This window comes from Marinobacter sp. F3R08, from assembly GCF_018860425.1.
Classification (GTDB): Bacteria; Pseudomonadota; Gammaproteobacteria; order Pseudomonadales; family Oleiphilaceae; genus Marinobacter.
This window is the reverse complement of record NZ_JAHKPI010000014.1, coordinates 114,985-172,655: the sequence shown is the minus strand read 5'-3', so window position 1 is coordinate 172,655 and position 57,671 is coordinate 114,985. Positions and strand designations below refer to the sequence as shown.

Sequence of the window (57,671 nt, the reverse complement as noted above, 5' to 3'; positions counted from 1 at the left end):
GTGGAGTGCCGGCCAGCAAGATTTTCAGGCCGGCCACGAAGATGGCTATTGCGGTGGCTGTGTTTGTCTGCGGGGCGATGATTCTTTTCCCGGAGCTCGCTACCTGGCTTCCCTCAACCATTTCAAGATAAGGCCTGACTATGCGTGTACTGAATGGGCTTTACCACGTTTTCGGGTTCATCAAAGGCTTAGGGCTGGTGTTTAGCGGGCTTGCGCTGGCTGGCATGATCCTGTCAATTTCTGCTGATGTGTTTTCCCGGAATGTGACGGGTAATTCGATCCCGGGTGTCTACGAAATAGTGATGTTCTATCTGATGCCGCTGTCGGTGCTTCCCATTGTGTTTTATGCCTTTTCGATGGGGGTATCGCCGAGAATTCCGATGTTATTTGACCGCTTGCCCGGCGCCGTCCAGAAGCCCCTCTATCTTCTGGTCATCACTGCAGAATTTAGTCTGATGGCGATTGTCGCTTTCTATTCTCTTGGCTATGCGCTGGACGGGGCGGCTGCCGGACACGCGTTCCCCGCGGCGGGCGAGATGTACCCGAAATATCCCGTCTATTTCCTTGTGCCTTTCGGTTTTGTAGGAATGGCCGTTGAACTTGCCTTTATCGGATTCAAGAATCTTTTCCACAGGGGTTTATGGATCACTTATAACAAAGATCAGGACACCATTCTCAGAGAGCTTCAGGTGTAAACGAGGCATCCATAATTCGATTTCCAGGAGATGAACATGCTAAAAGCGACTGTTACTAAGAGCGTACGCCAGATGTTGGCAGAGGCCGACGGGCGTCCCCTCGTTTCTGTTGGCGTTGGTGATGCGCTAAGCGCCCGACTGGCGTCAGATGCAGACGGTATTGATCTGATGCTTTCGAGCGGCTTTTCTATCTCTGCGGAACAACTGGGCTTACCTGATGTAGAGATGTACTCGAGAACCGAGAACGTGCTGGCCGTAGAAAAAATGTGTTACGTATCGAGCAAACCGATTATTGCTGATATGGACACCGGCTATGGCAATGCCATCAATGTGATCAAGTCGTTACATGAATTCGAGCGAGCCGGTGTTCAGGGTGTGGTGATTGAGGACCAAGTTAGTCCGAAACGCTGCCCTGTGTGTGTAGATACCACCAACACCTTGATTTCGATGAAAGAGGGCGTCAGCAAGATTCGCGCGGCAGCGGACAACCGGAGTCATCGGGACACACTTATTATTGCCAGGACAGATGCCGTGGATTTTGATGATGCCGTGACACGGGCCCGGGCCTACTATGAAGCAGGCGCAGATCTGGTACAGCCCATTTCGCGGCTGTTTTCGACGAAAGAAGACATTAAACGGTTTGTGGATACCGTGGGTTGCCCTGTTTCATTGGTGATTGTTGGTTGGCTGGAAGGTCTTTCCAGAGATCAGCTAGCCTGGATCGGGCCCAAGATTGTCCATTTCGCCCTTGTGCCTGTCACAGCTATGCATCATGCGGTAAAAGCGGCTATAACAGAACTTGGTCAGGCTGGCTCGCCGGCAAAGCTTTCTGTAGAACGATCCGCTCATGGAGACATCGTCAAAGATATGGGTATGGGGCTGATCGGGGAACTGGAAGAAAAGTATCTGCCTCAGGAAGACGAACTCTAGACCAATAAGAGAGCGCTCTTCGGTATCCTGGATCGGCACCTGTATTCTCAGGCAGGTGTCGATCCCTGCCAAAGTATTCACTTCCGCACTACCCTCTCCTCACGATTTCCCATCGACCCCGTCAAGTACTGCACCATTCTGCGTTCGGAACGAAGTCCTTCACGGGTGCATTTATCGGTATCCCCGGGGTTCGGCTTCGACCGGATGCTAGATAAAAAGAGATTGGTTTGGAGAAAAAGGAGGTATTGGCAAAGGTATACAAAAAGGCGGTGTGACACGCAGTCGCATCACACCGCAAGCCTGGTTAGTGACTCAAAAGACGCAAAGAATGGGTTAGAAGTTGTATTGGGCGGCAAACATCAGACGATTGGCGTCTGCTGAAGCACCGCTCAGATTTTCGCGTTGGAAGTACGCGTACTCCACGCCCATCATTACGTTCGTCACCGGGGTCCAGATATAGTTGATCATGGCTTTCTGGTTAGTTTCGCTCTTGGCCGCAAGTGTCGCAGACCCAAGATCGGCTTCGGCATCATCCCAGTCCATGGTGGCGAAACCGTAGGCCAGATTCACACTTCGACCGTTTCCAATATCCAGTGAGGTACCAAGAGTTGCAGCATAGCCGGCGATGGTGTTCAAGTCGCCGCCGTCGAGGTAGGCGTCTTCTCCTCCGAAGTTCTCACCGGAGCGATACAGATAGAGGTTCGCGCCATCGCTGTAGTTAACAGTTCCATGAAGCGTGAGGGCGTCGGTCAGTGCGAAATTGGCTGCCAGGAAGGTAGCAAATCCCATAGCCGAGTCATCGGTAGTGCCGTCGTCAACGGTTACCTGGTGTGCCAGGCCCCCGATAGAATAGGAAAGTGCTCCGGACGATGTCTCGTAGCGAGCAGTCAAGGTTGGCAGGCCATCCCGAGTATTTGTGTTGTTGAGCACACTGGTCAGGGTATCTTCCAGTGCCAGGGCGAAATTTCCCGTTGTATACCGCGCCTGGGTAACACGCCCTTGCAAGCCTGCCATTCCCGGAATGCCATCGAAATCCAGGCCAGGAGTGATACCGTAGAAGCTCATGTAATTTGACCAGGTCTGGCCCATCAGGATGTTCTTGTATTCGCCGTAGGCATGACGAAGCCGCAGGCTGCCACCGCCTGAGCCCCGGAAATCGCCTTCAACGGTTACTTTCAGGCCTTGCTCGGTTTTTACCCGAACACCCAGGCGGCTTTGGAAGGCGTCCGCGCCAAAATGGCCTTCAACATCTTCGTCAGCGCCACCAAGACTGGCAAATGAACCGGTACGGGCCGAGTTGGAAATGTTTTCGTTAATATCGTACGAGGCGTTGAGTCGGGCGTATCCATAGAGCGATGCGTCAACGCCGTCGATGTTCAAAGACACGGCGCCGGCCTGGAAGGAAGTGCCCACAAGAGTGGTCATCAGGGAAGCCTGAATAGCGGCTTTGAGCTTTTTGTTTTGCATGCCTATTACTCCGTTAATTGTGATTATTGCTTGAACTAGGGTGTGCTTGTTTTTGTGTTTTGTTTGTAAGTAATACTTGCCCTCCCGGATTCAGCCGCGAGCTATAGATAATGGAAACGCTGCGTTCACGCTCCACATTTCCTAAGCACCAGGCCATTGATAATGGTCGTAAACCTCACGCAGGGATTTCTTGCTGACTTTGCCTGTAGCTGTATGTGGTAATTCGTCCACAAACTCGCAGGCATTTGGAATCCACCACTTTGGTACTTTGCCTTGAAGGAACGTGAGAAGAGCTTCAGCGGTGAGCTCAGGTTCAAGGTCTTCGGGCACGACAATAAGCAGAGGACGTTCGCTCCAGTGTTCGTGAGAAACGCCAATGACAACTGCTTCACGCACGCCGGGGTGAGACATGATGGCGTTTTCGATCTCGATGGAACTGATCCATTCGCCTCCGGATTTGATCACGTCTTTTACACGATCAGTAATTTGCATGTAGCCGTTTGGATCGAGGGTGGCCACATCTCCGGTGCTAAACCAGGTGTGTTGCTGGGTCCCGCCAAAATAGGATTGGCATGCCCAGGGCGCTCGAACTTCCAGAACGCCGGTCGTTTTTCCATCATGGGGGAGGCTGTTGCCATCTTCATCTACGATGCGCATCTGCATGCCGAACAGAGGGCGTCCGGATTTCAGGCGTTGTTGGCCGCCAGATGAATCTGACATCCGGGTATGCCAACCGAGTGATCGGTTGTAGCTGCCCATTGGACTGAGTTCGGTCATGCCCCACCCGTTTTCCAGAGTTACGCCATGCCTGTCCATATCTTCGTAGAGACTTAAGGCCCCGGCGGCGCCACCGATAACACCTCGTTTCAACGAAGGCAGGGATGCTCCAGATTCATTGAGGTAGCTATTGATACCGCTCCAGAGGGTTGGAACCGCTAGTGAAAAGGTCACCCGCTCTGAATTGACCAGCGCAACCATGCTTTCGGCATCGGCTACATGAGGACCTGGTAGAACCAGCTTGGCCCCCGCCATGGGTGCGTTATAGGGCATTCCCCAGGCGTTGACATGAAACATGGGTACCAGAGGCATCACCACATCCTCGGATGTCAAACCCACGCTGCTTGCCATGTTTTGGGCCATGCCATGCAGCACAATGCTCCGGTGATTTCCGAGAACACCCTTCGGATTGCCGGTGGTGCCAGACGTGTAACAGAGTCCGCTGGCCCGTTTTTCGTCGAATTCTGGCCAGTCAAACTCTGATGATTGCCGGCTGATAAGGTTTTCGTAACTTTGTAGATTCGGCAGCGAACTGATTGGCAGTTCTGATTGCGAACAAAGTGCAATCCAGTGTCTGACAGAGGGCAGTTCCTTGCTCATTGATTCAAGCAATGGAATGAACTGGGGATCAATGAACAGGGCTTCATCTTCAGCATCATTGATGATGAACTTGATCTGTTCCGGAAACAGCTTGGGATTGATCGTATGGCAGATTCGTCCCGAGCATGGAATGGCGTAATGCAGTTCGAAGTGACGGTAGTCGTTCCACGCAAGGGTGCCAACACGTGCTTCAGCTCCGATGGCCAGTTCTTCGAGTGTGTTTGCCAGCTGACGGGCACGGAGAAAGGCATCGGCGTAGGTGTAACGGTGAATGGTCCCGTCATTCATGCGTGACACAATTTCTTTACTGCCCGCCACCATTTCGGCGTGGTGCATTATTGTGGTGATGCTCAGTTGGGCATCCATCATCAAACCTTGCAACTTCAGCCTCCGGATCTCTTTGTTCTTGGATATGGAAAGACAGAACGCAGTAAACGATATGCGCTGGATGAGTGTCAGCAAGCGACATGCCAAACTCTGCTCAGAGGCCAGTATTTACCTACAAGACAAGATGTTAGAGCGATTCTGGCGGGTTGACGCCGAGTGGAGGGTGTTTCATATCTGAAACAAGAGCTGAAAAAAATGTTTCAGCTCTGTTTCATTTTTCGAGGGAGTCAGGAGGTTTTACGCAGCTTTCGCCAAAGGGTTGAACGGCTGATGCCAAGGTGTTTTGCTGTCCTCGACATGTCACCGTTGAAGGAATCCAGAGTCTGCCGGATGTGGGTCAGTTCAGACGCTTTACTGATGGCCTGAAGACTGGCGGTTCCGGTTATATCTTGATGATCTGGGCTCGATGCAGTTGCCGGATTCAGCTCGGGGAAAAGTTTTTCGATAGGCGGGGTGTCGGCGTGGGAGTCGTTCATGAACTCTGCCGACAGGAAAGCCCGTTCGACAATATTCTCCAGCTCCCGGATATTTCCCTGCCATGGGTGGCTCATGAGTTGCGGCATCAAGTGATCAATAAGCCGGGTAGTCATGACGTGTTTGTGGGGCGCATTTTGTGCCAGGCGATCGACCATCGACTGGGCCAGTAACGGTAAATCGGAAATACGGTCCCTGAGGCTGGGGGCTTCCACACGAAGAATGTTGAGGCGGAAATAGAGATCTTGTCGAAACTGACCTTCGAGCACCCGTTCCTGCAGATTCTGATGCGTTGCCGAGATCACACGGATATTGACGGGTGTGGGTTCTGATGCCCCGAGACGAAGAACTTCCCGCTCCTGGAGCACTCTCAATAGCCGGGTTTGCAGAGACACCGGCATATCCCCGATTTCGTCCAGAAAAATGGTACCGGTGTGGGCGGCTTCAAACAGCCCCCCTTTGCCGCCCTTGCGAGAGCCTGTGAAAGCACCCTCTTCGTAACCAAATAGCTCACTTTCAAGCAAGGCTTCCGGGAACGCTGCGCAGTTGATAGCAACGAAGGGAGCCTGATGTCGGTCGCTCGCATTGTGGATACTCTGGGCAAGAAGCTCTTTTCCGGTCCCGCTTTCACCGGTTATGAGAACCGTTGAATCGGTCTTTGCGTAAAGTTTCGCCATGTGGACGGCCTGGCGGAATGGAGCGGAGTCTCCGAGAAGATCGCTGAACTCATAGCGGGCAATAAAATGGCTGGGTCGGGTCTGGGAGCGGATACGGCGGTCTGCTCGTTGGATCGCGTTGATCTCCTGACAGGCGACGATGAGACCATCCACCTTGTTTGCTTCAAAAATTGGAATGATATTGATAGCCAGTTTTCGATCATTCACCTGGATGAGCTGGTTTTCTTCCCCTTCGCCTTGTCGGAGGACAGTATCAATTTCAAGGTTGGGCAAGAGATCGCGGGCGTTGAGACCAATAGCCTTTCGTTCAGCAACGCCTGTGAGATATTCCATGCGATTATTGACGGACTGGATGCGCCCTTTTGCATCAAGAGCCATAACACCTTCGTTCAGGTGTTTAAGGACGGCGCTGATGCGAAGGTTCTTCTGTCTTTCGTGTTCTCGGCTTCGGCAGATGGCCACTGCGTCATCCAGGGTTCTTCGGACAGCCTCGGCGTTGATGGCGGACACGCCAACGGCACCCGCATCTTCTGCCAGCTCCACTGCGGTAGGAGAACCGATGATTACATGAAACCCCGCGTCAACAAGTGCACGGGTTTTCTGGCGGGCATCCTCGAAAGACGTATAGACAGCTTCAGAAATCTCGACTGTCAGCAGTGAGGTGAGCTCGCGAAGTTCGGCATGGGGGCGCTGATGGCTGAGGATACCAGCTTTCGTTCCGCGGTCTTTGGCGAGATTGAGCGCTTTGATCAGATCGTATTCTCCCATCCGGATTGACAGCACGGAGGTGCTGATTTTCTTTCGCAGGAAGTCGGCGGAAGCACCGGAACAGACGATCACGTCAATGTCACGCTGTTCCTCTAGCTGTTGAACGGTTGGAAGCAAGTTGGCAACAGTCGACTCGACGATCTCAATATCGGCCTGATCATGATATCTGGGCAGTATCTCCTCAAGGGTTCTTGCGAGGCGACTTGGTTTGCCATTGAACTTCAGGTGGCTTATCAGGACGACGATGCGGGGTCTGCCTGGTTCTGTAGATAAGGTCATAGGTGTTCGCCCAAAGCGTCCGGTTTGTCTCATTAGTGAAAATCGATTGTTTCAATTATGAAATGAAAAGCAACCATTAACTCGCCGGTTTCCGGAATTAATTTTTTAACTCATTGTTTTTAAATAGAAAAAATAAAGTGTTCTGAGGTTTTATTATCTGGCACTGATATTGCGACCTACCGGTAAACTCATGTTGATCGGGTCCGTAGCAGATGTCAGCAATCTCAAAACCAGCAGTGACTCCAGAGCAAACCATCGCCGGCTCCAGGAGAACCCTTGAGCACTACCTCGCTAGCTGTACCGGTGTACAAACGGTTCAGATCGAGCGTATGGAAAAATTATCTGGAGGTGCGATTCAGGAAAACTGGTTGCTGGAGGTCTCTGTTCCTGATGGCGACTGGGCTGGCCTTCAGCGCTGGGTATTGCGAACCGATTCACCCTCAGCTGTTAACGTGAGCATGACGCGTGCCGAGGAATACGCTGTTCTGGCGGAGGTTTATCAGGCTGGCGTGAAGGTTCCCCAGCCCTTCTGGCTTTGTCGGGATCAGGAGGTTGTGGGCAGGGACTTCTTTATCATGCAAGCGGTTGGAGGAACCGCAGCTGGTCATCGCCTGGTCAGAGAAGACGAACTCGTACCAGATCGGGCGAGCCTGTGCCGGGATCTTGGACGCAATCTGGCACTGATACATTCCATTTCTCCGCCTAACCGTTCCCTTGAGTTCATTCCACCGCCGGAAGCCGATCCGGCCCAGAGTTCTATTCATCAGTATCTGGAATTCCTGGATGCCCTGGGTGGAGGTTATCCCGTCATCGAATGGGGTCTGAACTGGCTCCAACGCCACAAGCCGAAACCTATGGGTACTTGTTTGCTGCATCGGGATTTTCGAACCGGAAACTTCATGATCGATCGGGGCCAGATCTCGGGGGTCCTGGATTGGGAATTCACTGGGTGGGGAGACTGGAGGGAGGACATTGGCTGGTTTACAGCCAAATGCTGGCGTTTTGGCAGCAATCCAAGGATCGCAGGTGGAATTGGTTCGCTGGATGATTTTATGGCGGGCTATTCGGAGATCCTGCCCCGGACCATTTCACACGAAGAACTTCGTTATTGGCAGCTTATGGCACATGTTCGCTGGGCCATTATCGCGGTACAGCAGGCTGAGCGGCATCTCTCCGGCAAGCAGCGGTCTCTGGAACTGGCATTGACAGGACGAATGGTGCCGGAACTGGAATTCGAAATCCTTGAGTTAACAGGAGTCACTAAATGAATAACCCTGATGCCCATGAGCTATTGATGACAGCACGAGACGTGCTGATGAGCCGAGTGTTTCCGCTGGTTCCGGAGGACCTTCATTATGAGATCAGGATGATCGCCAGTGCCATGGGTATCGCCGCGAGAGAGGCCCGTGACGGGCATCGGACAGACCGTCTGGAACAGGATTTTCTCTCTGGTGTGATCGATGAGGACTCATCCGGGAAAAACCTTTCGGATCTGCGTGCCTCTGTGGCCGGAGCGATCCGTGACGGCTTGTTTGTCGAGTCAGAGGAACAGCGACATTGCCTGGAGAGGATTCTGCTTGAGACCACGCTCAATGCACTTGAGATCAATAACCCCAAAGTTGCGCGCAAGTGGAGAGAGCGACAATGACTGTGTTGGTAAAACCGGAGACCCCCAAGCGGCGGCGGTTGTATCTGATTCGGCACGGCGATGTACGATACTTTGACAATGCCGGCAAGCCCGTAGATCCGAGATCGGTCAGTCTGTCTCCTGAAGGGCGTGAGCAGGTGACAGCCCTGAGAGAGGTTTTTTCCGGTATTCAGGTGGATCGGGCGGTGAGCTCTGATTATCCCCGCGCCTGCGAAACGCTGTCGTTGGTGCTCAGTCAGCCTCCGCGGTGCGGGAAGTCCGAGAGTGTGGACGCCTTGCGGGAAGTGAGGTCCGGACGATTGCGCAATATTCCCCATGATGCTTACGAACAGGAAGTCGCTGACGCCTATCGATGGGCGTTGTCTCCAGACTCTGAATTTCTCCGTGGCGAAAGCTGGGAGTTTTTTGGCGAGCGCATCATCGGTTGGTTCCAGGCGTTTCTGGGAGAGTCGGATTGGCATGATGCAGTGATTGTCAGCCACGACGCTGTTAACAGAATTCTTATGTCCTGGTTGCTTAACGGCGATAAAACGCTGCTTCCTTCCCTGGAGCAGGACCCTGCGTGCCTCAACATTGTTGATCTGGATTACCGTGATGACGGCACTGTCGGTGCGGCCTATCTGAGGCTGCTGAACTTTACCGCTTATAACCCGGTGAAAGTAGGCGATCGGGTAACGGTCATGGAAGGCATTGCCTGTTCCATGGCGGCCATGCAAAAGAAGAACGTTGATTAGTCCGGTTCCTTTCAGTCAACCCGAAGTCGGAAAATGGTATGAACTTTGAGCTAAGTGAAGATATAAAAAACCTACAAACCCAGGTTCGTCGGTTCATCCGGGAAGAGATCATTCCCATGGAAAATGACCCGAGGCAGACGCCTCATGGCCCAACAGAAGATCTGCGTAGTGAGCTGGTCGCGTTGGCGCGGAGTAAAGATCTGCTAACCCTTCATGCTTCTACCGCAATGGGTGGCAAGGGGTTATCTCATGTGGCCAAGGCAGTGGTTTTTGAGGAAGCGGGATACTCCCCGTTGGGGCCTACGGCGATGAACATCCATGCGCCGGATGAGGGTAACATCCACTTGATGGACCTTGTTGCTTCTGATGCCCAGAAAGAGCGATGGCTCAGGCCTCTGGCAGAAGGCCGGACCCGCTCCTGCTTTGCCATGACAGAGCCGGCACCCGGTACGGGGTCTGATCCCAGCATGCTGAGTACAACGGCGGTAAGAGACGGCGACGATTTCGTGATCAATGGCCATAAATGGTTGATCACAGGAGTTACTGGCGCGAGCTTTGCCATCATTATGGCTCGAACCGAAGATGATAATGCCACCATGTTCCTGACGGACACAGATAAACCCGGTTTCACCGTCGAACGCATGATGGATTCAATGGATTCCTGCTTTACAGGGGGGCATGGGGTTGTTCGATTGGACAACCTGCGGGTACCGAAAGAGGACATTCTCGGTGAGGTTGGTAAAGGTTTCCGTTATGCCCAGGTTCGATTGGCTCCCGCGCGTCTGACTCATTGCATGCGTTGGCTTGGTGCTGCTCAGCGAGCGCATGACGAAGCGAGTCATTACGCACGAAATCGTCAATCGTTCGGCAAACGCCTTGGTGATCATCAGGGCGTGGGATTCATGCTGGCGGATAATGAAATGGACATGCTGACCATACGACTGTCCATACTGCATTGCGCCTGGGTACTGGATAGTGGCGGACGGGGTAATGTTGAATCCAGCATGGCCAAAGTCATCAGCTCCGAGGGCATCTGGCGTGTGATTGATCGCAGTGTACAGATCCTGGGTGGCCAGGGGGTTTCTGGCGAAAACATTGTAGAGCGCATCTTTAAGGATGCTCGTGGATTCCGGATCTATGATGGGCCTAACGAGGTTCATCGCATGAGTCTGGCCAAGAAAATACTCGCACGGGAAGATATTCGACAGGCATAAACATGACCAATCCAGCACACATTTTTGACCTGACAGGAAAACGTATTCTAGTAACGGGTGCCTCCAGTGGTCTTGGACGACATTTTGCATCGATATTGGCTAAAGCCGGAGCCAGAGTTGCTGTCGGTGCACGGCGAGAGGAGCGTTTGTCTGCTTTGGTTGACGACATTCGCTCGCAAGGTGGCGACGCTCAGTCCGTCACTCTGGATGTGACTGACCGGAGATCTGTCGTGGACGGTATTGGCCAGATCCATGAACGTTTTGGAGGATTGGACGTTGTCGTCAATAACGCCGGAGTAAGTGATACCAAGTCTGCCCTGGAATACACCGATGACGACTGGGACGCAATCGTTCAAACCAATCTCAAGGGTGCCTGGATCGTTGCTCAGGAAGGCGCTCGTCTGATGGTGGAATCCGGCGGCGGTGGCAGTATTGTCAATGTTACTTCGATTCTGGCAAGTCGACTGGCGGGTGGCGTTGGTCCTTACTGTGCTGCCAAAGCAGGTTTGTCGCACCTGACCCGATCCATGGCACTCGAACTGGCACGCCATAACATCAGAGTCAATTCACTTGCACCGGGTTATGTGGTTACGGAGATCAACGAGGCATTTCTGAACAGCGAAGCGGGCGAGCGTCTGAGAAAGCGAATTCCCTGTCGCCGTTTTTGCGAATTGGACGATCTGAATGGGGCGTTGATCCTGCTTGCCTCAGACGCAAGCATCGCTATGACGGGGGCAGAGCTGGTTGTAGATAATGGCCACGCTTGTTCGGGCTTGTAATCTGATGCACTAAGAGCAGGATGGAGAATGAAATAGCCGGGCTCTGAGCCCGGCTATTTAGTCGAATGGTACCGTTAAGCCCCGACTTCCTTGAGGCTCTCTTCGACAATGGCCAGTCCCTCTTCCAGTACATCGTCTTCGATGGTGACCGGCATCAGGAACCGCAGGGTGTTGCCGTACATACCACAGCTCAGGAGAATCAGACCCTTCTCCTTGGCTTTCTTGGTCACCGCGGCTGCCAGTTCCGGCTTCGGTGTCCGGCTTTCCTTGCTCTCAACCAGTTCAAAGGCGGCCATGGGCCCCAGGTTACGAACATTGTCCACATGGGTGAACTGTTCCTGCCACTGGCTGAAGCGCTGCTTCAGTTTTTCGCCAAGAGCCTGGGATTTGCCCAGGATATCTTCCTCTTTGAACACGTCGAAAACCGCCAACGCTGCGGCACAGGCGGTAGGGCTGCCGGTGTAGGTGCCGCCCAGAGAGTTCGGGCCGGATGCATCCATGTGCTTGTCGGTACCGACAATGGCGGAGATGGGCATGCCGTCGGCCATACTCTTCGCCATGGTCATCATGTCCGGCTCAACACCGCTGTGCTCAATGGCAAACATCTTGCCAGTACGGCCAAAGCCACTCTGAACTTCGTCCACAATCATCAGGATGTTGTTTTCATCGCAGATTTTGCGGATTTCCTTCAGGAAGCTGGCTGGCGCTGCGTAAAAGCCGCCCTCACCCAGCACCGGTTCAATCACGATGGCGGCTGTATTGTTGGCTGGCGAGTCTGCTTTCATGGTCATTTTCAAACCACGAAGGGCTTCGTCCTCGCTGACACCGTGATATGGCACCGGGTAAGGCGCGCGATAGACAGTTCCTGGCATCGGCCCGAAATCGGTCTGGTAGGGCGCGGCCTTGCCATTCATTGCCATGGTATAAAAGGTCCGGCCGTGATAACCGCCGTCAAAGCAGATCACGTTGGTTTTACCGGTAGCGGCCCGGGCGATTTTCATTGCGTTTTCAAGGGCTTCCGCGCCGGAGTTAGCCAGCATCACCTTGGCGTGCCCTTTTACCGGCACAATTTCGCTGAGTTTCTGCGCCAGCTTTACGTAGCCCTCATAGGGCATGACCGTCTGGCAGGTGTGCATCAGTTTGTCGAGCTGTGCCTTGACGGCCTCCACCACCTTGGGGTGACGGTGGCCAATGTTCAGTACGCCGATGCCGCCGGCAAAATCAATCATGCGTTTGCCGTCTGCATCCCACAGTTCCGCATTGGTTGCATGGTCGGCAAACTGCTCATTGGGACTTGCCGCGCCCGCTGCAACGTAGCGTTCTTTGAGTGCCTGCAATTCTTTATTGCTCACTTTGCCATTCTCCCTGTGTTCACGTTCGAAAGTTTCATTAACCAGTGTAAGTAGTACGGTGTCAGGAAACAAACCGACTATTGTCGTTGTCAGACAGCATGGTCCCGGAACTGCAGTTTTGCCAAACGCTGGTAAAGGGGATTGTGCTCCATCAGTTCATCGTGACTGCCTACGGCCAGCAAGCGACCCTGATCCATGACTGCGATACGATCTGCGTCCCGGACGGTCGCCAGCCGGTGGGCAATGACCACGGTGGTCCGTCCGGCGGTGAGCGCCGGCATTGCCTGCTGGATCAGGTTTTCACTCTCGGCATCCAGAGCGCTGGTGGCTTCATCCAGTAGCAGAACCGGGGCGTTGGCCAGCAGCGCCCGGGCAATGGCAAGGCGTTGCTTCTGGCCGCCGGACAAACCCAGACCGGCATCGCCCAGTGGCGTTTCATAGCCTTTTGGCAGGCTCAGGATGAACTCATGAGCATGGGCCACCTTAGCCGATCGCTCCACATCCTGCTGACTGGCATCGGGCTGTGCATACCGGATGTTGTCTGCCACCGTGCCATGAAACAGCGCCGGATTCTGAGGTACCAGGGAAAAGCACCGGCGCAGGGCATCGAGAGGCAGTTCGGCGGTGTCTATCCCGTCGATGAGAATTCTGCCTTCGGTGGGCTGGTAGAAGTGCAGTAGCAGATCGAACAGGGTTGATTTACCGGCTCCGGATGGCCCCACCAGCGCCAGCGTCTCGCCAGCCTTTATTGCCAACGTCAGATCCGTTAATGCGGGCTGCTCAGAGCGCCCGGGGTACGAGAAGCCCAGATGGTCGATCTCGATCGCACCCTGCACAGGCTCTGGAAGATTCACCGTCGCCTGTTTGCGTTGAAACGCCGGTTCGGTCTGTAGCAGCTCAAACAGGCGTGCGGCAGAGCCTGCGGCTCTCTGTAGTTCCCCGATGACTTCACTGATGGCCCCGGCAGCCACGCCCACCAGAAGGCTATAGAACACAAAGGCCGCCAGTTCACCGGGACTGATCCGGCCGTGAATGACGTCCAGGCCGCCTATCCAGATAACAATACCGACGGCACCCATCACCAGGGAAATGGCCAGTGTGGTCAGCCAGGCGCGCTGACGAATGCGCTGGCGTGCAATCTCGAAGGCCCGTTCAGATACCTCGGAAAAATACCGGCGGTCGTGGGGCTGATGGTTGAAGGCCTGAACGGTTTTGATCTGGGTGAGGTTCTCGCCCACGTAGCTGCCCACATCCGCAACCCGGTCCTGACTGAGCCGGGACAGCGCCCGCACCCGTCGGCCGAAAAACAGGATGGGGGCGATAACCAATGGAAAACCCAGAAGAATGATACTGGCCAGCTTGGCGTTGGTAATAAACAACAGCAGCAAGCCCCCGATCAGCATCAGCGCGTTACGCAGGGCAATCGAAACGGTCGAACCAATCACCGACTGCAATACGGTGGTATCGGCGGTAAACCGGGACTGGATCTCCAGGGCTCGATTCTGTTCGAAGAAGCCGGGATGAAGATCAATCAGATGGTTGAATACTTTCTTGCGAATATCGGCCACCACCCGTTCGCCAATCCAGGACACCAGATAGAACCGGGCAAAGGATCCAAACGCCAGGCCCAGCACCAGGACGAAAAACAGGCCAATGGCTCTGGCCAGGTTCCCGGGCGATTCGGTGGCCAGTCCCTGATCCACCAGGATGCGCAACCCCTGCCCCAACCCGAGTGTGATACCGGCAGTGAAAACCAGCGCCACCAGCGCACCGGCGATAGCCCGACGATAGGGGCTGATAAATTCGATAACCAGTTTCAGGGCTTTGCGGTGACGGGTTCTGATGATGTGCCTCCTGACGGGCTGAGTACTGTAAACTCCAGTAACTATACGGTTTTGTCTCTGAACAAGACTTATCATACAGCTAAGCAAGAGCCCGTGTGCTCGACAGCTCCGAAACCCAAGGAAAAGCTCTGTGCGCGCCTACGCCGACAACGACTACCCGGCAGACCATAAACCGGACTGGAAAATAATTTCAGGCCTGTGGCCCTATCTGGCTGAATTCCGGGGGCGGGTTGCGCTGGCCCTGACGTTGCTGGTGCTGGCGAAACTGGCAACGGTCGCCACACCCATTGCCCTGAAATACATTGTCGATTACCTGGACCAGAACCGCGGGGCAGACATGCTTCTGTGGATTCCTGTGATTCTGGTGGTTGCCTACGGATCATTACGCTTTGGCGCCACCCTGTTCAACGAGCTCCGGGACGCAGTGTTCGCCCGGGTGGCCGAGCGGGCCATGCGGCGGGTGTCGCTGCGGGTATTCGAGCATCTGCACCAGCGGGAACTGGCCTTTCACCTGGATCGGAAAACCGGAGGTCTGGCCCGGGATATTGAGCGGGGCACCAATGGCATCAGTTTCCTGCTGCGCTTCACCCTGTTCAACATTGTGCCCACCATTCTGGAAATCCTGCTGGTGGCCGGAATCCTGTTCGTGGTTTTCAACGTCGGCTACGTGCTGGCGATCCTGGTTGCCGTGGTGGTGTACGTGGTGTTTTCCGTCAAGGTGACCGAGTGGCGTACCCGGTTCGTAAGGGAGGCCAATGCGCGGGATAACCAGTCCAATTCACGGGCAGTCGACAGTCTTCTTAACTATGAGACGGTGAAGTATTTCAACAATGAGCGCTACGAAGCCCAGGTCTACGACCAGGATCTGGACGACTGGGAACAGGCCCGCTTGAAAAACCGGTTGTCCCTGGCGGCCCTGAACTCGGGGCAGGCGCTGATCATTGGTGTGGCGATGATTGTGATCATGGCCATGGCCGTGCGCGAAGTGGCATCTGGTGAAATCACTCTGGGTGATTTCACCATGATCAACGCTTACCTGCTTCAGCTGTTCATTCCCCTGAACGCTCTGGGTTTTGTTTACCGGGAAATCCGCCAGGCCCTGGTGAACGTCGAGCGACTGTTCAGGCTGCTCGGGGACAGTCCGGCCATCCAGGATACGCAGGATGCAACGGAACTGGCTGTGGATAAAGGCGAGGTGCAGTTTGACCATATCCACTTTGCCTATCGTCCGGATCGCCCGATTCTCCAGGATGTGAGTTTTTCCATCCCGGCCGGTCACAAGGTTGCCGTTGTGGGTGCCAGTGGCGCTGGTAAGTCGACCCTCGCCCGCGTGTTGTTTCGGTTTTACGATGTTGACCAGGGCGCCATCCGGATTGATGGCCAGGATATCCGGCAGGTTACCCAGGACAGCCTGCGATCGGTGATTGGCGTGGTGCCCCAGGATACGGTGCTGTTCAACGATACCCTCTATCGGAACCTGGCCTATGGCCGACCCGCCGCCACCGAGGATGAAGTATATCGGGCTGCCCGGCTGGCCAATCTCGAAGACTTTATCCACAGCCTGCCTGATGGCTATCAAACCAGAGTAGGCGAACGAGGCCTGAAGCTTTCCGGTGGTGAGAAACAGCGGGTGGCCATTGCCCGTGTGATCCTGAAAAATCCGCCGCTGCTGATTCTGGATGAAGCCACCTCATCCCTGGATTCCTTGTCCGAACAGGCAATTCTTGGTGCCTTGAAGGAAGTGAGCCAGCGGCGGACAACCCTGGTGATCGCCCATCGGCTTTCTACCATCCGCGACGCCAATACCATCCTGGTGATGGATGCCGGCCGTATCATCGAGAGCGGAAGTCACCATGAGTTGCTGACCGCCGGTGGCCATTACGCCCACCTCTGGGCGCAACAACACCGGAATGATGAGGAGCAGGCTCCGGAGCGCTAAGCTTCCCTGAGCAGTCCGGCCAGACCGGACGCACGAACCACCTGCTGCCCGACGGCCTCTTGCAGAATTCTGGCGTCGCCGGTAACCAGGCTGAACCAGTTCCTGGCCCGGGTTATACCGGTGTAGATCAGCTCCCGGGTCAGAACCGGGCTCAGCCGGTCCGGCAGTACCAGACAGGTGTGGTTGAACTCCGAACCCTGGGACTTGTGCACAGTCATGGCGTACACGGTTTCCAGTTGCTGCAGGCGGCTGGGCGAAATCCACCGGATACCGCCCGATCCGTCGTCACCGGGGAAGGCAACGCGCAGGGTGTACCTGGGATCGCCGGCGTCAGTCCTGTCCCAGGGAACACTGAAGGTAATGCCGATATCCCCGTTCATCAGGCCCAGATTATAGTCGTTGCCGGTAATCAGTACCGGACGGCCCGGGTACCAGCCTTCGGCCCGTGGTATCAGTTTTTCAGCCAGCAGTTGCCGGGCGATCCGGTCGTTCAGACCCTCCACGCCCCAGGGGCCTTTGCGCAGGGCGCATAGGACCTGAAAGTCGTTGAAGGCGTCGAGTACCTGTATCGCCATCGCATCCCAGTGTTCCCGTGGACTGGTTTCGCTCAGACCATGATTCCACATCCGCTGAAGGTAGTGGCGATAACCAACGGGTGGCGGAAGGCGATGGCCATTCACTTCCCGCCCCTGTCCGGCATTGCGGAATACCTCCGGTGAGCCGGTAATGGCATGGCGGCATACCAGGTCCAGGGTGTCTTCCGGATCCGGTTTTCGAGTTTGGCCATTGAGCAGGATGACATCGTCGAACGCCGTTTCCCGGATCTGGCGCAACATGACGCTATCGAGCGCATTGGTATTCACGGCTTCCGCGAACGCCCGTATGCCACTGTCTTCCTGGAACCGGTAACTCTTGCGCAGCATGGCCACGGCCTGATCCATAGGCTGGCCTTCGTGGTCCACAAGGGTTTCCGGTATATGGCTGCCGGTTATGGCGGCCAGCCATTGCGCCGTTTCCCCCGTGTAGTGGGCGTCCAGCGCCCGCTGACACAATTCACCCAATACCGCACCGGCATCAACTGAGGCCAACTGGTCCTTGTCGCCCAGCAGGATCAGCTGGACGTGGGCGGGCAGCGCATCGAATACAGACGCCATCAGGTCGACGTCCACCATGGAGGCTTCGTCGATCACCAGGATGTCCACCAGCAAAGGATTGTCACGGTTATGGCGGAATGTCCGGGTATCTGGCCGGCTTCCAAGCAGGCGGTGCAGCGTGGTGACTTTGGTCGGAATATCCGACAGGGCTACCTTCCCGGGCAGCCCGGAGAGCGGCAGGCGGCTGACCGCACCGCCGATGGATTCGTTAAGGCGGGCCGCGGCCTTGCCGGTAGGAGCCGCCAGGCGGATGCGGTATTTTCGCCCTCCCCGTGAGGCAGACTGCCCGGCTACCGCCTGCAGGGCGGCCAGCAGATTGACCACGGTGGTGGTTTTTCCGGTTCCGGGGCCGCCGGTGATAACGGCGAAACGGTTGCGCGCAGCGAGTGCGCAGGCGAGTTTCTGGTAATCCACCGGTTCCGGTGACTGGAATAACTGGCCGAGCGCGCTGGACAGGGTGCGGGCCGAATCGGACGCCGGATCTGCCAGGGGCGATGGCATGGCCAGGCGTTGGCGGATGCCCTGGGCAATACGTTGTTCATAGCGCCAGAGTCGGCGCAGGTAGAGACGGTTGTCGTTCAGCACCAGAGGCGAAGTATGTGAGCCATTACATACTGCTCCACTCTCTTCCAAAGCGCTTTGGCAATCTGAAAGTGTGACCCGGGCCAGCAGGTCCGATGGCTTTAACCGGTCCAGCCCGGCTGCTCCGGAATCGCTCAGGGTATCGTGAACCAGCTCTTCCGGTGGCAGGGACAGAGTGTTGCCGGCATCGGCAAGGAGGCTGCCCAGATCGATGCAGACATGGCCCCGACCCACCTGATGGGAAGTCAGGGCTGCCAGTAACAGAACCAGTGGGTTCGGGCGATCGCCCTGCTCTTCGGACAGCTCCCGTATCAGGTGGGCAAAACCAACATCGAGGGGGCGAACCCATTCTGCCTGTTGCCACTGCAGCAGCAGGGCTTCCATTTTGTCCAGACTGGTCAGCACTGCGGAGATATCGGCGGATGTGCTGTGCGCATCAGGCAATGGGGCTGCATCGGAAGTGTCCTCCGGAAACAGGTCAATCTGGTGGTCGGACGCTTGAGTGTGAGGGCGGGTTCGGCTCATGCGACTACCTCTCCGTTTACGGACTCGCCATCGAACAGGGCATCCAGTTGTTCAATCAGGCTTCTTGGTGGTTTATCGGTAAAGACGCCGCCATTTCTGGAGTGAACGCCCCGCAGGAACAGATACACCGCGCCGCCCACATGGCGATCGTAGTCATAACCCGGTAACCGGGCCTTGAGCAACCGGTGCAGTGCCAGCAGGTAGAGCACGTATTGCAGATCGTAGCGTTTATCCAGAATGGCGTTGCCCATGGCCTGGTCTGTGTAGGCGCTGTCCTCCTCACCCAGGGTATTGGATTTGTAATCCAGCACGTAATACTGCCCGTTGTGTTCGAAGACCAGATCGATAAAGCCCTTGACCATTCCGTTGAAGCGTGATGCCTCAGCCTGGGGCCGATCGGCGCCATTCAGGGTATGGTGTTTCACCAGCTGGTCGAGCTTCCCGATGCTGACATTGCGGCTTTCAAACCAGAATTCCAGTTCCGGGCGCAGGGATGTCAGGTTTGCCAGACTGACGCTTTCGATACCGCTGCGATCCAGTCGAAGGGGTTGGGCGATCAGAGCCAGCAACCAGTGCTCCAGTGGTTCCACCCAGTCACTCCAGCCACGGGTTCCGCACCGGCGGATGAGCTGTTCCCGGAGCATGGCCGGATCGTCCAGAACCCGCTGAAACCCGTGCTGAGTACACCACTCCAACAATTCATGCAGGAAGGTCCCGGGGCCGGCGCCTTTGGGAAAATTGTGGTGGTTGCGGTGAGCCGCCATGGGTGCGGTTTCTTCATCGGCTTCCTGGCCGCTCTCTTCCAGCAGGTTCTGGGTCTGGGCGTCCTCCACTTCTCCGGTAAACGCAATCCCGGTGCCGGCCATGCCGGTGTATTCAATGGAGGAGTAACTGGCAATCCACCAGTCTTCCTTTGCCTCGCGGGCAGAGTTCAGGGCCGGTCCGAGGGCCTCGGGTGCCTGTTCGGTGTAGTGTTGATCGTCCGGTTCCGGCAGCGGGCTAACTGCGATTTCCGGCCGGCCCTCCGCCAGCCGGTCCAGGCATTGGGTCATGCCGCTCTGTTCTTCCCCGGCAATCAGATAGCCCAGACCACTTTGCTGCCAGTTATCGAGGGCGGCCGCGCCCACCCATGTAGCGAACCGGGCCCGGGTCAGGGCTACGTAGAGCTTACGGATATCCTCACCCAGGCGTTCCCGGTCTGCTTTGGCAACATCTTCCGGGGCGGGATCGAAAACGGTGATCAGTCGTCCCAGGTCATCGTGATAGCGAACGAAGACCTGTTTTTCACTCTGGGCTCTGAAGGCGGTGCCAAACGGCAGGAACACCAGCGGATACTCCAGCCCCTTGGACTTGTGAACCGTAATCACCTTCACCAGTCCGGCATCGCTTTCGAGCCGCAGGGTACGGTGTTCGTCTTCCTCGTCAGCTGCCCGCAGAATCTGGGTGTAGTGGTGCACCAGGGCGTGTTCACCGTCCAGTTGCAGGCTGTCCTGCTGGAGCAGCTCTGCGATATGCAGGATATCGGTCAGTCGCCGCTCACCATCTGGCCGTTGCAGCAAACGGCCCGGAACCTCGAAGTCCATCAGGAAACTGCGCAGTACGGGCAGAACACCCTGCTTCTGCCACTGCTGGTGATATCCGATAAAACGGTCAATCTCCTGCTCCAGTACCAGTTCGTCGGTGAGCAGTTCATTCATGGCCTGCCAGGATTGTCCCAGTGTGGGTGTGGCCAGGGCCGCCCGGATATACGCCAACTGCCTGGGCTCGGCGAAGGCCCTCAGCCAGCACAGCATTTCCTTCGCTTCCCGGGATGTCAGTACCGAGTCCCGGTCGGACAGATAGACACTCTTGATGCGTCGGCGACCCAGGGCGTCCCGTACTGCGCTGGCCTCGTTCCGATTATTCACCAATACCGCGATATCTTGCGGGGCGAGTGGCTCCGGGTTCGCCGGGCTCTCCGGCAGGGCGAAGCCGGCCACCCCGGCCTGCCCCAGGGTCAGCAACCGGGCGATCTCGCTGGCGCAGGTTTCCGCCACGTCGGCGGTGGCAGCACCCTTGGCGAGGCCCCTGGCGTTGCCGTTTTTGTCTTCTTCACCGGATTCGTGGGCCCAGAACACCAGGCTGGGCTGAACGTCGCCGTTCACCGACCACAATCGTTTGGTGCCGTTGGAGTCCACGCCCTGGAAAGGCAGTGGTGAGGTGTCGCCCTTGCCAAACAGGAAAGCGCCATCCCGACTGCACTGGTCGCTGTATTCGAATACCCGGTTCACCGCAGCCACCATGGGTTGGGCGGAGCGGAAATTTTTACCGAGTGTGAAGGTTCGTTCTCTCACACCCTCTCTGGCCTGCAGATAGGTGTAGATGTCCGCGCCCCGGAAGCCGTAAATGGCCTGCTTGGGATCCCCGATCATCAGCAGGCAGGTGCCGGTATCTCCGCCCCCGACCTTATAGATGCGGTCGAAGATGCGGTACTGGACCGGGTCGGTATCCTGGAATTCGTCGATCAGGGCCACCGGGAACTGCCGGCGGATGGTGGCGGCCAACTGATCGCCCCGGGGGCCGTGCAAGGCCTCGTCCAGTCGGGTGAGCAGGTCATCAAAACCCATCTCGGAACGTTGCTGTTTTTCCGATTCCAGTCTGTCGGCGATCCAGTGACTGGCATGGCGCAGGATGTCGGACCTGGCGCTGGGCGGGTTCTGGCTGAACGCCAGCAGCGTTTCGATTGCGTCGAAGGCAGGATGATGCGGGGCGGACTCATCGCCTTTGAGAATGTTGTCGAGCCCCTCGGGCGTCTGGTTCTTGAAACCGGCGGCACTGTCGATCTTTTCCGGTAACAGTTCGTCGGATTCGGCCCACGGGATCAGAAGGTCCCAGACCTTGACCATGGCGTTCTTGCTACCGCCATGGAGTCGTTTGCTCTTGTTGAGTTCGTTCAGCAGATCAATGACTTCTCCGCGCCACTGGCTCCAGGGATGAGCCTTCAGGGCCTGCGACTGTTCCAGGCGCTGACTGACCACCTGATCGATGGCCTGGCAGACGCTGTCCGGTGGTGAGCCCAGGCTTTGAGGATCATCAATCAGGTTGCGTATGGCCTGGCGCAGGTTGTCCGGTGTTTTCCAATGGCTGAGGGCTTCGTCCATGAGCGCTGTGGGCAGCGGATAGACGAACGTACGCCAGTAATCCCGGGTAACCTCATCCAGTAATTCACTCTGGTCGGTCTCCAGGGTGAGCTTGAACAGGCTGCCGCTGTCGAAGGCGTGCTCGCTGAGCATGCGGTTGCAGAAACTGTGGATGGTAGACACCGCCGCCTCATCCATCCACTCGGCGGCCAGCAGCAGTTTCTTGCGGCATTCCGGCCAGCTGGCCGGATCCGGGTAGCTCTGGTTTCGCAGTTGGTAGATCAGTGCTGTTTCCGCGGGCGGGTCGGGCTCATCCGGGCCATCGGAAAACACCTCTGCGGCCTGGGTCAGCCGGGTGCGGATGCGGTCCCGGAGTTCTTTGGTGGCAGCCTCGGTGAATGTGACGACCAGCAGGTTGGGTGGCAGCAGGTTCTGCAGTGGGCTGTCTGACGGTTGGCCGTGGCCAAGCACCAGGCGCACGTAAAGAATGGCGATGGTGAAGGTCTTGCCGGTTCCGGCGCTGGCTTCGATCAGCGCGCTGCCGTTCAGGGCAAGCGCCAGCGGGTCCAGGTTTGGGTTGAGGTTGTTCATCGGATCGCTCATTGCATACTCCCGATCTGGTCCGCCGCCGATTTACCCTGCTCAGCTTCCCACAAAGGCACATAGAGCTGATGTAACAGGGCTTCGAACTCGCCGCTGGCCATCAGTTGCTCCGGAGTTTCAAAGGCACCCCTCAGGTAGCCGGTGTCCCTTTCCAGGGCTGAACTGTAGGTTTGCTCTGCCTCTGCAATGGCCCGTTCATGGTCGCCCAGGTATTTCTTGCTGCCGTAGAAACTGGTGATCCAGGCAAAGCCCGCCTCACAGTGAACAGGCAGGGCCCGGGTTGTTGCCTCTATCCAGCGGTTGAGGCTTGCCTCAAAAAGTGGCCTGGCCTGCTCGGGTGCCAGCGGTGCGAACCGGACGGTTTTGCGCTCCTCCTTGCCCAATATCCGTGTTTCAAAAGGCTGGCCGGTGAGTTGGCCGGCGAGATGAATCACCCAGTCACGCAACAGGTTTGCGTAGCGGATTTTCTTACCATTACCGGCACTGCTTAACAGGCTTGAGCTGGCCACCACCAACCGGCATAGTTCGCCCCCTGGATTGCAGCGCATGTTGTCGATCAGGTCTGCTACCTCCACCCAACCCAGGGTATTTTCGAACCGGTAATCGAAGGCCAGTGGCTCGGCTATCACCTCTGGCCATTCGGCCAGGGCATCCCGGTATCGCTGGAACAGATCCGGCAAGCGCCCGGCCAGCTCCGAACGCAGCCGGTGTTCGGTCACGCCCATGCCCAGATCGCCCCGGCGAGCCATCCGGTCCAGTGCCCCCTGCAGCCGCTCTTCAAGTTTGTCTTCACTGTCGGCCTTGAGCACAGCGTCCTGAATCAGCTCGTTATCCAGGCGCCAGCGGTCCAGACCGTCCAGGTCGAAATTCTCGTTGTCGGTATCGTCGTCTTCGACATCGTCAAAGCGCACCTGCAGGCGGCGCTGGTAAAAGGTGTCGATGGGCTTTTTCAGGAAGCCGGCCAGATCGCTCAGGCTGATGGGTTCTTCCGGTACCTGATACGGGAGCGCAACCGGAGTCTGTTCTTCGGCCGCAACGCCATGGGCACTGCGCCACTCCCGCTCATAGGTGAACAGGTTGCGGGCCTGCCGGATTTCTTTCAGTGGCCGGGGGGTACTGTTTTCGCTCTCTTCCAGCCCGTTGGTTGTCGGAAAATAAGCCCGGCTGAAAGGCTGCAACGGGTGCTGGGTGGTCAGCGCCCGGGTGACCCTGGCGGCCGAATCGCCCGACACCTGCCAGAGGTTGTCCAGGTGATCCTGCAGCTGCCCCACCAGCACCGATGGTGGTCGTTCGGAATCGTCCTTGATGCTTCTGCCAACCCAGCTTATGTACAGCTGTTCCCGGGCTGATAACAGGGCTTCCAGGAACAGGTAGCGGTCGTCTTCCCGGCGCGAACGGTCCCCCGGTCGGTACTCCTGGGCCATCAGGTCGAAATCCACCGGCGGCCGGGAGCGGGGGTAGTCGCCGTCGTTCATGCCCAGCAGGCAGACATGGCGAAAGGGAATGGCCCGCATGGGCATCAGGGTGGCGAAATTTACCTTGCCGGCCAGGAAACGCTGGTTCAGGCCACCTTCGTCAAGCCCGTCCAGCAGCACGTCTTTGACAATATTCAGGGGTAGCTCCTGATCCCCAAGGCCGGCGGCCAGGGCGTCCTCCAGCCACTGCTCCAACTGGCGGCGGAACCGGTTGAGCAGCAGCAGATCATTGCCGGTAACCTGATGGAAAAACTGCTCGAGCATACCGGAAAACAGGGTTTCCCAGTCTTCAGGAGTACGGCTGGTCTGCAGTGCCAGCCACAGGGTTTCCAGCTGGCGGACAAAGTCGTTCAGACGGCCAGCCAGGCTTGCCTGCAGCCCGCCGATCTCGCCATAGGGTTCAACTCCGCACCAGGGCTCATCCTCACCCATTCCATAACCCAGCAGCATGGCGCGCAGGCCGGATTGCCAGGTGTTGCGTTCCAGTTCCGCTGGCAGATCCAGGCTTTCCCGGTGCCGGCCATGCAAGCCCCAGCGTATATTTGCACCCTGCACCCAGCGCCGTGCCAGGGGAATGTCGTCCTCAGTGACACCGAAGCGCTCCCTGATACCAGGGACTTCCAGCAGACTGATTATCTCGCTCACCGCGAAACGACTGCGGGGCAGGGACATCAGAGTTTCCAGGGCGATCAACACGGGTTCGTGGTGGCGCTGGCCCTGATCGGAAATGGTGAAGGGAATGTGGCGTTTGCGGCCGGGCTGATAACGGCCGAACACCGCCTGGATATGCGGTGCGTATACGTTGATGTCCGGTACCATCACAATCACATCCCTGGGGCGCAGAGACGGGTCGGTGTTGAACGCCGCCAGCAACTGGTCGTGCAGTATCTCTACTTCTCGCTGGGGGCTGTGGGCATCGTGGAATGCCAGGGAATGGTCCTCCAGCAGATCCAGCTGGCGCTGTTGCTCACGGATCTCCTGTAATGGGGTCAGGTTGTGGATATCGTCCTGCAACTGGTGCAGCAGGCGCGGTGAGTCATCGTTGCCGTGGTTCGAGAAGATGTCGATCTTGCGGTCCGGGGTCTGGAAGCTGCCCCGGTATTCCTCGGGATTATCGAATTCGTCCAGCAGCCGGATATAGTCCCGGCCCTGCTTTCCCCAGGCGGCCAGCAGCGGGTTGGCATGCTGGTGCAGCTGGTCCGGATCGTCGATGGCTGACAGTGCCGGATGGGTCTTGCCTCGTTTCCGCTCGGCCGTGAGCAGTTCCCGGTCGCTGATGATGTCGGCCCAGTAAAACTGGCAGGGGTTGTGAACACACAGCACCACCTGGCTGAACCGGCTCAGTACATACAGAGCCTCCAGCGCCTGCCGGGGTAGTGATGAAACGCCGAATACCACAATGCGCTCCGGTAACCGGGCCGGATTGGCGGGCGCCTGGATACGCTGGCCCTGGTCCATGAACCGGGTATGGATCTGCGAGCGGCTGGTATGGGCTTCAGCCCCTACATCCTCAACCAGTTTTCGCCACAGCAGCGATTGCCAACGGGTTTCCGGATCCAGCGGTTTTTCTTCAGCCCGGGCGGTAATAATCACGTCCTTGCCCTGCTCCCAGGCAGCCAGCCAGTCGGCGCGGAACACCTGGTACTGGTCGAACAGATCCGCCACTTTTTCGGCCAGCTGAAAATTGCGCAAATCCGGATCATTCCCCTGGAGGAACCGCGCCAAAGGCGTGAATGCGTCGTCCTGCCCCACCAGCCTGGGTAGTAACCGGTACAGCCGCCACACCAGCCGACGCTTGTCGAAAGGCGACTGCTCGGGCACTTCTCCGTCCGGAAGCACGGCCCGATAGGCCTGCCAGATAAACCGGGCCGGGAACAGAAAATCCATACCGGCCGCAATGCCCAGGCCGCCCTCCACGCCATCCTCGGTGCGCTTTTCTGCCAGTGCCAGCTTCAGCCACTGGGCAATGCCGTTACTCTGCACCAGGAAGGTTTCACTCTGCAGGGGGGGCATCGGGTTGTGCCGGCAAATGTAGACAACGGCCCGACGAAGGTCTTCCAGATGGTTGGCATGGATGGCGTGGAAGCCGGGTTCGATGGTGGACGAGTCGGTCATTGGGTTCCTTGTCGGGTGCGCAATTCAATCCGGTTGCCACAGGTTACCGCATGTGACCACAGATGCGGACAGCCTGAGACGTCTGAACGCCGAAAATCATAAAGAGCGCAAGCGACAAGAAGTGTCGTGAATGACCCGACAGGAAGGTGGGATGGGACGGTCTAATGCAGCGGGCCCTAAAGGGGGACCCGCATGGTTTCGGAACTGCTGTCGGGCATGCCGATCATTTCATCGGTTCCAGCCGGCGGAATCACTTCAGTGCGGTCAACCGGGTAATCATTGAAATAGTCCCGCGCTGCGCTGGCACCGGAAAACATCACCGGTTTGTCATAAGGATCGGTCAGCACGTAACCCTGGCCCTCCAGATAGAACCGAGCCATATAGTAGCGCCCTTCCATTGAGACGATCTCCAGCAGGGAGATGGTGTCGTGTTTGTGATGCCTGAGTTCACCGGTATCCATATGCATTGGAAGTCTCCTGTACGTTTATTGGCGTAAACAGGAATACGCATCGCTCATCCAAACAGGTCATTTAATGAGCAGAATTGATTTGTTTTAAAGCCCTTGAGTGAGAGCCACGGCCTGCAGGCCATGAGGATGGTGTTGCCCCAGGAGATTCTCTCACGGCATGAAGGATCCGGGTGCCAGCTCCACCCGTATCGGATAAAATATGAACAACAGAGAGGTGCCGTCATGAGTCACCAAAATGCGATTATCGGAAAATGGCTGATTCCCGTCCTGCTGGCTGTTATGGGGTTTGCCATTATCGGGTCCTCCCGGTTGCTGGCCAGCGACAAGGATGCGGACATTCGGGATACGATTCTTCGTCAGATTGAAGCCTTTGCCAACAATGATCAGGAACAGGCCTGGTCCTTCGCCTCCGAAGGCATCAAGCGCCGTTTCGGGTCGTCCCAGGTTTTCATTGATATGGTTCGCGAGGCCTACCCGGCTGTGCACAGTGCAACAGCCATAGAGTTTACCGAGCGAGTGCCCCATGGCGCCTTTGAGATTCAGGCGGTGCGGCTACAGGGGCCAGAAGGCAAACGTTGGGACGCCTACTACCGGATGGTGCTTACCGAAGGTGTCTGGAAGGTTGCCGGCGTGCGCCTGCAGCCGGCTGAAGTGGGCATCTGATGCGATCAGGCCAGATGCCGGCCGCCGTCGAGTGGCAGCGAGCGGCCGGTGATGTAACCTCTGCGGCTCAACGTGATAGCGTCATACTCCGAACTGTCTTTGAGGAATACCAACCAGGCCATGTCATCGGTGAAGCCACTGAGCAAACAACCGGGTACCGCAGATCTCAACAATCCGCTGTACTACCTCGAAAACATGGAAACCGTCCTTGGCTGGGTGCTGAGCCATCACGCAGATTTGCTGACAGTGGAGGAGCGGGATCGACTGGCCGGCTTTCAGAACCTTTCCCTTCCGGCCCGGGCACTGCTGACCCGGATGGTGATGCGCTCGGGCGATCTTTTCCGGCCTGACAAACTGAACTACCCGGAGCTTGGCGTGCCGGAGGACCGTGCCCTGGTGGAGCTGACCGGGGCAGCCTGGCTGGACACCGAGCCTGTGCTCAGCATGGATGAGCTGTTTCGGCTTTTCACCCTGGCAGAATTGCGTCCGGCTTTTGCGCCCTTGTTAAAAGCAGCCGGAGAGCCTGTTAACCTGCCCAAGGGCCAGATGCGTGACACGCTGCTTGCACGGTTTCCGGATCCGGTCAGGGTTGCCGACTGGCTGGGTCAGCACGCAAAGCCCGTTGTCAGGCTGGCAGCCATGCCCCTGTTCGACCGTGTGCGCCTGATGTTTTTCGGAAATCTTCGCCAGAGCTGGTCCGATTTCGTGTTGGTGGAGCTGGGCCATCAGCAGTATGAGCCGGTGACCTTTACCCCGGAATCCAGGGCGTTTCAGTACCGATCGGAGGTCGATCTGTACCTGGCCATGCACCAGTGCCGGGAGCGGTTGGATGAGGGCGTATCTGCCCGGGAGGTCTGGCCCGATGTGCCAGGGCCGTCGGATAACGCCTGGCTGACCAGCCGACGGGACCGGTTGTTGCTGGAACTGGGGCGCCAGGCAGAGCGTCAGGGCGAGCGGGAGCTGGCCTTGCAGGTTCTCGCCAGCAGTGGCCACCGGGAAGCACGGCTGAAGCAACTCCGGTTGCTGGAGCGGATGAAACGTCACCGGGAAGCCTGGGCCATTGCGATCCGCTGGCAGCAACAGCAGTTGAGCGACTCGGAAGCCCAGGGCCTGGCGCGGATTCTGAAACGGCTTGCGAGCAGGCTTGGTGAGACACCCCCACCACCACCGGAGCAGCCCCCAATCCGGGATATCACTCTGAGCCTGCCGAAACCCGCGACGGGATCCGTTGAGTTCGCGGTGCTGGAGCACCTTTGGCAGAGGGAAGCCCCTGTCTTTTATGTGGAAAACACCCTGATCAACGGACTGTTTGGTCTGCTTTGCTGGCAGACCATTTTTGCACCGGTACCGGGGGCGTTCTTTCACCCTTTCCACGTGGGCCCGGCGGACCTGACCCGGGAGGATTTTGTGGTCCGTCGCCAGACGCTGTTCGACCGGTGTTTTGCCATGCTGGCGGATGGCTCCTACCGGGAACGGATTATGGAAAACTACCGGGCCAAACAGGGAATCACCAATCCCTTTGTGATCTGGTCGGTAATCACCGATGAACTGTTGGCTCTGGCGCTGGACTGTCTTCCGCCAGAGGATCTTGAATGCCTGTTCCGTCGGCTGCTGTTGAATATTCGGGAGCACCGCAGCGGCTTCCCCGATCTGATCCGATTTATTCCCGGTAACACTGAGCCTGCAAAACGCTATGAAATGATTGAAGTGAAGGGCCCGGGTGACCGCCTGCAGGATCACCAGATCCGTTGGCTTGAGTTTTTTGCCGGTGAAGGCATCCCCGCCAGCGTCTGCTATGTGCGCTGGCAGGACAACGAGGTAAGGGAATGACGGTGAAGGTTGCCGTCCGGACTCTCTGCGAGTTTGCTGCCCGTGCGGGCGATCTGGACTTCCGCTATACCCCGGCGCCCAGTGCCGAGGAGGGTATTGCTGGTCATCAGGCCATCCAGTCCCGGCGCGGTTACGGTTATAAAAGTGAGTATTCACTGACCGGTGAATGTCTGGGGTTGTTGCTTTCCGGGCGAGCGGATATCTACAATCCGCACCGGGGCCGGCTGGAAGAAATCAAGACCCATCGAGGTGACCTGTCCCGAATCCGTGAGCATCAGCGGGCGCTCCATCGTGCCCAGCTGCGGGCCTACGGTGCACTCCTGTGCCGTCAGGAAAAGCGGAAAAAAGTGGAACTGGCGCTGATCTATTACGACACCGCCAGGGACAAGGAAACACCGGTGGTGGAGACTGCCAGTGCCCAGGAGCTCTGGCAGGAACTGGAAATCCTGTGTGGCCACTACAAAGCCTGGGCCGAACAGGAAGCGCACCATAGGGACCAGCGTAATGCCTTGCTTGCCGGGCTGAAATTTCCCTTCCCCGAGTTCCGTCCAAGGCAGCGGCAGCTGGCGGAAACGGTGTACAAGAACGGGGTGAAGTCCGGCACCCTGCTCCTGGAAGCACCGACGGGTCTGGGCAAAACCCTCGGCACCCTGTTCCCGGCGTTAATGGCAATGCCCTCAGCCGGGCAGGACCGGTTGTTCTACCTTACCTGCCGCAACACAGCCCGCCAGCTTGCCATGGATGCGGTGGCGCGACTTCGATCGGCCCAGGCTGCCCCGAACTGGCCCCTGAGAACCCTGGAGCTGGTGTCGAAGGACGATGCTTGCGAGCATCCGGACAAAGCCTGCCATGGCGATTCCTGTCCGCTGGCCAAAGGCTTCTTCGACCGGCTGCCGGACGCGCGGGCCGAAGCGGCTCAAACCCGGGGTACATTGGACCAGCCCACTTTGGCGACGATCGCAGCCGGTCACGACATTTGCCCGTATTTTCTGGCCCAGGAAATGGCCCGGTGGGCCGATTTGGTGATTGGTGACGTGAACCGTCTGTTTGATCAATCCGCCCTGCTCCACGGTCTGATTCGCCAGAACAACTGGAAGGCCAGCGTGCTGGTGGACGAAGCCCATAACCTGGTGGACCGTGGTCGTGGCATGTATTCCGTCCGGCTGGATCAGCAGCGATTGCTGCGGATTAAGAAAACCGCGCCGAAACCGCTGAAGTCGCCCATCGAGCGTACCGCCCGGGCCTGGCAGAGCCTGATCCGGGATCACCAGGCTGATCCTGAAAGCCCGGAGTTTCTCGAGACCCTGCCGACCCAGCTGCTTGGTGCCCTGCAGGCACTGGTTTCCAACCTTACCGATTATCTGGCCGACCATCCGCCGGATCTGGCCCTTCAGGAACTGTTGTTCGAAAGCGTCGCGTTCATGAAGCTGGCGGACACCTTCGGTGATCATTCCCTGTGTGAATTCCAGCGCGCCGGTCGGGGCCGGGCCAGTCTGACCATTCAGAACCTGATACCGGCAGACTTCCTGCGGGAGCGTTTTGAGGCAGCTCATTCGGTGCTGCTGTTCTCCGCCACCCTTAGCCCCGGTGTCTATTACCGGGATCTTCTGGGCCTGCCCGAAGATGCCCGCTTTACCTCTCTGCCCAGCCCTTTCAGTGCCGATCAGCTGCAGGTGCACTTCACACCAGGCATCAGCACCCGCCAGGCCCATCGGGACGGGTCACTTCAGCCGATTGCCGATCTGATCGCCCGCCAGTTCCGGGAGAGACCCGGGCACTACCTGGCATTTTTCAGCAGTTTCAAATACGCCCGGCAGGTCAGCGAGGCCCTGGCCAAACAGGCTCCGGATGTCCCCCAGCGGGCCCAGAAACCGGGTATGTCACCTCAACAGCGAGCGGATTTTCTGGCGGGTTTCAGGGCGCCGGAAGGCAGTGTGGCGTTCGCTGTTCTGGGCGGGGTGTTCAGTGAGGGTATTGACCTGCCCGGGGATCAGTTGATCGGGGCGTTTGTCGCAACGCTGGGTTTGCCACCGTTCGATGCCTGGCACGACATTCTGAAAGTCCGACTCGAGCAGCGCTTTGGCGCCGGTTACGACTACACCTATCTGATTCCGGGATTGCAGAAAATTGCTCAGGCCGCCGGACGGGTGATTCGTACCCCGGAAGACCGCGGCGTCATCTGGCTGATTGATGACCGGTTTCTGCAGCGCCCCCTCCAACGTCTTTTACCGTCCTGGTGGTGGGTCAGATCCTAGTTCTTGCCAAGGCCTTCGGTGGGCGCTTGGGTATTGATCGCAATTTGATTCTGGTCAGCACCTTTGCATCAGGCAGGCCTATAATGATTGCAACCTAAGAACTCTCATTTCTATCAAGGATGCACCATGGCCCAGTCAGGCAATAACAAGGTGATCCGGACGGCAGGTGTCCTGGCAGTGCTCGGCGTGATCGCGGCGGCTGTCTGGTATCTGATGCCCGGCGACAATACTCTTCCCGAACACATTGCCTTCGGTAATGGTCGGATTGAGGCTACAGAGGTGGATATCGCCACCCGAATACCCGGTCGCCTGGAGTCTTTTGACGTACGGGAGGGCGACATGGTTGAGGCCGGTGCCCTGATAGCGACGATGGACACTGACGAGTTGCAGGCCAGTCTGGCGTCAGCCGAGGCTAACCTGCATCAGGCGGAGCAGGGACGCAAACTTGCCGAAGCAACGGTGGCTCAACGGGAAAGTGAACGGCGTTATGCGCAGGCGGAACTGGCCCGGATTGAATTGCTGGCGGACCGGGGGCATGCCTCTCAGGAACAATTGGACCGTGCCCGAACCGCCTCGGAAACAGGCGATGCAGCCCTGCAGGCTGCGCGTGTACAGGTTTCGTCAGCCGACGCGGGTATTGAAGCCGCAGAAGCCAGCAAACGCCGTATTCAGACCAATATTGATGACAGCCTTCTGGTAACACCCGTCGGTGGTCGTGTTCTGTATCGGCTTTCCGAGCCGGGGGAAGTGCTGGCGGCAGGCGGCAAGGTGGCGACGGTGCTGGATGTCACCGACGTCTACATGACCATATTTTTGCCTACGGCTCAGGCTGGCAAGGTCAGGGTTGGATCTGAGGCGCGCATTATCCTCGATGCCCTGCCGGACTTCGTCGTGCCCGCCGAGGTGAGTTTTGTCGCCGCCGAAGCCCAGTTCACGCCCAAGTCAGTGGAAACCCGAAGCGAGCGGGAGAAGCTGATGTTCCGGGTGCGAATACGCATTGATCCGGATCTCCTTGAAGCCTACCGCGACCGCGTCAAAACCGGTGTGCCCGGGGAAGCCTACATTAAGCTGGATGAAAGCCAATCCTGGCCCGATAGTTTGATGGTGAGCCTGCCCAATGACTGAGACTGTGGCCCGGTTGCAGCAGATCAGCCACTACTATGGGGACACCGCCGCGCTCTGCGATATTACGCTGGATCTTCCGGCAGGTTGCATGGTGGGGCTGATCGGTCCGGACGGCGTGGGAAAATCCACGCTGCTTGGCCTGCTTGCCGGCGCTCGCCAGTTACAGGATGGCAGCCTGCAGGTCCTGGGAGGCGATATGGCAAACCAGGGGTTTCGCAACCGAGTGGCGCCCCGTATTGCCTACATGCCCCAGGGGCTGGGCGGCAACCTCTATCACACCTTGACTGTCGATGAGAATATTGGCTTCTTTGCCGACCTGTTCGGCCTCTCCGGAGCTCTTAGGGAACAACAGATTGACCGACTGCTGGAGGCCACCGGCCTGCTGGAATTCCGGGATCGCCCTGCCGGTAAATTGTCCGGTGGCATGAAACAGAAGCTGGGGCTGTGCTGTGCGCTGATCCATAGCCCGGAATTGCTGATTCTGGACGAGCCCACGACCGGCGTTGATCCGCTCTCCCGTAAGCGCTTCTGGGATCTGATCGATACGATCCGTCAGCAGAGCCGTGATATGAGTGTCCTGGTTGCCACAGCTTACATGGAAGAAGCCGAACGTTACGATTGGCTGGTCGCTATGGATTCCGGCAAGGTACTGGCCACGGGGTCTCCGGCAGAACTGCATCAGCTGACCGGAACTGACAACCTTGATGATGCGTTTGTCGCCCTGCTTCCGGACAGTCGCCAGGAAGCGGAGCTGGGCACACCGGTATCAGCCGATCTTGTGCCAGAAGTCTCCGATAGCCGCTCTGCGGCCATCGTGGCGAAAAATCTGACTTTGAAGTTTGGCAATTTTACAGCCGTCAGGAACGTCAGCTTTGATATTCCTAAAGGTGAGATTTTCGGTTTCCTGGGCTCCAACGGCTGTGGCAAAACCACCACCATGAAAATGCTTACCGGCCTGCTTACGCCTACGGAAGGCCAGGTGGAACTGTTTGGTGAGACACTGGACGCCAACGACATGGCGACCCGCCGGAAGGTGGGTTATATGTCCCAGGCCTTTTCCCTGTATGGCGAACTGACCGTGCGCCAGAATCTGGAGCTGCATGGCCGCCTGTTTCATTTGCCGGCGGACAAGATAACGTCCCGGATTGATACCCTCACCCATGAGTTCGGCCTCGAAGAGGTGCTGGATCAACGGTCGAGCGCTCTGCCATTGGGCGTTCGGCAGCGTCTGTCTCTTGCTGTTGCTGTGGTTCACGAGCCGGAACTGCTGATCCTGGATGAGCCCACCTCCGGAGTAGATCCGGGCGCTCGAAACCGATTCTGGCAGCTGTTGATACGGTTATCCCGGGAAGACGATGTGACCATCTTTATTTCCACCCATTTCATGAACGAAGGCGAGCGCTGTGATCGCATTTCACTGATGCATGCGGGGGAAGTGCTGGCCTGTGACAGTCCGGCGAATCTGGCGCTGGATACCGGCACCGAGAATCTGGAAGGCGCGTTCATGAAAACTCTGGAGGCAGTCGACCGGGAACCGGAGAACCGGACCGATGGCCGGGTGATGCAGACTGATGAGGGGCATGGCCGTCATAAGACCTTCAGTGTGCAGAGGCTCCTGGCTTATGGCCGGCGCGAAGCCCGGGAGCTGCTACGGGATCCGATTCGGATGGCGTTTGCGTTCATCGGCTCGGCCCTGCTGATGCTCATACTGGGCTACGGTATCACGATGGACGTGGAGGACCTGTCGTTTGCCGTGCTGGATCGGGATCAGACACCCCAGAGCCGGGATTACATCAATGCATTCTCCGGCTCCAGGTATTTTCTGGAGCGGCCACCGATCAAGGATGCGGATGAGCTGGAACAACGAATGCGCTCGGGTGAGATCAGCGTAGCCATCGAGATCCCATCGGGCTTCGGGAAGGATCTGAAACGGGGTCGTAACACCGAGTTGGCGGTATGGGTGGATGGGGCAATGCCATTCAGGGGTGAGACGATTCTCGGTTATGTTCAGGGTCTCCACATCAGTTATTTGAAAGAACTGGCACAACGCACCTGGGGAGAGACGCCTACCCTGAGTCTGGTGACGCTGGAAGATCGCTACCGTTACAACCAGGATTTCCGAAGTCTTGACGCCATGGTGCCGGCAGTGATTCCGATCCTGCTGATCTTCATTCCAGCCATTCTGATGGCTCTGGGAATTGTCAGGGAGAAGGAGCTGGGATCGATCACCAATCTGTATGTCACCCCGGTGACCCGGCTGGAATTCCTGCTGGGCAAGCAGCTTCCCTACATAGCATTCAGCATGGTGAGTTTCATCAGTCTTGTGCTGCTGGCCGTCTTTGTTTTTGATGTCCCCATCAAGGGCGGCGTTCTGACACTGACGCTCGGTGCGCTCCTGTTTGTGACGGCGACTACGGCGCTCGGACAGGTGATCTCTACCTTTGCTTCTACCCAGATTGCTGCACTGGCTGCGACGGCCATTCTTACCATACTTCCCACGGTGCAGTTTTCGGGCCTCACTGAGCCGGTGTCTTCGTTGAGCGGAGCGGGCGCGCTGATTGGTCCCGCCTGGCCGGCCACCTGGTTCCTCCAGATCAGTCGGGGCGTATTTACCAAGGGCCTGACCCTTGCCGACATGCAGGGCGCATTCCTGGCGCTCACCGCGTTTATACCGGTGTTAACGCTCATGGCGGTGGCATTGCTCAGGAAACAGGGGCGCTGATCATGGAATCCTTACAGAACATCTGGCATCTGGGTATAAAGGAGCTGCGCAGTCTCTGGCAGGATAAGATTCTGATGGTGTTTGTCTTTCTGGCCTTCACGCTGATGATCTACACCGCAGGCTCTGCTGGTTCCATGGAGCTTCACAATGCGCCGATTGCGGTGGTGGATGAGGATCAGACCGTCCTGTCCGGGCGAGTTATCAATGCCCTTCAACAGCCCTGGTTTCTTCCGCCGGATATCGTGCGGTATGACCAGATCGACGCATTACTTGATAACGGTAGCCATACCTTTGCCCTGGTCATTCCGGAGGGTTTCGAGCGCGACGTGCGCCAGGGGCAGCAGGTCAGCTTGCAACTGAACATCGACGCGACGCGTATGAGTCAGGCATTTATTGGCACTGGCTACATCGAGAGCTTCGCGATGAATGAAGTCGCGGAATTTCTGGAATCCGGCAGCTCATCGGAGGGCCTGTCACTGGAACTGGTCAGTCGCGTCAGTTTCAACCCCAATCTGGATGGCACCTGGTTTGGTGGTGTAATGGAACTGATTACCCAGGTGACGCTTATCAGCATTATTCTGACCGGTGCGGCGCTGATCCGGGAGCGGGAGCACGGGACCATTGAACATCTGATGGTTATGCCCCTGCGGCCGTTCGATATTATGGCCTCGAAAGTCTGGGCGAATGGTCTGGTGGTCTTGCTGGTGGCTGCCATGTCGATCACTCTGGTGATCCAGGGATGGTTGCAGGTTCCGATCGCCGGCTCTGTCTGGTTGTTCCTGCTGGGGGCCCTGATACATCTGTTCTCGACCACCGCCATCGGAATCCTGATAGGCACCGTGGCCCGAACCATGCCTCAGTTTGGCCTTTTGCTGATTCTCACCATTCTGCCTCTGCAGCTCCTGTCCGGCGGTATCACTCCGCGGGAGAGCATGCCCGAGCTGGTGCAGAACATCATGCTGGCAGCGCCCACCACGCATTTTGTCAGCATGGCCCAGGCCATTCTATACCGTGGCGCGGGGATTGACGTGGTATGGCCACAAATGCTGACTTTGATAGGGATTGGCGGGGTCTTTTTCACCTCCGCCATGCTGTTGTTCCGAAGGCACTTGTCCGTCTGATGGCCTGAGTTTTCTTAGCCGAAAACGAAAAAGGCAAGCTTGTTGCCGTCAGGATCTTTCACATAGGCGCCGTAGAACTGGTCTGGAATACGCTGTCCCGGTTCGCCGTCGCAGGTTGCTCCCAACTCGATGGCTTTACGGTAGTGTGCATCTACCGCGTCTTTTGTGCCTGCCGGAATCGCCACCATATTGCCATTCCCTGGATGGTTGGGTTCCTCGTTGAAGGGAACGCAAATCGCGAGCATGGGAGCGCTCATGCTTTTACCGATAAATGCGATGCGGCCCATATCCAGAAGCAGTTTGGCGCCCATATCGCTCAAGAGTTCAGCATAGAAGGTTTTGGCTTTTTCCATATCGCTGACACCCAGGGTGACGTATCCGATCATGTTCTTTCTCCGTTGATTGTTGTTTCGGGTTTAACGAATACGTTGAACCGCCTTTCGGGATCATTGCCCGTTGCTGTTCACCACGACCCGGTTACGTCCCGATCGTTTGGCAGTATACAGTGATCGGTCGCAGTCTGAGAGCAGATCACGGACGGACATCGAATGGGTTTTTTGCGGCGGCCAATTGACAACCCCCGCACTGAAAGTGATGTTGAAAAGGGTGCCCTCGTCGTTGACGAAGTCTTCTGTTTGCAGGGCAATGCGCAGGGATTCGGCGACTTGCTCTGCTTCGGTCAACCCGGTTTTGGGCATGAAGATAATAAATTCTTCTCCCCCGGTCCGGGCGACGATATCGGATTTTCGGGTCCGGGATTCAATGATATGGGCGAATCGTTTCAGGACTTCATCCCCGGTCGGATGGCCGTAGGAATCGTTGATTTCCTTGAAGAAATCGATATCCAGGGAGATCAGTGAGAAGGTGTCCCCATAGCGCTCGCTCTCTGTAACCGATTCTTCCAGTTTACGAAGCATGAAACGCCGATTGTACAGGCCGGTCAATTCGTCGGTAATTGAGAGCTTTTCCAGCTCCAGCTCAAGGTCTTTCTGCCGGTCGATATTGGTCAGCATGCCGTGCCAGGTTACCGTGCCATCAACGTCTTTTTCGGGTGTTGATACCCCCCGGACCCAGCTGACCTTGCCATCGATCAGAACCCGGTATTCGCAAACCCAGTCTTCCAGTGTTTGAGCGGAAACAGTAATGCTTTCCTTCAACATCTCGATGTCGTCGGGGTGCACCTTGTTGAAAATTTCTTCCGCATTCCGAATGCCCTCTTCGGCCGAGGTCCCGTAAAACTCACGGGTTTTATCGCTGAGATAGGGGAAGTGGTAGTGGCCATCAGGTTCAAGAACAAAGCTGTAGATGATGCCCGGTAGAGAGGATGAAAACTGCTCCATCTGGTGCCTGAATGCCATCTCGGTTGTGACATCCAGGTGGGTTCCCATGAGCCAACCGGTATCTACGCCGTCTTCATCTGTCAGCAGCATGCCCCTGGAATGGATATGGCGCCAGTCGCCGGATTTGTGGAGCATGCGGTTCACGCATTCAAATTTTTCAGCCTTTCCGCTCAGATAACGGGCCAGTGCGGCCCTTGCTGGCTCGAGGTCTTCGGGATGACAAAGATCCTCCCAGGTCTTGAAAGACAAGGGCGCGAGCTCTTCCAGGCTGTACCCCAGCATCGTCGCCCAGCGCTCATTATAGATGACTTCTCCGGTGTCGATATTCCATTCCCAGGTCCCTGCGCCGGTACCTTCAAGAATGGCTTTCAGCCGGATTTCCGGTGTCAGTTCCATGATCCATCACTTTATCGTGCACGTTTAAATTACCCACTCGCGCTGTTCCCGCTTTCTCCAGTCAAAACTTTGCGCCCATTCCAGGGCCTGGTGCAAGGGCATTGGTTTACTGTAGAAAAACCCCTGCCCCACATCACAACCCAGTTTTATGAGTTCAGCCTCTACCGAGGCCGACTCAATACCCTCGGCAACCAGACGTCGACGGAAGCTTTTGGACAGGCTGATGATCGCACTGACGATCATGGCGCTGTCCGGGTTGTCCAGCATGTCCGTTACGAACGACCGGTCGATCTTGATTTCCTGGGCAGCCAGTCTCCGGAACAGATCCAGTGAGGAGTAGCCCGTACCAAAATCATCCAGAGACACAGCCACGCCCAGATCTCTGCAGGTTCGAAGGTTCTCAAAAACCCGTTCGGTATCATCCAGAGCGGTGGTTTCGAGTACCTCCAGTATGAGCCGGGATCGAACGTCTGCGGAACAGTCCCTGAGTACGTATGCCAGATCATCCCGGAATCCCTGCCCCAGAAAATGGGAAGGGCTCAGGTTGATGCTGAGGGTGTATGGGAGCTCTTGTCTGTTGAATTCCTGTAACAGGTTTACAGCCTCCCGAAGGACAAAGTTACCCACTTTGTAGGCGTATTCGGTGTATTCAATATGCTCAAGAAACTGTGCAGGACTGAGCAGGCCTTCGTCTGGATGGTTCCAGCGGAGGAGAGCTTCAAAACCTTCCACTGTGTGCGTGGCAAAATTGATTTTGGGCTGATAGTAAAGCTCCAGGGCCTGATGTCTGATGGCATCGTCAATCTGTTCGATGACCCTGATTCGTTCCTTTCTTGAGAAGTGGGAATCCAGATCAAACAGGGTGAAGTTGTTCTTTCCAGCTTCCTTGGCAGCGTACATGGCCTGGTCCGCATGGCGAAGCAACAGATCGGCATCGGCATCATCATCCGGATAGATGGTGACGCCCATGCTTCCGGATACCTGTAAAACATGATGCCTGTAAGTGATGGGCTGGCGAATGCTCTCCAGCAATCTGGCGTAGATCCGTTCGTCCTCGCAGTCCCGCAAGATAGCAACAAACTCATCGCCACCAAGCCGCGCCACCACATCGTGGGCTCTCACGCTCTCCATCAGAGTGGTGGCTACGGATTTGAGCACAGCATCGCCGACCGCGTGACCATGCTCATCATTGATTCTCTTGAAGCCATCAAGATCGATAAAACAGACTGAAACAACGCCTTTTCGTTGATTCGCTTCAAAAAGCTCTTGTTCAAACAGCTCTGTGAGTCTGCGTCGATTCGGCAGGCCGGTCAGATCGTCGTAATTTGCGGCCTGCTCAAGACTTTTCTGATGGTCTCGCTTTTCCTGGTAAAGCTTTTTGCGTTCGATCAGGTTGCCAACCGTTTGTGTCAGCGGTTCAAGCTCCTGTGCCAATGAGCTCTGATACCCGTCCTGGCGATTGGCCAAACCGATCAGCCCGGTCTGTGTGCCACCGGAAAACACCGGAATGCCAATATAGGCGTTAATGGGGGGGTGACCTTCGGGCAGTCCACCGCTTCGCGGGTCGGAACTCAGGTCGTTCGAGACAATGACCTCTCCGGTTGCAATGGGTTTACCCAGGAGATTGTCGAGCCGATCAAACACCAGCCCCCGACGTTCCACCTCCTGATATAGCGCCTGGGTTTCCGGACTCCAGGCGATGTTGGTGATCGCCCCGATTTTGAGGTATGGCGTCTGATCCTTCCGGTACATCACCTCACCAATGAAACCGAACTGACTTCCGGTCAGTGATAGCAGGTCACTGAGCACGAGCTCAAAGGCAGCGCGTTCGTTGTCACTGGTCAGGAAGACATTCTGCGCCCGATGAATGGAGCGGCTCAGGTGTGATACCGGAACCAGTTCGTTCCTGGACGATGTCATATAGGCGCGTTCAAGCTCATCCTCAATGATGCTGGCGAGGCTGCGAAGAACATCAAGATCAAGTTCACTGAATTGCCGGGGAGCGTCATCAATGATGCAGAGCGTGCCGATCTTGAAGCCACCGGGCTCACGCACGGGCATGCCGGCGTAAAAGCGAATGTGAGGCTCGCCCGTTACCAATGGACTCTTCCGGAAACGCGGATCTTTCGTAGCGTCTTCCACCAGCAGGATCTGGTCTTGCTGGATCGTGCTATCGCAGAAGGCAATAGACCGGGGTGTTTCTGTTACCTCCAGGCCCTGACGAGATTTGAACCATTGCCGATTCTGGTCAAGGATAGAGAAGAGCGCGGTTTTTACACGATAATGGTGCCGAGCAATTCGCGTAAGCCGCTCGAAGCGTTCCTCGGGCGGTGTGTCCAGAATGCCCAGTCGCTCAAGTGCCGCCAACCTGCGTTTTTCAATACTGGAGTTTGTCATGAACCCATTCTCCGGGGACGCTATAGCGGTTATTTGAACCTCACAACCAATTCGTGAAGCTCACGGGCAATGTGCTCCATTTCTCTCACACTATGGGTGGATTTTTCACCTTTGGCCAGATTGTTTGTTGCCGGCAATGTCTTTCAGTGTTTGCTTTGAGTCAAGCATCGGCTTGAGGCCGGCACCGGCTGCCGCAGTCTTCTCATCTGCCCGATCAGTTCTTCATAGCTGAAACCGCTGAGGTCCACAAAGGCCTGGTTGCCATGCTGGATCTTGCCCATGAGGTCAGTAGAAGAAATGAGTTTCTGGGTAGTGTGGAAGGTCCTTTCCCGGACATGGAGGAAATATTGCTGTGTACCCAGAATACAGCTATTCCCGCGGCTTTCCATACATTCGTGTTTTGTTCTGCAACCTGGTGTAAGGCACGGGTGTGGGATCGTAATCTTCAGGGGTGGGCGTTGTCATCGGACTGTCACTATCGGCGTTTAGCGTTGAGGGCGTTATGAAAATCAACGGATTTTCTCTCCCTTTTGAGTCAAACCAGGGAGTTGCCAGCGGACGGCTTGTAAATCACGGCTACAATTGCCACTCCGTCAGGGTAACGTTAATGAAGCAAAAGCCCGCCTTTTTCTTCAATGGTGTCCAGATAGCCATGTTGGTGCTGGGCGCATTGATGGTTGTTTTTATCTGGGCGCCCAACGCCCAGCCAGCGCTGTCCGGGGGAATCAGTAGCGGGGAACCCATGCTGTTGCCCTCGCTGCACAGCGATCAGCATAAACAACTGGCGCTAAACCTGCTGATGACGTTGCTGATCATTGTCATTGTGCTCTGGCTGTTCCGGGCGCTGAAACAACAACAGTTGATCATGTATGCGCTTCAGCAATCGGAGCAAAGGAATCAACAACTGATTGAGCGGCTGGAGGGCGAGCATGCCCGAAGCAGCAGAGCCGCAGCGATTGACCACCTCAGTGGCCTCTACAACCGCCGGCAATTTCTTGATATTGCTTCGGATGCTCTCGACGAACAGCGACGCAAGCGACGGCTGTCGGCCTTTTTGTTTATTGATCTTGACCGCTTTAAATCGATTAATGATTCGTTGGGGCATCAGGTAGGGGATCTCTTGCTTCAGGCAGTCGCGGGCAGAATCCAGCGTTTACTGGGGCCTGAAGATGTCGCTGCACGGTTTGGAGGTGATGAGTTCGTTGTTCTTCTGGCGGGTAATCGCACGGAAAGCGACATTGAACAGTGGGCGGCCGGCGTTACCAGTCACTTGTCTGCCCCTTATGAACTCAATGGTATCGAACTGAACAGCAGCCCCAGCATTGGAATTGCAATATGCCCCAGAGACGGTCAGACCGCTGAGAATCTGCTTTGTTGCGCAGATGCGGCCATGTACTCCGCCAAGAAGGCCGGACGGGGCCAGTACCGTTTCTTCGACCAGTCACTTAATCTTAAGGACGTGGAGGCGTTTCACCTCGAGCAATCCTTTGCCGATGGCTTGCGCAACCGGGAGTTCGTCCTGCATTACCAGCCCCAGGTTTGCCTGGACTCCATGGAGGTGATTGGTTATGAAGCGCTGGTGCGCTGGCAGCATCCGGAGTTCGGCCTGTTGTTTCCGGATCGGTTCATTCCAATGGCTGAGAACAGTGGCTTTGTTATTCCGCTGGGAATGGAAGTCTTGCGGCTCGCCTGCGAGCAGATTGCAGCTTGGGAGAGCGAAGGCGGGGGTGTAAAGCCGGTTGCCGTGAACGTCTCGCCGATTCAGCTGGCCCAGCCTGGATTCTGTCAGCAGGTGCTTGAATTGATCGCAGGGCAAGGCCTTGAAACGGATCAGCTGGAACTGGAAATTACCGAAACCGCGATGTTGGACGCCAACGCCGTCGACAGCCTGCATTCACTGAAGGCGGCCGGGGTGAAACTCAGCCTGGATGATTTTGGCACAGGTTATTCCGGGTTTGCTCATCTGGAAGCGGTGCCGGTGGACAAACTGAAGATTGACCGGAGCCTGATTGCGAAAATATGCAACAGGCACGACGACAGTCCGATCGTGTCCTCCACCATCATTCTGGCCAATCGCATGAACATCAAGGTTGTCGCTGAAGGTGTCGAAACCCGCGAGCAGCTGGTGCACCTGAAGGTTGCCGGATGTGATATTGCCCAGGGCTACCATTTGAGCCGACCGATTCCGCCAGATGAGATTCCGGCGTTTCTGCGACAGTTTTTTGATGCGGAAGCTGTTGCCTGATGCCGGGATGGTGTGTCCCTGGAAGGCTTATAACGCACAACGGATGAACAAAGAGGGAAAATACCAGACGGGAAAGTGGTCGGCGTGGCAGGATTCGAACCTGCGACCCCTTCGTCCCGAACGAAGTGCGCTACCAAGCTGCGCCACACGCCGATCAACGGCCGGTATTATACGGATTCGCTTTGGTTTTACCAGCCCTCCGCGGTTAAAAGGGCATCCGTAAATTTGCTGAGAGTATCGTAAATGCTGACATCGGCGCCGGGTATCGGGCGGGCATCGAGATGGCGTTCGGTATCATGGCCGTTGCCGGTTCTGACCAGCACCGGTTGGCATCCCGAGGCATGACCCGCCTCCAGATCTTTGCGGCTATCGCCGACCATGATGGCGCCTTCAAGGCTGGTCAGATGAAAATGCTGTTGAATCTGATCCAGCAGGCCGGTCAGTGGTTTGCGGCAGTTGCACTGATCGTCGGGATGGTGGGGGCAATAGGCGATGAAGTCGATGCAGCCGCCCTGGGCTTCTACCAGGTGTTCCAGCTTTTGATGCATGGCGTCGAGTTCATCGGTGTCGTAGTAACCGCGGGCGATGCCGGACTGGTTGGTTGCGATGGCAATACGGTGGCCGGCATTACAGAGCCGGGCCACCGCGTCTACGCTGCCGGGAATGGGGTGCCATTCCTCGGCTGAGCAGATGTAATTGCCTTCGTATTGGTTGATGACTCCGTCCCGGTCGAGGATGATCAGCATCGTTAGCCCGCGGTGGGCAACAACGAGATATCCGCAACGCGCAGGAACAGATTCCGCAGCCTGTTGAGAAGCGCCAGGCGGTTGTTGCGGATGGTCTCGTCATCGGCCATCACCATGACCTCATCGAAGAAGTTATCCACGGGTTCCCGCAGACTGGCCAGTGAGGTTAAGGCCTCGGCGTAATCGCCCTGGTCGAATAGCGGAAGAACCTTGGCCGACTGCTGGTCGACCTGTTCGGCCAGGACTTTTTCCGCTGCGTCCTGCAGCAGGCTGGCATCGACGGTTTCTCCGATGCTGTCACCGCCCTGTTTGGTCAGGATGTTGGAGACGCGCTTGTTGGCGCCTGCCAGGGCCTGGGCTTGCGGCAGCTGGCGGAAAGCTTCCACGGCCTTCACCCGACGGTCGAAGTCGAGCGGACGGGTGGGCCGACGGGCATGAACTGCCAGGTAAACCTCAGCGCCGATGCCCTGCTCGTCGTAATGAGCCCGGAAGCGCTCCAGCATATAATCCACCACGGTGGTGGCTGTGTTCTGCTCGGTCAGCACCGTGAAGTTCTGTTCCGCCCATTCGCAACAGGTCTGCAGATCCAGGGGTAGCTGCCGTTCAATGATAATGCGCAGCACCCCCAGAGAGGCACGGCGCAGGGCGAACGGATCACGGGTACCGGACGGTGGCTGGTTGATGCCGAACAGGCCGACCAGGGAGTCCAGGCGGTCTGCTATGGCAATGGCGCAGCCGGTCAGCGTGGTGGGCAAATCATCGCCGGCGAAACGGGGCATGTATTGCTCATTCAGCGCCTTGGCCACGTCTTGCGGCTCGCCATCGTTAGTGGCGTAGTATTGACCCATGATGCCCTGGAGATCGGTGAACTCCAGTACCATTTCAGTCACCAGATCGGTCTTCGCCAGCATGGCGGCGCGCTCGGCCTGGGCCGGGTCACTGCCGATGGCATCGGCAATTTTCTGAGCCAGGGCAGCAACGCGCACGGATTTGTCGTAGATGCTGCCCAACTTCTCCTGGAACACGATGGGTTTGAGGGCGTCAATGCGGTCTTCGAGCCTGGTTTTCCGATCGGTTTCGTAGAAGAACGCAGCGTCAGACAGGCGGGGCCGGATCACTTTCTCGTTACCGGACACCACCTGGGCGGGGTCTTTGCTCTCGATGTTGGCCACGGTAATGAACAGGGGCAGCATTGCGCCATCGGCGGCTACCACGTGGAAGTATTTCTGGTGTTCCTTCATGGAGGAAATCAGCGCTTCGGCCGGAACCTCGAGGAACCGTTCCTCGAAGCGCCCCATCAAAGGCACCGGCCACTCGTTCAGGGCAGTCACTTCGTCCAGCAGGTCTTCATCAATCACTGCCTTGCCACCGGCCTCCTTCTCGGCCAGTTCGGTCACGCCGGCACGGATCTGTTCCCGGCGCTCGGCGAAATCTGCAATCACGTAGCCTTCCTGTTTGAGGACCACTTCGTAATCGTTGGGTGTCGGTACGATCAGGGATTTCGGGCAATGGAAGCGGTGGCCGCGGGTCTTGTTGCCTGGCGTCAGGCCCATAATCGGGGCATCAATGACCTTGTTGCCGTACAGCAGCACCAGCCAGTGCACGGGCCGGACAAATTCGGTCCGGTGGGCACCCCAGCGCATGCGCTTGGGAATGGGAAGGCCGGCCAGGGACTGTTCGACCAGTTCCGGCATCAGTTCTACGGTTGGCTTGCCCTGCTCTACCGTGCGGTAAACCACCCAGGCACCCTTGTCGGTTTCCAGAGTATCGAGTTGGTCCGGGGTTACGCCGAGGGAGGTCGCAAAGCCCGTGAGCGCCCGGGTTGGATTGCCGGCATCGTCGAAGGCCGCCTTGACAGCAGGCCCGCGCTTTTCCACCGATTTGTCTGGCTGGGCATCCGCCAGGTCGCGGATACGGACGGCGAGACGACGGGGCGCGGCAAAGGTCTCGACCTTGCCGAACGTGATTCCCGCTTCCTCCAGACCCCGGGAAATACCCTGGGTGAAGGCATCAGACAGTGGCTTGAGGGCCTTGGGGGGCAGTTCTTCAGTGCCCAGTTCGACCAGAAAATCCTGTGTTGCCATGATTATGCGTTCCCCTGTTCCTGCTGTGCCTTCTTCGCTTTTTTGCCCTTCTTACTCTTCGCCTTGTCGTCGGCGGCCTCAGCGGCGGCCAGGACTTCCTTGCGCAAGGCCTCTGGCGCCAGCGGGAAGCCCAGTGAACGACGGCTGTCGAAGTAGGCCTGGGCGACGGCGCGAGCCAGGGTACGAACCCGAAGGATAAAACGCTGACGCTCGGTTACCGAGATGGCATGACGGGCATCCAGCAGGTTGAAGGTGTGGGAGGCTTTCAGAACCTGTTCATAGGCTGGCAGTGGCAGGCCGGCGTCGATCAGACGGGCACTTTCCCGTTCGTAGACGTCAAAGCTGTGGAACAGGAACTCGGTATCTGCGTGTTCAAAGTTGTAGGTGGACTGTTCGACTTCGTTCTGATGGAAAACGTCCCCGTAGGTAACAACCCCGTCGGGGCCCTCGGTCCAGACCAGATCGTAAACACTGTCGACGCCTTGCAGGTACATGGCGATGCGTTCCAGCCCATAGGTAAGTTCGCCGGTGACCGGGTAGCATTCCAGACCACCCACCTGCTGGAAATAGGTGAACTGGGTGACTTCCATGCCATTCAGCCAGATTTCCCAGCCCAGACCCCAGGCACCCAGGGTGGGGGATTCCCAGTTATCTTCAACGAAGCGGATGTCATGTACCAGCGGGTCCAGGCCCAGAGCCCGAAGAGAGTCCAGGTACAGTTCCTGAATGTTGTCCGGGGACGGCTTCAGTACCACCTGGAACTGGTAATAATGCTGAAGACGGTTGGGGTTTTCACCGTAACGCCCGTCAGTCGGTCGACGGCTGGGCTGGACATAGGCGGCATTCCAGGTTTCCGGCCCGATAGCCCGCAGGAATGTGGCCGGATGGAAGGTGCCTGCACCCACCTCCATATCCAGTGGCTGGAGGACTACGCAGCCATGCTGCGCCCAGAAGTTCTGCAGAGCCAGGATCAGGCCCTGGAAGGTCCCGATATCCGGAGTTGTCTGTTTCGTTGCCTTGTCTGTCACGACGGTTGCCTGCTGATCAGTCTGTGTGTGGCGCCCGGGTTATCCTTCGAGGCGCTCCGAAAAAAGGCGCATTATACGCTTGCTGTCTGTGTATTTCTAAGTCAGAAGAAGGTAAGACCTACCTGGAACAGTTTTTCCACATCCCGGATCCGGGTTTTGTCCACCAGGAACAGGATGACGTGGTCGTCCGGCTGGACGCGCAGATGATCGTGCGCGATAAGCACTTCGTTGCGCCGGACGATGGCTCCGATGGTAGTGCCCTCCGGCAGGTGGATCTCATCCAGCCGTTTACCGACCACCTTGGAAGACCTGTGATCGCCATGAGCAATGGCCTCTATTGCCTCGGCCGCGCCTCTGCGCAGTGAATGAACGTTTACAACATCGCCTCTGCGAACGTGGGTCAGCAGACTGCCGATGGTGGTTTGCTGGGGAGAGATGGCTACATCGATATCACCGCCCTGGATCAGATCCACGTAGTCCGGATTGTTGATCAGGGTCAGTACCTTGCGGGCACCGAGGCGTTTGGCCAGTAATGAGGCCATGATGTTGGCCTCATCGTCGTTAGTCACTGCGCAGAATACATCGGTGTTCTCGATACTTTCTTCCAGCAGAATTTCTTTATTCGCCGCGTTGCCTTCCAGCACCACGGTTTTCCGTAATTTTTCCGAGAGCATGACGCAGCGTTCGTGGTCCTGCTCCAGCAGTTTTACCTGGTAGCGGTTCTCCAGGGTGTGAGCCAGTCGCTGACCAATATTGCCGCCACCGCAAATAAAGATACGCTTGTAGGGTTTGACCAGCGGCTGTAATTCGCTCATGACCGACTTGATGTGATCACCGGCGGCGATAAAAAAGACTTCATCACCATCCTCAATGACCGTATCGCCCTCCGGCATGATGGCGCGGTCCTTCCGGAAAATGGCAGCTACCCGGGTATCGATCTTGGGCATGTGGGTGCGCAAGTACGATAACTCGTGCCCGACAAGGGGGCCGCCCTTGGTAGCCCGGATGGCCACCAGGCGGGTCATGCCCTTGGAGAATTCCAGCACCTGCAGGGCACCGGGATTCTCGATCAGTCGGGTAATATGCTTCGTTACCAGGTGTTCCGGGCTGATCAGAACATCGATGGGAAAGCCCCGCAGGCTGTCGAGATCTTTGGTCTTGTCCCGTTGGTAAAACAGCTCGGATTTTGCCAGATAGGCGCTGGCTCGTACCCGGCAGATGGTGGTGGGTGTCTTGTACAGCAGTTTGGCCACCTGGCAGGCCACCATGTTGGTTTCGTCGCTGTTCGTGACGGCAATCAGCATGTCGGCGTCTTCGGCCCCGGCCTGCCGGAGAGCGGTTGGATAGGAGGCGGCACCCTGGACAGTGCGTATGTCGAGCCGATCCTGCAACTCCCGCAATCGGGCACTATCGCTGTCGATGATAGTGATGTCGTTGGCTTCGTTAGCCAGGTTTTCAGCGAGCGTACCGCCGACCTGGCCGGCACCGAGAATCAGGATCTTCATGGTTCGGGTTTCTCCAGCACGGCATAGAAGAAGCCGTCATGGCTGTCCGGATCGGGGAGCAATTGTCGCCCCGCACCCATATTGCGTCCCCACTGAGCCTCGGGCTCAACAAGGATGGCATCGGTCTGCTGTTTGCAGAACCGCTGAATTATACGGTGGTTTTCCTGGGGGAACACCGAGCAGGTGGCATAGACCAGTCGGCCCCCCGGTTTCAGGATAGCCCACATGGCGTCCAGCAACCCGAGCTGTATGGCAGCCAGCGGGGTAATGTCAGATTCACGGCGCAACAACTTGATATCCGGGTGGCGGCGGATGACACCGCTGGCGCTGCAGGGAACATCCAGCAGAATGCGATCGAATGCCTGTCCGTCCCACCATTGATCGGTGGCAGCGGCATCTGCCTGTTTCAGGGTGGCATTGAGATCCAGGCGATCCAGGTTTTCCTGAACGCGGGGCAGGCGATCAGCGGATTCGTCAATGGCGACGACTTCCGCCAGCTCGCCACAGGCTTCCAGAATTGCACAGGTTTTGCCCCCCGGAGCCGCGCAGGCATCCAATACACGCTGGCCCGGAGCCAGATCCATCATGGTGGTGCAGAGCTGCGCAGCTTCGTCCTGGACACTGACGGCGCCATCGGCGAACCAGGGCAGCCGGTCGACTGGAACCGGGCTGGCCAGTTGAATCCCATAGGGTGCGAAACGAGTGGCTGCGGCTTCGATACCGGCGTCTGCCAACAGCCCCAGATACTCATCCCGGCTGAATCGCCGGGCGTTCACCCTGAGGGTCATTGGAGCCTGAGCGTTGTTGGCCTGCAGAATGTGTTGCCAGTCTTCCGGCCAGTTGTGACGGAGCTTTTCCAGCATCCACTCCGGATGACTGAACCGGGCGGAATCGTCTGCCGATTCCGGCGCCCCGCCCCGTTCTGCTGCTCTGAGAACACCATTCACCAACCCGGTCAGATGGGGTTTGTCCAGGGCCCGGCAGGCTTCGACGGTTTCGTTGAGTACGGCGTAAGTGGCTTGCTGACTGAAGCGTAGCTGAAACAGGGCGACCAGCATCAGGTGATGGATAATGCGGTCCGGTTTGCGCAATGGTTTTTTAAGCCGGCCATTGAGTTCGCTGTCCAGCCGGTGGAACCAGCGGCACGTGCCATAGCAGAGCGCCTGAAGTTCGGGCCGCTCATTGGGAGGCAGTCGGTTCAGGGCGGGCGGCAGACATTGGGACAGCGACTGGCCATTCTCCACCGCCAGCATGACGTCAGCGGCGATTGCCCGCATGGGTTGTTGTCGATCGCCCATGTCAGCGTAGCTCCTGCTCGGGCAGAAGCAGTTCCTTGCCGCCGTTGATCAGGTCGTTCACGCTCTGGGCACGGGATCCTGGAAGTTGTAGACGGGTAATGCGCAGGGTTCCGTTGCCACAGGCGATGTCTATCCCTTCACGGTTTCTCTGCACCACAGTGCCGGCGGGGGCGTTGCTGTCAGCAACCAGGGCCCGGCTCTCGTGGATCCGGATGCGCTGGTCGCCCAGATCGGTGTAGGTGCCGGGCCAGGGGTTGAAGGCCCGAACCAGCCGCTCAATGCTGGTGGCATCTGCAGACCAGTCAATATGGCCTTCGGTTTTGCTCAGTTTGCTGGCGTAGCAGGCAAGATCATCGTTCTGCGGTTCGCCACAGAGCTCCCCTTTGTGGAGAAGTTCCAAAGCCTTGGTGATTGCTTTACCTCCGAGCCCGGCCAGGCGGTCGTGGAGGCTACCTCCTGTGTCACTGTCTTCGATGGCAGTCAGGGATTTCAGCAGCATGGCTCCGGTGTCGAGGCCTTCGTCCATCTGCATGATGGTGATTCCGGTTTCTGTATCGCCTGCGGCAATGGCCCGCTGGATAGGCGCGGCACCGCGCCAGCGCGGCAACAGGGAGGCATGGATGTTCAGGCAGCCGTGGGTCGGAATCTCCAGCACAGCCTTCGGCAGGATCAGGCCATAGGCTGCTACAACCATCACGTCCGGGTTCAGGTCCGCAAGCTGCTGCTGAGCTTCAGACGTTTTCAGTGTTTCGGGCTGGAAGACTGCGATGCCGTGATCCAGAGCTACCTGTTTGACCGGGCTGGGCTGCAGCTTTCGGCCGCGGCCGGCGGGACGGTCTGGCTGAGAATAGACGCCAACAATGGTGTGGCCCGCTGCAATCATGGCTTTGAGCGCGGTCGCTGCAAAATCTGGGGTGCCAGCAAAAACAAGTCGCACGGTGTTGTGATCTCTGTTCCGTTGTATACGAAAAGACCGGGTCATGACCCGGTCCGAAGTAGTGTCTGGTATATCTGCTCGTCTGCAGCCTGATCAGGCACTCTTTTTATGCTGTTTTTCCAGCTTTTTGCGAATGCGATTACGCTTGAGCGAGCTGAGGTAGTCAACGAACAGCTTGCCGTTCAAGTGATCCATCTCATGCTGAATGCAGACAGCCAGCAGGCCGCGGGCCTCAAGTTCGAACGCTTTTCCGTCCCGGTCCAGTGCCCGGATCAGGCAATGTTCGATCCGTTCGACGTCTTCGTAGAATCCGGGTACCGACAGACAGCCTTCCTGCATGGCTTCCTGTTCACCATCCAGTACTTCTACTTCGGGGTTGATGAAAACCCGCGGTTCGCTCTTGTCCTCAGACAGATCCATGACAATGATCTGTTTGTGAACATTCACCTGGGTAGCCGCAAGGCCAATGCCAGGCGCATCGTACATGGTCTCGAACATGTCGTCGATCAGCTTGCGATCAGCGTCTGTCACCTGGTCTACCGGTTTGGCAATGGTGCGCAGGCGGGGATCGGGGTATTCGAGAATCTCTAGTATCATAGTACGGTCTTTTCGCCTGTATGTCGGGATGCCCCTACAAAAGTGCGGGCATCTTTTTTTGACGTTGCTGTTCTTTGTAACAGTGTGAAACTGATCTCCGAAATGCGACAGCGTACTGCGCAAATTTTCGCCCTTGCCCTACTATTATCGGGGCAAGGCCCCAGCTTTCAACGGCTGGAGAGCGTGTAACAGTTAAGAGGTGTATTATCCAACAATTCGTTGATTGAGTACAAACTGATCAGTCAATAGTTAAAATCTTTCAACAGTGGGATAGAATTTACTGGAAGAACAAAAGATAACATCACAATTTGCGAGACTTCTTCTATAGTAACTGGAATAACAACGTAATAAGCTGCAGGTAACTGACTGCATCCCAACAGAATGCAAAGAATCAAGGCACGCGATCAAGGACTTACACAATGAGGAAACTGCTGTACGCTCTGGCAGCAACTACGCTGCTTATAACCTCCTGGGCCCATGCTGCACCGGAGCTGCGGTCCGACCACCCTGAGCGTTACACCGTTGTGAAGGGTGACACGCTATGGGATATTTCGGGCCGTTTTCTGAATGATCCCTGGTATTGGCCGGAAATATGGCATGTAAACCCGCAGGTCGCCAACCCTCACCTGATTTATCCCGGTGATCGCCTTGCCCTGGTTTATATTGACGGTAAACCCCGAGTTACCAAGGTCGGCAGCAACGGTGTCGTGAAGCTGTCACCGAAGGTTCGCTCTGAGCCCATTGATACGCCGATTCCGGCCATTCCGCTGGATGCCATTGGCAGCTTCCTCACGGACACGCGTATTGTCAGCCCGGAAGAGGTCAATGATGCCCCCTACGTGCTGGAGGGCGAAGATGGCCGGATTATCACGGGTGCCGGCGATAAGCTCTACGCTCGCGGAGAGAAGCCTGCGGATAAGGTGGGTATCTTCCGTCGCAGCCAGGAATTTCGCGATCCCGACACTGGCGAATTTCTCGGTCTTGAAGCCCGGAGTATTGCCCGTGGTGACGTGGCCCGGGAAGACGGTGAAGTGCTGACCGTAAACGTGACCACCTCCAATGAAGAAGTTCGCATAGGCGACCGGCTTCTGGTGAGCGAAGATCGCCGTCTGACCACCAACTTTGTGCCCAGTGCTCCCGGCGAGGAGATTGAAGGGCAGATGATCTCTGTTGATGGTGGTGTCAGCCAGATCGGTCAGTTTGATGTGGTTGCCATTAACCGCGGTACCCGCGAAGGACTGGAAGCCGGCAACGTGATGGCGGTTCTGAAAAGCGGCAATATGGTTCGCGATCCGGTGACCGGAGAGACCATTGAGCTGCCCTCCGAGCGTGCCGGGCTGCTGATGGTCTTTCAGGCGTATGAAAAAATGAGCTACGGACTGGTGCTGCAAGCCAGCCGTGTGCTGTCAGTGGGTGACAAGGTTACCAACCCCTGATTGACTGAAAACCGATAGATGTAATGGCCGGACCAGGAAGGTCCGGCCTCGCTGTATCCAAGGATGATGCCGTGTTTTCCTCTTCCACAGCCCCATGGCTGTTTCTGACCCGTGTGCCCACCATTGGCCGTACCCGCCGGCGTGAGCTACTGACAGAGTTCCCCGATCTGCCTCAATTGCTTTCGATGAATGCCGCCACCTTGCGAGCCATGGCCATGAGTGCCGAAGCCGTTGCCGCGATCCAGGCCTGGCAACAACAGGATCCTTCCCATCCGGCCATTCGTGATGTCGTGCGGATTCAGGAAGACTGCCAGAGGCATGGCATCGGTATTCTGACCTGGGAGGATCCCGGTTATCCGGAGCAGCTGCGGCATATCCATGATGCACCCCTGGTGCTCTATACCCTTGGTGACCCGCAATTGTTGGCTCGTGACCAGATTGGCATTATTGGCAGTCGCAAAGCCACGCCTGCAGGCCTGGATCATGCCCGACGATTTGCCGCGGAACTCAGTGCCCGGGGGTTGTTGGTAAGCAGTGGTCTGGCACTGGGCGTTGATGGTGCCGCCCATGCGGGCGCGCTGGATGCAGGGTTTCCAACGCTGGCGGTTATTGGCTGTGGCCTCGACCGCATTTATCCGCACCAACATCGTCGCCTGGGCGCAAGAATCATGGTCGACGGGCTGATCATTTCCGAGTATCCCCCGGGTACGCCTGCCAGAGCCGCGCATTTTCCCCAGCGCAACCGGATCATCAGTGGTCTGAGCCGCGGAGTATTGGTGGTGGAGGCCGGTCTGCGCAGTGGTTCTCTGATCACGGCCCGGATGGCGCTGGAACAGGGACGGGAAGTATTCGCTATTCCTGGCTCGGTGTACAGCCCGGTTGCCCGGGGCTGTCATCATCTGATCAAGCAGGGCGCCAGTCTAGTGGAAACGGTGGATGATATTCTCGAGGAACTGGGCGCCTGGTGGTCCCCGCTGCGGACCGTGGAGTCGTCCTCTGCCCCGGAACCTGAGCACAGGTGCACCGATCCCCTGGCCGGTATGGAGCGCCGGGAAATCGCGGTCCTTGAGGCTTTAGGGTATGATCCACGATCAACCGATGCACTGAGTTCAGCAACGGGTCTTCCTGCCGACCAACTCATGCAGTCCCTGTTGCTTCTTGAACTGCAGGGCCTGGTTAGTTCGGTCCCGGGGGGCTATCAGAAAATCGCGTAGAACCGGTGTGACCATCGACCCTGATCAATCCGATAGAGCCATATGCCCAATTCCCATCCTCTTTCTGACTGGCAACTACACTGTGCTCGACGCACAGTGATCAGTGGAGGTGTTCTTGCCTATCCCACAGAAGCGGTCTGGGGTCTCGGTTGTGACCCCTGGGATCAGGAGGCGGTAGAACGGATTCTGAAGCTCAAGCAACGCCCGGTCGAGAAAGGTCTGATTCTGGTGGCCTCGTCCGTTGAGCAGATCCGTTTTCTCCTCGATCCCCTGACCCGATCCTTGCAGGCTGATGCCGAGCGTCACTGGCCAGGCCCCGTGACCTGTCTGCTACCAGATGTTGAGCAACAGATTCCGGAATGGGTGCGTGGGAAGCACAAGTCCATTGCGGTCCGCGTCAGCCAGCATCCTGTGGTACGTGCCCTGTGTGACGCCAGCGGAATGCCTCTGGTTTCTACATCCTGCAATCCGGCCGGGCGCCAGCCCGCCAGGAAAATCTGGCAGGTTCGGCGCTACTTTGGTCATCAGCTTGACTGGATTGTGCCCGGAGCATTGGGGGGCAATCGCAATCCCAGCCGTATCATTGATATTGTCAGCGGTCAGCAACTTCGTTAGGAGCGTTTATGGCACAGCAACCCGATATCCAGGCAGTAAAGCAGTATCTGCTGGGATTGCAGGCGTCGATCTGCAGCCGGCTTGAGGCCCTGGATGATGGTACCTCGTTCATTCGGGATGCGTGGGATCGTCCGGAAGGCGGCGGCGGTGTCAGCCGGGTGATCACGGACGGCCGTGTGTTTGAGAAAGGCGGGGTCAATTTCTCTCATGTCATGGGTGAGACCATGCCGGCCTCGGCCACGGCCCACCGTCCGCATCTGGCCGGTGCCCCCTGGCAGGCGATGGGGGTGTCACTGGTTATTCATCCAAACAATCCTTATGTTCCTACGTCTCATGCCAACGTGCGCTTTTTTATCGCCACGCCGGAGCACGGTGAGCCGGTGTACTGGTTTGGTGGTGGCTACGATCTGACGCCTTATTACGGCTTCGAAGACGATTGTGTGCATTGGCACCAGACGGCACGCGCAGCCTGTGAACCGTTTGGTGAGGGTACCTATAAGCGCTTCAAAGACTGGTGCGACGACTACTTTTATCTGAAACACCGGGATGAACCGCGGGGCGTCGGTGGTCTGTTCTTTGACGATCACAACACCGGCAATTTCGAGCAGGATTTCGGTCTGATGAAGTCTGTGGGTGATAGCTATATAGAAGCCTATGAGCCCATTGTCCGGCGCAGGATGGCGCATCCGTTTGGTGACCGGGAACGGGATTTTCAGCTATACCGGCGCGGGCGCTACGTGGAATTCAACCTGGTGTATGACCGTGGCACCCTGTTTGGCCTGCAGTCTGGTGGCCGAACGGAGTCCATACTGATGTCACTTCCACCTCTGGTGCGCTGGGATTATAACCGGACGGCCGAGCCCGGCTCCGAAGAAGCCCGGCTTATGGAGTTCTTCCTGACCAGTCGGAACTGGCTGGAGACCCAACATGACTAACGATCTCTACGCCGTGGTCGGAAACCCCGTCAGCCACAGCAAATCGCCGAGAATTCACAGTCTGTTCGCCAGCGAAACCGGCGAGTCGGTGGAATATATCGCCATCCAGGCTCCGCTGGATGATTTCGCGGGCACTGTAAAACACTTTTTTGAGCGGGGCGGGAAAGGTCTGAATGTGACCGTTCCGTTCAAGGAAGACGCGTGGAAGCTCGCGGATCGACGGACCGAGCGGGCCGAAAGTGCCGGGGCAGCCAATACCCTGTATCTGGATGATCATGGTGCGCTTGTTGCCGACAATACCGACGGATGCGGTATTGTCCGGGATCTGGTCTTCAACCATGCGGTGGCTCTCAAGGACGCCCGCATTCTGGTGCTGGGAGCGGGCGGCGCGGTTCGTGGCGTTCTCGGGCCCATCATGGCGAAGCATCCTGCCTCTGTGACTCTTGCCAATCGCACGGTTGGCAAAGCGGAAGCTCTGGTAGACCTGTTTAAACCCTTGGCGGGCGCAACCCGGCTGTCAGCCTGCGGCTTTGAGCAGCCGAGTGAGCCATTCGATGTGATCATCAATGGCACCAGTGCCAGCCTCCAGGGCGATTTGCCACCGATATCTCCTGGGGTCATTGCAGAAAAAACCGTGGTTTACGACATGATGTATTCTCTTCAGACCACGACGTTCAATCAGTGGGCACTTGAACAGGGCGCACAGTACGTCTTTGACGGACTTGGTATGCTGGTCGAGCAGGCGGCGGAATCTTTCCGGATCTGGCGCGGTGTGAGTCCCGCCACCAGCCCTGTCATTGAGGAATTACGTAACGACTGAGCAGCTGCCCCCGGATTGGGTTATGCTCAGGCTCAACATTCAGTAAGGATGGTCGATGGATATTCTTACCCTGGTAGGGCTTGTGGCTGGTGTACTGATTGTCATTCTGGCAATGCTCGCCAATGCTTCCTTCCTGACGTTCCTGAACCTCCCGGGCCTTGCAATTGTGCTGGGCGGGACATTTGCCGTTACCTTGATCAAATTCCGCATGGCGTCGGTGATGAGCGCCTTCCGTCTGGCCATGTCTGCTGCCTTTACCGACCGCATGGCGCGGCCGACGGAGCTGATTCGGGAAGTCCGTGCACTGGCCACGCTGGTACGCAAGGAAGGCATTCTGGGTCTCGAAAATCATCGGACCGACAACGAATTCCTCCGGAAGGCGATCAATCTGTGTGTCGATGGCCATCCACCGGAACTGGTGGAGGAGGCACTGGCGCATGAAACCCGGCAGACCGCTGAACGTTACGAAGTGGCTGAGCGGGTATTCCGGGGCATTGGCGAATCGGCACCGGCCATCGGTATGCTGGGCACCCTGGTTGGGCTGGTCCAGATGCTCAACACACTGGATGATCCCGCTTCGATTGGTCCGGCCATGGCAATCGCCCTCCTCACCACATTGTATGGTGCATTTATTGCCCAGCTGATTGCCCTGCCCCTGGCTGACAAACTGCAGCTTAAAGCTGAGGATGAGGCCCGGAACCAGGTGCTGATCCTCACCTCCATAAAGAATATTATGCGCGGGGAGAATCCTCGAGTAATGACTGAACTGCTGTCTTCGTTTGTCACCCCAGAGCAGCGTACCAGCCTGGCGCCGGAGCGGGAGGCCTGAGAGCTTGCATCTGGTTCAGAAGAAGAACAGAAAGCAACAGCAGAATCAAACGCCGGCCTGGATCGTAACCTTTGCGGATCTGGCCACACTACTGCTGACCTTTTTTATATTGCTGCTGTCTTTTGCCGAAATGGACGTCGAGAAGTACCGGGCGATGGCCAACTCCATGGCGATCGCCTTCGGGTCCAGCAACGTACTGGCTGAAGATATCGGTGGCTCTCCCCTGACCCTGATTGAATCGGACACGGTCTCCCTTCCTGAGCCCACGGAGTCCCAGACCAGGGAGCCTGAGTTTATTGATGAACGGGCCGAAGGTGAGGCGCCCACTCAGATCCCCGCTGGAGTGATCGATCTTGCCAGCCGGTTGATTCGGGAACTGGAATCCGAAGTGGCCTCAGAAGCTTTGAGTGTCAATTATGACCAGAGCCAGGTCGTGATCCGCTTTTCTGAAGAGGCCACGTTCCGATCGGGGCAGGCCGCCATCAAACCGGAGATGATCCCGATAATCGAGCGGGTGGTGGGTGTCCTGTCTGCGTGTACCGGAGATGTCCTGGTGTCTGGCTACACGGATGACCGACCCATTTCCAGCGACCGGTATCGATCAAACTGGGATCTGTCTGCGGCCCGTGCCGTATCCGTGGTTCACGAGCTGGTGCTGAACCGACAGGTACCCGCTGAACGTGTAGTGGCCGCCGGCCGTGCCGAGACGAATCCGTTGGCGACTAACGACACCCCGGAGAACCGGGCACTGAATCGCCGTGTGGAGATCGCCATTCGCAACCCCGAGTGCAGTGCAGCGCTCCCCACAGCGGATCTGCCGGTTGAGATCTTGCCCTGAGCCTTATATCCGGGACGCAGTTTCTCATGCGCAATCCATATAACTGTTGTGCTTTCAGAGCTTTATACTGGGCGCCTTACAATCTATT

The 57,671-nt window shown here is 57.1% G+C and carries 42 protein-coding genes, 1 tRNA gene and 1 pseudogene (1 of these 44 running past the window's edge); 23 read left to right on the top strand and 21 right to left on the bottom strand.

The window, feature by feature from the left end:
• The 3 genes in view from KO499_RS03875 to KO499_RS03865 are tightly spaced (at most 36 nt apart) and all read left to right on the top strand, a layout consistent with a single transcriptional unit that may run on beyond the window.
• Nucleotides 1-131 carry the end of a TRAP transporter large permease gene (locus tag KO499_RS03875; RefSeq protein ID WP_215982396.1) on the top strand. Its footprint begins 1,180 nt before the window's first position, so only the last 131 of its 1,311 coding nucleotides appear in the window; its start codon lies off the left edge, out of view; the stop codon is at nucleotides 129-131.
• Between the two features lie 9 nt (nucleotides 132-140).
• The gene (locus KO499_RS03870) at nucleotides 141-695 is read left to right on the top strand and encodes a TRAP transporter small permease (RefSeq protein WP_215982395.1); all 555 of its coding nucleotides are present in this window, start codon (nucleotides 141-143) and stop codon (nucleotides 693-695) included.
• Between the two features lie 36 nt (nucleotides 696-731).
• A complete protein-coding gene (locus KO499_RS03865; protein WP_215982394.1) occupies nucleotides 732-1,625 on the top strand; it encodes an isocitrate lyase/PEP mutase family protein in 894 nt (297 codons plus the stop codon).
• A gap of 333 nt (nucleotides 1,626-1,958) precedes the next feature.
• On the opposite strand, the gene KO499_RS03860 is transcribed toward KO499_RS03865, so the two are convergent.
• The 3 genes from KO499_RS03860 to prpR all read right to left on the bottom strand — a co-directional run bounded on the left by KO499_RS03860 (nucleotide 1,959) and on the right by prpR (nucleotide 7,054).
• Entirely contained in the window at nucleotides 1,959-3,098 is a 1,140-nt protein-coding gene (locus KO499_RS03860) for a DcaP family trimeric outer membrane transporter (protein ID WP_323133331.1), read from the bottom strand.
• 135 nt (nucleotides 3,099-3,233) lie between these two features.
• Entirely contained in the window at nucleotides 3,234-4,850 is a 1,617-nt protein-coding gene (locus KO499_RS03855) for a long-chain fatty acid--CoA ligase (RefSeq protein ID WP_215982392.1), read from the bottom strand.
• 233 nt (nucleotides 4,851-5,083) lie between these two features.
• Nucleotides 5,084-7,054, bottom strand: a complete 1,971-nt coding sequence (prpR, locus tag KO499_RS03850; protein WP_215982391.1) for a propionate catabolism operon regulatory protein PrpR — start codon at nucleotides 7,052-7,054, stop codon at nucleotides 5,084-5,086.
• 212 nt (nucleotides 7,055-7,266) lie between these two features.
• Between prpR and KO499_RS03845 the strand changes: the two genes are divergently transcribed.
• From KO499_RS03845 to KO499_RS03825, 5 genes are read left to right on the top strand one after another with little or no spacing between them, the layout of a single operon-like run.
• Nucleotides 7,267-8,322: a phosphotransferase family protein gene (locus tag KO499_RS03845; protein WP_215982390.1), complete on the top strand. Its 1,056-nt coding sequence runs from the start codon at nucleotides 7,267-7,269 to the stop codon at nucleotides 8,320-8,322.
• Nucleotides 8,319-8,702, top strand: coding sequence for a DUF6285 domain-containing protein (locus KO499_RS03840; protein WP_215982389.1), 384 nt, complete (start codon nucleotides 8,319-8,321; stop codon nucleotides 8,700-8,702). Before KO499_RS03845 ends, KO499_RS03840 begins: the two co-directional genes overlap by 4 nt.
• A complete protein-coding gene (locus tag KO499_RS03835; RefSeq protein WP_215982388.1) occupies nucleotides 8,699-9,436 on the top strand; it encodes a histidine phosphatase family protein in 738 nt (245 codons plus the stop codon). Before KO499_RS03840 ends, KO499_RS03835 begins: the two co-directional genes overlap by 4 nt.
• Before the next feature lie 38 nt (nucleotides 9,437-9,474).
• On the top strand, nucleotides 9,475-10,650 hold the full coding sequence (locus tag KO499_RS03830; protein ID WP_215982387.1) for an acyl-CoA dehydrogenase family protein: 1,176 nt from the start codon (nucleotides 9,475-9,477) through the stop codon (nucleotides 10,648-10,650).
• Between the two features lie 2 nt (nucleotides 10,651-10,652).
• Nucleotides 10,653-11,429 (top strand): SDR family NAD(P)-dependent oxidoreductase, encoded by a 777-nt coding sequence (locus tag KO499_RS03825; protein WP_215982386.1) that lies wholly within the window; start codon nucleotides 10,653-10,655, stop codon nucleotides 11,427-11,429.
• A gap of 74 nt (nucleotides 11,430-11,503) precedes the next feature.
• On the opposite strand, the gene gabT is transcribed toward KO499_RS03825, so the two are convergent.
• Together gabT and KO499_RS03815 are read right to left on the bottom strand one after the other, a co-directional pair.
• Complete coding sequence (gene gabT, locus KO499_RS03820; RefSeq protein WP_215982385.1) at nucleotides 11,504-12,781, bottom strand: 4-aminobutyrate--2-oxoglutarate transaminase; 1,278 nt, start codon at nucleotides 12,779-12,781, stop codon at nucleotides 11,504-11,506.
• An 89-nt stretch (nucleotides 12,782-12,870) separates the two neighbouring features.
• A complete protein-coding gene (locus tag KO499_RS03815; protein WP_215983375.1) occupies nucleotides 12,871-14,601 on the bottom strand; it encodes an ABC transporter transmembrane domain-containing protein in 1,731 nt (576 codons plus the stop codon).
• Between the two features lie 154 nt (nucleotides 14,602-14,755).
• Here KO499_RS03815 and KO499_RS03810 point away from each other — a divergent pair, with 154 nt between their 5' ends.
• A complete protein-coding gene (locus KO499_RS03810; RefSeq protein ID WP_215982384.1) occupies nucleotides 14,756-16,564 on the top strand; it encodes an ABCB family ABC transporter ATP-binding protein/permease in 1,809 nt (602 codons plus the stop codon).
• On the opposite strand, the gene recD is transcribed toward KO499_RS03810, so the two are convergent.
• From recD to KO499_RS03790, 4 genes are all read right to left on the bottom strand, one after another.
• Nucleotides 16,561-18,825, bottom strand: a complete 2,265-nt coding sequence (gene recD / locus KO499_RS03805) for an exodeoxyribonuclease V subunit alpha (RefSeq protein WP_215982383.1) — start codon at nucleotides 18,823-18,825, stop codon at nucleotides 16,561-16,563. The two genes, KO499_RS03810 and recD, sit on opposite strands and share 4 nt — an antisense overlap.
• Nucleotides 18,822-22,547, bottom strand: coding sequence for an exodeoxyribonuclease V subunit beta (gene recB, locus KO499_RS03800; RefSeq protein ID WP_215982382.1), 3,726 nt, complete (start codon nucleotides 22,545-22,547; stop codon nucleotides 18,822-18,824). Before recB ends, recD begins: the two co-directional genes overlap by 4 nt.
• Nucleotides 22,544-26,137 carry an exodeoxyribonuclease V subunit gamma gene (recC, locus tag KO499_RS03795; RefSeq protein WP_215982381.1) on the bottom strand — a complete coding sequence of 1,198 codons (3,594 nt, stop codon included), beginning with the start codon at nucleotides 26,135-26,137 and terminating at the stop codon, nucleotides 22,544-22,546. The genes recB and recC overlap by 4 nt, the downstream gene beginning before the upstream one ends.
• 176 nt (nucleotides 26,138-26,313) lie before the next feature.
• Nucleotides 26,314-26,604: a DUF6482 family protein gene (locus tag KO499_RS03790; RefSeq protein ID WP_215982380.1), complete on the bottom strand. Its 291-nt coding sequence runs from the start codon at nucleotides 26,602-26,604 to the stop codon at nucleotides 26,314-26,316.
• A gap of 225 nt (nucleotides 26,605-26,829) precedes the next feature.
• Here KO499_RS03790 and KO499_RS03785 point away from each other — a divergent pair, with 225 nt between their 5' ends.
• The 6 genes from KO499_RS03785 (at nucleotide 26,830) to KO499_RS03760 (ending at nucleotide 36,323) form a co-directional block, all read left to right on the top strand.
• Complete coding sequence (locus KO499_RS03785) at nucleotides 26,830-27,270, top strand: DUF4864 domain-containing protein (protein ID WP_215982379.1); 441 nt, start codon at nucleotides 26,830-26,832, stop codon at nucleotides 27,268-27,270.
• A gap of 120 nt (nucleotides 27,271-27,390) precedes the next feature.
• Nucleotides 27,391-29,100 carry a VRR-NUC domain-containing protein gene (locus tag KO499_RS03780; RefSeq protein WP_215982378.1) on the top strand — a complete coding sequence of 570 codons (1,710 nt, stop codon included), beginning with the start codon at nucleotides 27,391-27,393 and terminating at the stop codon, nucleotides 29,098-29,100.
• Nucleotides 29,097-31,355, top strand: a complete 2,259-nt coding sequence (locus tag KO499_RS03775) for a helicase C-terminal domain-containing protein (RefSeq protein ID WP_228339750.1) — start codon at nucleotides 29,097-29,099, stop codon at nucleotides 31,353-31,355. Before KO499_RS03780 ends, KO499_RS03775 begins: the two co-directional genes overlap by 4 nt.
• 126 nt (nucleotides 31,356-31,481) lie before the next feature.
• On the top strand, nucleotides 31,482-32,480 hold the full coding sequence (locus tag KO499_RS03770) for an HlyD family secretion protein (protein WP_215982377.1): 999 nt from the start codon (nucleotides 31,482-31,484) through the stop codon (nucleotides 32,478-32,480).
• Entirely contained in the window at nucleotides 32,473-35,202 is a 2,730-nt protein-coding gene (rbbA, locus tag KO499_RS03765; RefSeq protein WP_215982376.1) for a ribosome-associated ATPase/putative transporter RbbA, read from the top strand. Before KO499_RS03770 ends, rbbA begins: the two co-directional genes overlap by 8 nt.
• 2 nt (nucleotides 35,203-35,204) lie before the next feature.
• Complete coding sequence (locus KO499_RS03760; RefSeq protein ID WP_215982375.1) at nucleotides 35,205-36,323, top strand: ABC transporter permease; 1,119 nt, start codon at nucleotides 35,205-35,207, stop codon at nucleotides 36,321-36,323.
• Between the two features lie 14 nt (nucleotides 36,324-36,337).
• On the opposite strand, the gene KO499_RS03755 is transcribed toward KO499_RS03760, so the two are convergent.
• The 4 genes from KO499_RS03755 to KO499_RS03740 form a co-directional block, all read right to left on the bottom strand.
• The gene (locus tag KO499_RS03755; protein WP_215982374.1) at nucleotides 36,338-36,709 is read right to left on the bottom strand and encodes a VOC family protein; all 372 of its coding nucleotides are present in this window, start codon (nucleotides 36,707-36,709) and stop codon (nucleotides 36,338-36,340) included.
• A gap of 60 nt (nucleotides 36,710-36,769) precedes the next feature.
• Nucleotides 36,770-38,059, bottom strand: coding sequence for a sensor domain-containing diguanylate cyclase (locus tag KO499_RS03750; protein WP_215982373.1), 1,290 nt, complete (start codon nucleotides 38,057-38,059; stop codon nucleotides 36,770-36,772).
• A 24-nt stretch (nucleotides 38,060-38,083) separates the two neighbouring features.
• Nucleotides 38,084-40,456 carry an EAL domain-containing protein gene (locus KO499_RS03745; RefSeq protein ID WP_215982372.1) on the bottom strand — a complete coding sequence of 791 codons (2,373 nt, stop codon included), beginning with the start codon at nucleotides 40,454-40,456 and terminating at the stop codon, nucleotides 38,084-38,086.
• A 143-nt stretch (nucleotides 40,457-40,599) separates the two neighbouring features.
• The gene (locus tag KO499_RS03740; RefSeq protein WP_215982371.1) at nucleotides 40,600-40,845 is read right to left on the bottom strand and encodes a PAS domain S-box protein; all 246 of its coding nucleotides are present in this window, start codon (nucleotides 40,843-40,845) and stop codon (nucleotides 40,600-40,602) included.
• 386 nt (nucleotides 40,846-41,231) lie between these two features.
• Between KO499_RS03740 and KO499_RS03735 the strand changes: the two are divergent.
• A pseudogene (locus KO499_RS03735) lies at nucleotides 41,232-42,701 on the top strand (putative bifunctional diguanylate cyclase/phosphodiesterase); the annotation flags it as partial.
• Between the two features lie 76 nt (nucleotides 42,702-42,777).
• On the opposite strand, the gene KO499_RS03730 reads toward KO499_RS03735, so the two are convergent.
• The 8 genes from KO499_RS03730 to def form a co-directional block, all read right to left on the bottom strand.
• Nucleotides 42,778-42,854 (bottom strand) — tRNA-Pro (locus KO499_RS03730).
• A 35-nt stretch (nucleotides 42,855-42,889) separates the two neighbouring features.
• Nucleotides 42,890-43,447 (bottom strand): D-glycero-beta-D-manno-heptose 1,7-bisphosphate 7-phosphatase, encoded by a 558-nt coding sequence (gmhB, locus tag KO499_RS03725; RefSeq protein WP_215982369.1) that lies wholly within the window; start codon nucleotides 43,445-43,447, stop codon nucleotides 42,890-42,892.
• A gap of 2 nt (nucleotides 43,448-43,449) precedes the next feature.
• Entirely contained in the window at nucleotides 43,450-45,531 is a 2,082-nt protein-coding gene (gene glyS / locus KO499_RS03720) for a glycine--tRNA ligase subunit beta (protein WP_215982368.1), read from the bottom strand.
• 2 nt (nucleotides 45,532-45,533) lie between these two features.
• Nucleotides 45,534-46,559 carry a glycine--tRNA ligase subunit alpha gene (gene glyQ, locus KO499_RS03715; RefSeq protein WP_215982367.1) on the bottom strand — a complete coding sequence of 342 codons (1,026 nt, stop codon included), beginning with the start codon at nucleotides 46,557-46,559 and terminating at the stop codon, nucleotides 45,534-45,536.
• Between the two features lie 101 nt (nucleotides 46,560-46,660).
• A complete protein-coding gene (gene trkA, locus KO499_RS03710; RefSeq protein WP_215982366.1) occupies nucleotides 46,661-48,064 on the bottom strand; it encodes a Trk system potassium transporter TrkA in 1,404 nt (467 codons plus the stop codon).
• Nucleotides 48,061-49,362 (bottom strand): 16S rRNA (cytosine(967)-C(5))-methyltransferase RsmB, encoded by a 1,302-nt coding sequence (rsmB, locus tag KO499_RS03705; protein ID WP_215982365.1) that lies wholly within the window; start codon nucleotides 49,360-49,362, stop codon nucleotides 48,061-48,063. The genes trkA and rsmB overlap by 4 nt, the downstream gene beginning before the upstream one ends.
• Nucleotide 49,363: 1 nt before the next feature.
• Nucleotides 49,364-50,299 carry a methionyl-tRNA formyltransferase gene (gene fmt, locus KO499_RS03700; protein WP_215983373.1) on the bottom strand — a complete coding sequence of 312 codons (936 nt, stop codon included), beginning with the start codon at nucleotides 50,297-50,299 and terminating at the stop codon, nucleotides 49,364-49,366.
• Nucleotides 50,300-50,392: 93 nt separating this feature from the next.
• Nucleotides 50,393-50,896 (bottom strand): peptide deformylase, encoded by a 504-nt coding sequence (def, locus tag KO499_RS03695; RefSeq protein ID WP_215982364.1) that lies wholly within the window; start codon nucleotides 50,894-50,896, stop codon nucleotides 50,393-50,395.
• Nucleotides 50,897-51,315: 419 nt separating this feature from the next.
• Between def and KO499_RS03690 the strand changes: the two genes are divergently transcribed.
• The 7 genes from KO499_RS03690 to KO499_RS03660 all read left to right on the top strand — a co-directional run bounded on the left by KO499_RS03690 (nucleotide 51,316) and on the right by KO499_RS03660 (nucleotide 57,583).
• On the top strand, nucleotides 51,316-52,332 hold the full coding sequence (locus KO499_RS03690) for a LysM peptidoglycan-binding domain-containing protein (RefSeq protein ID WP_215982363.1): 1,017 nt from the start codon (nucleotides 51,316-51,318) through the stop codon (nucleotides 52,330-52,332).
• Nucleotides 52,333-52,403: 71 nt separating this feature from the next.
• Nucleotides 52,404-53,546 carry a DNA-processing protein DprA gene (gene dprA, locus KO499_RS03685; protein WP_323133316.1) on the top strand — a complete coding sequence of 381 codons (1,143 nt, stop codon included), beginning with the start codon at nucleotides 52,404-52,406 and terminating at the stop codon, nucleotides 53,544-53,546.
• A gap of 42 nt (nucleotides 53,547-53,588) precedes the next feature.
• Entirely contained in the window at nucleotides 53,589-54,161 is a 573-nt protein-coding gene (locus tag KO499_RS03680) for an L-threonylcarbamoyladenylate synthase (protein ID WP_215982361.1), read from the top strand.
• Between the two features lie 8 nt (nucleotides 54,162-54,169).
• Nucleotides 54,170-55,096 (top strand): oxygen-dependent coproporphyrinogen oxidase, encoded by a 927-nt coding sequence (hemF, locus tag KO499_RS03675; protein ID WP_215982360.1) that lies wholly within the window; start codon nucleotides 54,170-54,172, stop codon nucleotides 55,094-55,096.
• Nucleotides 55,089-55,916, top strand: coding sequence for a shikimate dehydrogenase (gene aroE, locus KO499_RS03670; protein ID WP_215982359.1), 828 nt, complete (start codon nucleotides 55,089-55,091; stop codon nucleotides 55,914-55,916). Before hemF ends, aroE begins: the two co-directional genes overlap by 8 nt.
• Nucleotides 55,917-55,971: 55 nt before the next feature.
• A complete protein-coding gene (locus KO499_RS03665; RefSeq protein WP_215982358.1) occupies nucleotides 55,972-56,745 on the top strand; it encodes a motility protein A in 774 nt (257 codons plus the stop codon).
• A 4-nt stretch (nucleotides 56,746-56,749) separates the two neighbouring features.
• Nucleotides 56,750-57,583 carry a flagellar motor protein MotB gene (locus KO499_RS03660; RefSeq protein WP_215982357.1) on the top strand — a complete coding sequence of 278 codons (834 nt, stop codon included), beginning with the start codon at nucleotides 56,750-56,752 and terminating at the stop codon, nucleotides 57,581-57,583.
• Nucleotides 57,584-57,671 lie beyond the last annotated feature (88 nt).

What these genes read in the sequence shown, in the direction of transcription:
- KO499_RS03870 (WP_215982395.1), top strand. Translation starts at nt 141, where the DNA reads ATGCGTGTACTGAATGGGCTTTACCACGTTTTCGGGTTCATCAAAGGC.
- KO499_RS03865 (WP_215982394.1), top strand. Translation starts at nt 732, where the DNA reads ATGCTAAAAGCGACTGTTACTAAGAGCGTACGCCAGATGTTGGCAGAG.
- prpR (WP_215982391.1), bottom strand. Translation starts at nt 7,054, where the DNA reads ATGACCTTATCTACAGAACCAGGCAGACCCCGCATCGTCGTCCTGATA.
- KO499_RS03845 (WP_215982390.1), top strand. Translation starts at nt 7,267, where the DNA reads ATGTCAGCAATCTCAAAACCAGCAGTGACTCCAGAGCAAACCATCGCC.
- KO499_RS03840 (WP_215982389.1), top strand. Translation starts at nt 8,319, where the DNA reads ATGAATAACCCTGATGCCCATGAGCTATTGATGACAGCACGAGACGTG.
- KO499_RS03835 (WP_215982388.1), top strand. Translation starts at nt 8,699, where the DNA reads ATGACTGTGTTGGTAAAACCGGAGACCCCCAAGCGGCGGCGGTTGTAT.
- KO499_RS03830 (WP_215982387.1), top strand. Translation starts at nt 9,475, where the DNA reads ATGAACTTTGAGCTAAGTGAAGATATAAAAAACCTACAAACCCAGGTT.
- KO499_RS03825 (WP_215982386.1), top strand. Translation starts at nt 10,653, where the DNA reads ATGACCAATCCAGCACACATTTTTGACCTGACAGGAAAACGTATTCTA.
- recD (WP_215982383.1), bottom strand. Translation starts at nt 18,825, where the DNA reads ATGAGCCGAACCCGCCCTCACACTCAAGCGTCCGACCACCAGATTGAC.
- recB (WP_215982382.1), bottom strand. Translation starts at nt 22,547, where the DNA reads ATGAGCGATCCGATGAACAACCTCAACCCAAACCTGGACCCGCTGGCG.
- recC (WP_215982381.1), bottom strand. Translation starts at nt 26,137, where the DNA reads ATGACCGACTCGTCCACCATCGAACCCGGCTTCCACGCCATCCATGCC.
- KO499_RS03790 (WP_215982380.1), bottom strand. Translation starts at nt 26,604, where the DNA reads ATGCATATGGATACCGGTGAACTCAGGCATCACAAACACGACACCATC.
- KO499_RS03785 (WP_215982379.1), top strand. Translation starts at nt 26,830, where the DNA reads ATGAGTCACCAAAATGCGATTATCGGAAAATGGCTGATTCCCGTCCTG.
- KO499_RS03780 (WP_215982378.1), top strand. Translation starts at nt 27,391, where the DNA reads ATGTCATCGGTGAAGCCACTGAGCAAACAACCGGGTACCGCAGATCTC.
- KO499_RS03775 (WP_228339750.1), top strand. Translation starts at nt 29,097, where the DNA reads ATGACGGTGAAGGTTGCCGTCCGGACTCTCTGCGAGTTTGCTGCCCGT.
- KO499_RS03770 (WP_215982377.1), top strand. Translation starts at nt 31,482, where the DNA reads ATGGCCCAGTCAGGCAATAACAAGGTGATCCGGACGGCAGGTGTCCTG.
- rbbA (WP_215982376.1), top strand. Translation starts at nt 32,473, where the DNA reads ATGACTGAGACTGTGGCCCGGTTGCAGCAGATCAGCCACTACTATGGG.
- KO499_RS03760 (WP_215982375.1), top strand. Translation starts at nt 35,205, where the DNA reads ATGGAATCCTTACAGAACATCTGGCATCTGGGTATAAAGGAGCTGCGC.
- KO499_RS03755 (WP_215982374.1), bottom strand. Translation starts at nt 36,709, where the DNA reads ATGATCGGATACGTCACCCTGGGTGTCAGCGATATGGAAAAAGCCAAA.
- KO499_RS03750 (WP_215982373.1), bottom strand. Translation starts at nt 38,059, where the DNA reads ATGGAACTGACACCGGAAATCCGGCTGAAAGCCATTCTTGAAGGTACC.
- KO499_RS03745 (WP_215982372.1), bottom strand. Translation starts at nt 40,456, where the DNA reads ATGACAAACTCCAGTATTGAAAAACGCAGGTTGGCGGCACTTGAGCGA.
- KO499_RS03740 (WP_215982371.1), bottom strand. Translation starts at nt 40,845, where the DNA reads ATGGAAAGCCGCGGGAATAGCTGTATTCTGGGTACACAGCAATATTTC.
- gmhB (WP_215982369.1), bottom strand. Translation starts at nt 43,447, where the DNA reads ATGCTGATCATCCTCGACCGGGACGGAGTCATCAACCAATACGAAGGC.
- glyS (WP_215982368.1), bottom strand. Translation starts at nt 45,531, where the DNA reads ATGGCAACACAGGATTTTCTGGTCGAACTGGGCACTGAAGAACTGCCC.
- trkA (WP_215982366.1), bottom strand. Translation starts at nt 48,064, where the DNA reads ATGAAGATCCTGATTCTCGGTGCCGGCCAGGTCGGCGGTACGCTCGCT.
- rsmB (WP_215982365.1), bottom strand. Translation starts at nt 49,362, where the DNA reads ATGGGCGATCGACAACAACCCATGCGGGCAATCGCCGCTGACGTCATG.
- def (WP_215982364.1), bottom strand. Translation starts at nt 50,896, where the DNA reads ATGATACTAGAGATTCTCGAATACCCCGATCCCCGCCTGCGCACCATT.
- KO499_RS03690 (WP_215982363.1), top strand. Translation starts at nt 51,316, where the DNA reads ATGAGGAAACTGCTGTACGCTCTGGCAGCAACTACGCTGCTTATAACC.
- KO499_RS03680 (WP_215982361.1), top strand. Translation starts at nt 53,589, where the DNA reads ATGCCCAATTCCCATCCTCTTTCTGACTGGCAACTACACTGTGCTCGA.
- hemF (WP_215982360.1), top strand. Translation starts at nt 54,170, where the DNA reads ATGGCACAGCAACCCGATATCCAGGCAGTAAAGCAGTATCTGCTGGGA.
- aroE (WP_215982359.1), top strand. Translation starts at nt 55,089, where the DNA reads ATGACTAACGATCTCTACGCCGTGGTCGGAAACCCCGTCAGCCACAGC.
- KO499_RS03665 (WP_215982358.1), top strand. Translation starts at nt 55,972, where the DNA reads ATGGATATTCTTACCCTGGTAGGGCTTGTGGCTGGTGTACTGATTGTC.